We start from the raw sequence: 52,972 nt of genomic DNA on the forward strand, positions 1-52,972 counted from the left end.
GCTGAAGCCTACATCCTGACGAAGGAAGAAGGCGGCCGTCATACTCCGTTCTTCACCAACTACCGTCCGCAGTTCTACTTCCGCACGACGGACGTTACCGGTATCGTTTCTCTGCCGGAAGGCACGGAAATGGTTATGCCTGGCGACAACGTCACGGTTGCTGTTGAACTGATCGTTCCGATCGCGATGGAAGAAAAGCTGCGCTTCGCTATCCGCGAAGGCGGCCGTACCGTCGGCGCCGGCATCGTCGCTTCGATCATCGAGTAATCGATTAGGGCAGGGCGGTATCCTCTGATACCGCCCGCTTCAATTTTTTTTAAGCAAGTGGCGGTTTGCGACTTGCTTATGACACAAAAACATAGCAAATGGCGCGCAAGCGTAATTTGCGCCTGCTTCGCTATGGCGGATGCAGGGAATTGCCCAGAATTTAAGGTGGGCCTTCGGGCCTGAAGACTGGAATGGGATGCCTGCTGGAAGCGGTGTCCTCTTCGATCTTTGAAACCGGTGATCCGCCTTAGGTAAACGAACAACCCGTGCCATCACGTTTGGTATCGGGAGAACAGAAAACAAGGATAACGTCGAATGAACGGCCAAAATATCCGCATTCGCCTTAAGGCATTCGATCACCGTATTCTCGACGCTTCTACGCGCGAGATCGTGTCGACGGCGAAGCGCACCGGAGCAAGTGTCCGGGGCCCCGTTCCGCTTCCGACCCGCATCGAGAAGTTTACGGTTAACCGGTCCCCCCACGTCGACAAAAAGAGCCGCGAGCAGTTCGAGATGCGCACGCATAAGCGCCTTCTCGATATCGTTGACCCGACACCGCAGACGGTGGACGCGCTGATGAAGCTCGACCTCGCCGCCGGCGTCGATGTTGAGATCAAGCTCTGAGAAATCAGAGCTGAGTTGGAAGGATTGAACCGATGCGTTCAGGTGTAATTGCACAGAAGATTGGGATGACCCGCGTCTATAACGACGCTGGTGAGCATATCCCGGTAACCGTATTGCGTCTCGACAGCTGCCAGGTCGTTGCACACCGCACCGTAGAGAAGAATGGCTATGTTGCTGTTCAGCTCGGTGCAGGCGTTGCCAAGGTGAAGAACACCTCCAAGGCGATGCGTGGCAACTTTGCTGCTGCAAACGTCGAGCCGAAGTCGAAGCTCGTAGAGTTTCGCGTTTCTGAAGACAACATGATCGAAGTCGGCACTGAGCTGAAGGCTGATCACTTCTCGGCCGGTCAGCTGGTCGACGTGACGGGTACTTCGATCGGTAAGGGCTTCGCCGGCGCCATGAAGCGCCACAACTTCGGCGGTCTGCGTGCGACCCACGGTGTATCCGTATCGCACCGTTCGCACGGTTCGACTGGTAACAACCAGGATCCGGGCAAGGTCTGGAAGGGCAAGCGCATGGCTGGTCACATGGGCCAGACGCGCGTCACCACCCAGAACCTCGAAGTCGTGTCCACCGATGAAGGCCGCGGCCTGATCCTCGTCAAGGGTGCCGTCCCCGGCTCCAAGGGCGCCTGGATCGAAGTTCGCGACGCCGTCAAGTCGGTTGCGAAGTAAGGGAGCCAGTATCATGGAATTCAACGTCAAGACCCTCGAAGGCAAAGACGCTGGCAAGGTTTCCCTGTCGGATGCGATCTTCGGCCTCGATCCCCGCGAGGACATCCTCGCTCGTATGGTCCGTTACCAGCTTGCAAAGAAGCAGCAGGGCACGCATCAGACACTGACCCGTGGCGAAGTTTCTCGCACCGGTTCGAAGATGTACAAGCAGAAGGGTACGGGCCGCGCTCGTCACCATTCGGCTCGCGCTCCGCAGTTCCGCGGTGGTGGTAAGGCTCATGGCCCGGTTTCCCGTAGCCACGCCTTCGATCTGCCGAAGAAGGTTCGCGCTCTGGCCCTGCGTCATGCTCTTTCCGCCAAGCTGAAGTCTGAAGATCTGATCGTTATCGACGATCTGGTTGCGACCGAAGCAAAGACCAAGGCTCTCGTCGGCACGTTCGCGTCGCTCGGCCTGACCAATGCTCTGGTTATCGGTGGCGCCGAGCTGGACAGCAACTTTAAGCTCGCAGCCCAGAACATCCCGAACATCGATGTTCTGCCGGTTCAGGGCATCAATGTTTACGACATCCTGCGTCGCGGCAAGCTCGTGCTTTCCAAGGCTGCGGTTGAAGCCCTCGAGGAGCGTTTCAAGTGACCGACATTCGCCACTATGATGTGATCGTATCTCCCTCGATCACCGAAAAGTCGACCCTTCTGTCTGAACAGAACCAGGTTGTCTTCAACGTTGCCAAGACTGCTTCGAAGCCTGAAATCAAGGCTGCCGTAGAAGCTCTCTTCGGTGTGAAGGTCACTGCCGTCAATACGCTGGTCCGTTTGGGCAAGACGAAGCGCTTCCGCGGCTTCATCGGTAAGCAGAAGGACGTCAAGAAGGCTATCGTCACCCTGGCCGAAGGTCAGACGATCGACGTCTCCACCGGTCTTTGAGGTAAGAAACAATGGCATTGAAAAGCTACAATCCGACGACCCCGAGCCAGCGTCAGCTGGTCATCGTCGACCGTTCGGGCCTGTGGAAGGGCAAGCCGGTCAAGGCGCTCACCGAGGGTCTCTCCAAGAGCGGCGGCCGTAACAACAACGGCCGTATCACCGCCCGCTTCATCGGCGGCGGTCACAAGCGTACCTACCGCCTGGTCGACTTCAAGCGTCGCAAGTTCGACGTTGAAGGCACGGTTGAGCGTCTGGAATACGACCCGAACCGCTCTGCATTCATCGCGCTCGTAACCTATACGGACGGCGAACAGGCCTACATCATCGCTCCGCAGCGCCTTGCTGCCGGCGACAAGGTCATCGCTTCCGACAAGGCTGTCGACGTCAAGCCCGGCAACACCATGCCGCTGCAGTACATTCCGGTTGGCTCGATCGTTCATAACGTCGAGATGAAGCCGGGCAAGGGTGGCCAGATCGCTCGTTCGGCTGGCACCTACGTACAGCTCGTCGGTCGTGATAGCGGCATGGCGATCCTTCGTCTGAACTCTGGCGAGCAGCGTCTCGTCCCGGGTTCCTGCCTCGCCTCGATTGGCGCTGTATCCAACCCGGATCACGGCAACATCAATGATGGCAAGGCCGGTCGCACCGTATGGCGTGGCAAGCGTCCGCATAACCGCGGCGTTGTCATGAACCCGGTCGACCACCCGCACGGCGGTGGTGAAGGTCGTACCTCGGGCGGCCGTCATCCGGTCTCGCCTTGGGGCAAGCCCACCAAGGGCAAGCGCACACGTTCGAACAAGTCCACGGACAAGTTCATCATGCGCTCGCGCCACGTGAAGAAGTAAGAGAGGAAGTCGTTCAATGGCTCGTTCAGTATGGAAAGGTCCGTTTGTTGACGGCTATCTTCTCGCCAAGGCTGAGAAGGTACGTGAAGGCGGCCGCAACGAAGTGATCAAGATGTGGAGCCGTCGCTCCACTATCCTGCCGCAGTTCGTCGGTCTCACCTTCGGCGTCTACAATGGCTCGAAGCACATCCCGGTTAATGTCAACGAAGACATGGTCGGTCACAAGTTCGGTGAATTCGCTCCCACCCGGACCTATTACGGTCACGGCGCGGACAAGAAAGCGAAGAGGAAGTAATCATGGCCAAGGCAAAGACCGAACGCCGGCTGAAGGAAAATGAAGCACAGGCAGTTGCCCGTACGCTTCGCGTCAGCCCGCAGAAGCTGAACCTGGTTGCCGCCATGATCCGCGGCAAGAAGGTAGAGCGCGCTCTCGCAGAACTCGAGTTCTCGCGCAAGCGCATCTCCGGCACGGTGAAGAAGACCCTCGAGTCTGCTATCGCCAACGCTGAAAACAACCATGACCTCGACGTCGACAGCCTGATCGTAGCGGAAGCTTACGTCGGCAAGTCGATCACCATGAAGCGTTTCCACGCTCGTGGTCGCGGCCGCGCATCGCGCATTGAAAAGCCGTTCGCGCATCTGACGATCGTCGTTCGCGAAGTCGAGGAAAAAGGGGAGGCCGCATAATGGGCCAGAAAATTAATCCGATCGGTTTCCGCCTCGGCATTAACCGCACCTGGGACAGCCGTTGGTTCGCCGATAACTCGGAATACGGCCAGCTGCTCCACGAAGACCTGAAGATCCGTGCATACCTCATGCAGGAACTGAAGCAGGCCGGTATCGCCAAGGTCGTCATCGAACGTCCGCACAAGAAGTGCCGCGTCACGATCCACTCGGCTCGCCCGGGTCTGATCATCGGCAAGAAGGGTGCAGACATCGAAAAGCTCCGCAAGAAGCTTTCCGAAATGACTTCCTCCGAAACGCACCTCAATATCGTTGAAGTTCGTAAGCCGGAAGTTGACGCGACGCTGGTTGCACAGTCGATCGCTCAGCAGCTCGAACGCCGCGTGGCTTTCCGCCGTGCGATGAAGCGCGCTGTTCAGTCCGCAATGCGTCTTGGCGCCGAAGGCATCAAGATCACCTGCGCCGGCCGTCTGGGTGGCGCGGAAATCGCTCGTACCGAATGGTACCGCGAAGGCCGCGTTCCGCTTCACACGCTGCGTGCAGACATCGACTACGGTACGGCTGAAGCCGAAACCGCATTCGGTATTTGCGGCATCAAGGTCTGGATCTTCAAGGGCGAAATCCTTGAGCACGATCCGATGGCTTCCGAACGTCGCGCGCTGGAAGGCGATGCGCAGGGTCCGGCAAGCCGCGACCGTGATCGTGGCGATCGTCGCCGCGAACGCGAAAACGCTTGATTATCGCTGGCGAAAGATAAGCTCGGAGAAGTAATAAAATGTTGCAGCCAAAGCGTACCAAGTACCGCAAACAGTTCAAGGGTCGCATCAAGGGTGTGGCCAAGGGCGGTTTTGATCTGGCATTCGGCGAATTCGGCCTGAAGGCTCAGGAACCGAACCGCGTGAACGCCCGCGAAATCGAAGCGGCTCGCCGCGCGATTACGCGTTACATGAAGCGCGCGGGTCGAGTATGGATCCGCGTCTTCCCTGACGTCCCGGTTACTGCAAAGCCCACCGAAGTTCGTATGGGTAAGGGTAAGGGTTCGGTTGAATACTGGGCTTGCAAGGTCAAGCCTGGTCGTATCATGTTCGAGATCGACGGCGTTTCGGAAGAAATCGCGCGCGAGGCACTTCGCCTCGGTTCTGCCAAGCTCTCGGTCACGACGCGCTTCGTTCAGCGCATCGCAGAGTAAGGAGAAGGCACGATGAAAGCCGAAGACGTACGCGGCCTCAGCGCCGACCAGCTCAAGGACAAGCTCGCCGAGCTCAAGAAGGAGCAGTTCAACCTGCGCTTCCAGAAGGCCACCGGCCAGCTCGAGAAGTCCTCGCGCATCACTGAAGTTCGCAAGGACATCGCTCGCGTGAAAACCATTGCCCGCCAGAAGGCGGCAGAAGCCAAGGCCTAAGGAAGAATAATATGCCAAAACGCATTCTGCAGGGCGTTGTCGTTTCCGACAAGAACGAAAAGACCGTTGTTGTCCGCGTCGAGCGCCGCTTCGCTCACCCTCTGCTTCAGAAGACCGTTCGCCGGTCCAAGAAGTACAAGGCCCATGACGAAAACAACCAGTACAAGGTTGGTGATGTCGTTTCCATCGAGGAATGCGCACCGATCTCCAAGGACAAGCGCTGGACGGTAATTGCCGCCCAGGCTTAAGAAGACCAGGAATTTCCGTCAGGCTATTGCGTCTGGCGGAGAATCCTGTATGAAGCACGCCACTGGCGTAGAACGCTCGGAAACGGGCGTTCTTTTGCTTTGAGCGCACGGAAGGTCCCTTTCAGGGAAACCACCTTGGCAAGACCCATCCCGCGCACACTGAAAATCTGTTCATAGCCGGCATCACGCGCTTCGGTGTGTGGTGTTCCGGTCATTAGAAAAAGGCGACCTGACATGATTCAGATGCAAACAAACCTCGACGTGGCGGATAATTCCGGCGCACGTCGTGTCATGTGCATCAAGGTGCTGGGCGGCTCCAAGCGCAAGTACGCTTCGGTCGGCGACATTATCGTCGTTTCGATCAAGGAAGCTATTCCGCGCGGCCGCGTGAAGAAGGGCGACGTGATGAAGGCGGTTGTTGTGCGTACCGCTAAAGACATCCGTCGCGCCGACGGCAGCGTCATCCGCTTCGATAACAACGCAGCGGTTCTCATCGACAACAAGAAAGAGCCGATCGGCACCCGTATCTTCGGACCGGTTCCGCGCGAACTTCGCGCCAAGAACCACATGAAGATCATCTCGCTGGCTCCAGAAGTACTGTAAGGAGCGGGACCCATGCAGAAGATCAAGAAGGGCGACAACGTCGTCATCCTCGCCGGCAAGGACAAGGGCCGTACCGGTGAAGTTCTCCAGGTTCTGCCGAAGGAAGACCGTGCGGTCGTCCGCGGTATCAACATGGTGAAGCGCCACCAGCGTCAGACCCAGACGCAGGAAGCTGGCATCATCAACAAGGAAGCATCCATCCATCTGTCGAACGTCGCGATCGTGGCGAAAGACGGCAAGCCGACCCGCGTTGGCTTCTCTGTCGTCGACGGTAAGAAGGTGCGTGTAGCCAAGCGTACGGGAGATGTCATCGATGGCTGAGGCAAATTACGAGCCGCGGCTCAAGGTCGAATACACCACCCGCATCCGCGCAGCACTTCAGGAACAGTTCTCGTTCGCTAACGAGATGATGATCCCGAAGATGGACAAGATTGTCATCAACATGGGCGTGGGCGAGGCAACTGCCGACTCCAAGAAGCCTACTGTTGCTGCAGCCGACCTTGCTGCGATCGCTGGCCAGAAGCCGGTTATCACGCGCGCCCGCAACTCGATTGCAGGCTTCAAGGTTCGCGAACAGATGCCGATCGGCGCGAAGGTTACCCTCCGCGGCGCCCGCATGTATGAATTCATGGATCGCCTGGTCAACATCGCGCTTCCGCGCGTTCGCGACTTCCGCGGCCTGAACCCGAAGTCCTTTGATGGTCGTGGCAACTTCGCCATGGGCCTCAAGGAGCACATTGTGTTCCCGGAAATCAACTACGACAAGGTTGATCAGATGTGGGGCATGGACATCATCGTTTGCACGACGGCTACGAACGACGACGAAGCACGGGCTCTTCTGAAAGAGTTCAACTTCCCGTTCCGTGCGTAACCGTAACGACGAGCGTTAAAAAGGAACTACGATATGGCGAAGACCAGCGCAGTTGAAAAGAACAAGCGCCGCCGCAAGACGGTCGCCGACCATGCTGCCAAGCGCGCAGCATTGAAGGCAACCATCATGAACCAGGAGCTTCCGATCGAAGAACGGTTCAAGGCAACTATCAAGCTCGCTTCCCTGCCGCGCGATGGCTCGAAGACGCGTATCCGCAACCGTTGCGAAGTCACCGGTCGCCCGCGCGCTTTCTATCGCAAGCTCAAGATGTCGCGTATCGCGCTTCGTGAGCTCGGCAACCTCGGCAAGGTGCCGGGTATTGTTAAGTCGAGCTGGTAAGGAGATCGTTCGATGACCATGACTGATCCCTTGGGCGATATGCTCACCCGTATCCGCAACGGCGCTTCCCGCCGCAAGAACTCCGTCACGACGCCGGCTTCGCGCCTGCGCGCTCGTGTTCTGGATGTTCTGCAGGCTGAAGGCTACATCCGCGGCTACACCCAGACCGATTTCGGCAACGGCAAGTCCGAGATTGAAATCGAACTGAAGTACTACGAAGGTGCGTCCGTGATCCGTGAGATCGGCCGCGTCTCCAAGCCGGGCCGCCGAGTTTATGTCTCGGTTAAGTCCATTCCGCAGGTCGCGAACGGCCTCGGCATCACCATCCTTTCGACCCCGAAGGGCGTGATGGCCGATCACCAGGCTCGCGAACAGAACGTAGGCGGCGAGGTTCTTTGCTCGGTCTTCTAAGACTGGGCAAGGATCTCCATAACGGACAGACAGGATAACAAAATGTCTCGTATCGGTAAAAAGCCCGTTCCGGTTCCTGCAGGCGTTACGGCTTCGGTCGAAGGCCAGAAGATCACCGCGAAGGGCCCGAAGGGCGAACTTCACTTCGTTGCTAATGACGAAGTCAAGGTTGAGCTGAATGACAACGCCGTTTCGGTGACCCCGGTCAACGATTCCAAGGATGCTCGTTCCAAGTGGGGCATGTCCCGCACGATGGTCGAGAACATCTTCAAGGGCGTTAAGGACGGTTACGAGCGCAAGCTCGAAATCAACGGCGTTGGTTACCGCGCAGCCATGCAGGGCAAGAACCTGCAGCTGGCTCTCGGTTTCTCCCACGACGTAGTCTACGAAGCCCCTGAGGGCATCACCATTGCCGTGCCGAAGCCGACGGAAATCATCGTCTCCGGCATCAACAAGCAGCAGGTCGGTCAGGTTGCCGCGGAAATCCGCGAATACCGTGGTCCCGAGCCCTACAAGGGCAAAGGCGTCAAGTACGCCGAGGAACGGATCGTCCGCAAGGAAGGCAAGAAGAAGTAAGGACGCGGAACAATGGCTACTCGTAAAGAAGCACTCACCAAGCGTGCGAGCCGTGTTCGCCGCCAGATCAAGAAGGTCGCTAACGGCCGTCCGCGTCTGTCGGTTCACCGCTCGTCCAAGAACATCTACGTACAGGTCATCGACGATGTGGCCGGCCGCACGCTTGCAGCCGCTTCCACGCTCGACGCCGACCTGCGCAAGTCGCTGAAGACCGGCGCGGACGTTGCAGCAGCTGCTGCCGTCGGCAAGCTGGTTGCAGAGCGCGCCTCCAAGGCTGGCGTGAAGGAAGTCGTGTTCGATCGCGGCGCCTTCATCTACCACGGCCGCATCAAGGCACTTGCTGAAGCTGCCCGCGAAGGCGGTCTGAGCTTCTAATAAATTTTCGCCCGGTCTTCCCTTGATAGGGGGAGGCCGGGCGAAATGCGGTTTCTCCGCACCATCCGGCCATTCTCGAAAGATAGGGGCCGGATTATCTGCAACCTGCCGTTCTACCCGCAAAAGAAAAAGGACAAGGACAATGGCACAGGAAAGAAAGGGCCAGCGCGAAGATCGCCAGGCCCGTGAAGAGCGCGATAGCGAATTCGTCGACAAGCTGGTCGCGATCAACCGCGTCGCCAAGGTCGTTAAGGGCGGCCGTCGTTTCGGTTTTGCTGCTCTCGTCGTCGTCGGCGACCAGAAGGGCCGCGTTGGCTTCGGTCATGGCAAGGCACGCGAAGTGCCGGAAGCAATCCGCAAGGCAACCGAGTCCGCCAAGCGCGACCTGATCTTCGTACCGCTACGCGACGGCCGTACGCTGCATCATGACGTTCATGGCCGTCACGGCGCCGGCAAGGTTCTGCTGCGCTCCGCCAAGGCTGGTACCGGTATCATCGCCGGTGGCCCGATGCGTGCAGTTTTCGAAACCCTCGGCATGCACGACGTTGTTGCAAAGTCGACCGGTTCGTCGAACCCGTACAACATGATCCGTGCGACGTTTGACGCTCTCAAGCACCAGGTGCATCCGAAGGACATCGCAGCTCAGCGCGGCTTGAAATACGCCACGCTTCAGGCTCGCCGTGCCGCTTCCGGCAATGCATCGGAAGAATAAGAGGAGTCTGACCCATGGCTAAGGCTACGAAGAAGACTGAAGCAAAGACGGTTACGGTCGAACAGATCGGATCGCCTATTCGCCGTCCGGCTATCCAGCGCGCAACGCTGGTTGGTCTGGGCCTCAACAAGATGCACCGGGTAAGCACGCTGGAAGATACGCCTTCCGTTCGTGGCATGATCCGGGCCGTCCAGCATCTCGTCCGCGTCGTCGACGAGAAGTGAGGGTTTGATCATGAAACTGAATGAGATCAAGGACAACGAAGGTTCGTCCAAGGACCGTATCCGCGTAGGTCGCGGTATCGGTTCCGGCAAGGGCAAGACCGGTGGTCGCGGCGTCAAGGGGCAGAAGGCTCGTTCTGGCGTTGCCATCAACGGCTTCGAAGGCGGTCAGATGCCAATCTACCGTCGCCTGCCGAAGCGCGGCTTCAACAACATCTTCGCTTCTGAATACGTCACCGTTTCGGTTGGCCGTATCCAGACCGCGATCGATGCTGGCAAGCTCGACGCCAAGGCAACGGTTGATGCAGCAGCTCTCAAGGCTGCCGGCGTTATTCGTCGCGAAAAGGACGGCGTTCGCGTTCTGTCCGATGGCGAACTGAAGGCAAAGCTGACGATCGAAGTTGCCGGTGCCTCCAAGGCTGCCGTCGAAAAGATCGAAAAGGCTGGTGGCTCTATCAAGCTGCTCGTCGTTGCGGAAACTGCCGCAGAGTAAAACGTTTAAAATCGCCCAGTGTGAGCTTCACACCGGGCGATTTTATGTCCATATGTGAGCCTCACGATTTGGCGGCCCCGATGGGCGCCGATCACATGAAAACAGGGTGAGGCACCCGATTGCTCCCGCAATCTCCGCGCCCGGTTTTTTGAACCAGAATTTGCGACTGCTTTCCTGACCAGGCATTTTGCGCCCGGGGAAAGTGATCGGGCGGAGAAACGCATGGCGTCTGCAGCGGAACAACTTGCCTCTAATCTCAATTTTTCAACCTTCGCCAAGGCAGAGGATCTCAAGAAGCGGCTGTGGTTTACCCTTGCTGCTCTCCTCGTTTACCGCCTCGGCACGCATATTCCGCTTCCGGGCCTCAACCCAGAAGCCTATGCGCAGGCCTTCCGCGGCCAGGCCGGCGGTATCCTTGGCCTCTTCAACATGTTTGCCGGTGGCGCTGTCGAGCGCATGGCGATCTTCGCACTCGGCATCATGCCGTATATCTCCGCGTCGATCATCGTGCAGCTGATGACCTCGGTTGTTCCTTCGCTTGAGAATCTCAAGAAGGAAGGCGAGGCCGGCCGCAAGATCATCAACCAGTACACCCGCTACGGCACGGTGATTCTCGGCACGCTCCAGGCCTACGGCATTGCTGCCGGCCTCGAGAGCGGGCAGGGCATCGTCAACGATCCCGGCATGTTCTTCCGCCTGTCGACCGTGGTCACGCTTCTTGGCGGTACCATGTTCCTGATGTGGCTGGGTGAACAGATCACCTCGCGCGGTATCGGTAACGGCATTTCGCTGATCATCTTCGCAGGTATCGCCGCTGGCCTCCCGACGGCTCTCGCCGGCACGCTGGAACTCGGTCGTACCGGCGCTCTGTCGACCGGCCTCATCCTCGCCGTCATCCTCGTCGCGATCTTCGTTATTGCCTTGATCGTCTTCGTCGAGCGTGCCCAGCGTCGCCTTCTGATCCAGTATCCGAAGCGCCAAGTCGGCAACCGCATGTTCCAGGGCGATACCTCGCACCTGCCGCTCAAGCTCAACACGTCCGGTGTTATTCCGGCGATCTTTGCCTCGTCGCTGCTGCTTCTCCCCGCAACGGCTGCCGGCTTCGCGGGCAATTCCGACCTGCCTGCATGGGCAACCGCTGCTATTGCTGCCCTCGGCCATGGCCAGCCGCTGTTCATGCTGCTGTATGGACTGCTGATCGCCTTCTTTGCCTTCTTCTACACGGCCATCGTCTTCAATCCGAAGGATACGGCCGACAACCTGAAGAAACACGGTGGTTTCATTCCGGGCATCCGTCCGGGCGAACGGACCGCCGAATATATTGACTATGTACTGACCCGCATCACAGTTATCGGTGCGATCTACCTCGTGTTCGTCTGCATTCTGCCAGAGTTTCTGATCGCCCGTACGGGCGTGCCATTAGCCCTTGGTGGTACTTCGCTTTTGATTGTTGTCAGTGTAACCCTCGATACGGTCGCACAGATTCAAGGACATCTCATTGCGCAGCAGTATGAGGGTCTGATCAAGAAGTCGAAGCTGCGCGGAGGAAAGAGGGGACGATGAGACTTATATTCTTGGGGCCACCCGGCGCCGGTAAGGGTACGCAGGCAAAGCTGCTGACTGAGAAATATGGTATTCCGCAGCTTTCCACGGGTGACATGCTTCGTGCCGCCAAGGAAGCAGGAACCGAGATCGGTCTGAAGGCGAAGGCGGTCATGGATGCCGGCCAGCTGGTGTCCGATGATATCGTCAATGCCATCGTCGCCGAGCGTATCGATCTGGACGACTGTTCGAATGGCTTCATCCTGGATGGCTATCCGCGCACCGTGCCCCAGGCCATCGCGCTGGAAAAGATGCTTCAGGACAAGGGCTGCCCTCTGGATGCAGTCATTGAACTGAAGGTGGACGAGGGGGCCTTGATGGGCCGAATCGAAAACCGTGTGGCCGAAACCATTGCCGCTGGCGGCAAGGTTCGCGCTGACGATATGCCGGAGGCTTTCAAGAAGCGTCTGGTCGAATATCGTGAAAAGACTGCTCCGCTCTCGGCTCATTACGAATCGACCGGTCAGTTGAAGACGATCGACGGCATGGCTGACGTGAAGGCCGTGACCGCCGAAATCGAAAAGACACTGTCGGCTCTTTGAGCTGTCATAGGTCTGTTAAAGAATCTCGGGCTCGGCGGTTGCAATCCAACGCTGATTCCGTTAAACACCGCGCCAACTCGCGACAGATTTGAGCGATTGGCGCGGATTTCCGCAAGGATATCCGGGGCTGGTCGTTTTGACCTGTCTCGTTTGGTGTTGTTGAACTGGTGGCCTTGATCAGGCTGCTATCATGGAAGAAGTACCGCTTGCCGGACGGCAACCGGAACGAAGGAGAATAGACGTGGCACGTATCGCTGGCGTCAACATCCCGACTGCGAAGCGCGTTGTTATCGCGCTGACCTACATTCACGGGATCGGCCCGAAATTTGCGCAGGAAATCATGGACAAGGTCGGTCTTCCGGCTGAAAAGCGCGTCCATCAGCTGACGGACTCTGAAATCCTTCAGATCCGCGAAACCATCGACCGCGACTACGCTGTCGAAGGTGACCTTCGTCGCGAAACCGCGATGAACATCAAGCGTCTTATGGACCTCGGTTGCTACCGTGGCCTGCGTCACCGTCGTGGCCTTCCGGTCCGCGGTCAGCGCACCCACACCAACGCTCGTACCCGCAAGGGTCCGGCTAAGGCAATCGCCGGTAAGAAGAAGTAATCTAGAGGCGTTAGCCAATAGGCAGTGGAGATCAGCTCTGTTGCCTGCTGCCTAAGTCTTACTGCCTCTCAAGGTGGAGCCGCTGGAACTACGGCGGTGCAGAGATCAACGAAAGGGATAAAATGGCCAAGGAAGCCACCCGCGTTCGTCGTCGCGAACGCAAGAATATCACGTCGGGCGTTGCCCACGTCAATTCTACCTTCAACAACACCATGATCACCATCACCGACGCGCAGGGCAATGCTATTGCCTGGTCGTCTGCCGGTGCAAAGGGCTTCAAGGGTTCGCGTAAGTCGACCCCGTTTGCTGCTCAGATCGCCGCTGAAGACTGCGCCAAGAAGGCTCAGGAACACGGCATGAAGTCGCTCGAAGTCGAAGTTTGCGGTCCGGGTTCCGGCCGTGAATCGGCTCTGCGCGCTCTCCAGGCTGCCGGTTTCATGATCACTTCCATCCGCGACGTCACGCCGATCCCGCACAACGGCTGCCGCCCGCGCAAGAAGCGCCGCGTCTAATGGACGTATTGGGGCTCGCTTTTCAAGCGAGTGCCATCTGAACTCGGGGTTAGCCGCTTTGTCTCCTGCAGGAGCCGAGGCGGCTTTCACCGTATCGCCGGAGGGTTACTTTCGGTGTTCCTCGTGCTCGGTTGCCACGATTGGATGGTGGCAACGAACGGAAGGTATAGGTCATGATCCAGAAGAACTGGCAGGAACTGATTAAGCCGAACAAGGTGGAGTTCACCTCGTCCGGTCGTACCAAGGCAACGCTTGTTGCTGAACCTCTTGAGCGCGGCTTCGGCCTGACGCTCGGCAACGCGCTTCGCCGCGTGCTTTTGTCGTCGCTTCGCGGTGCAGCCGTTACGGCTGTCCAGATCGACGGCGTCCTGCATGAGTTCTCCTCTATCCCGGGCGTTCGGGAAGATGTGACGGACATCGTGCTCAACATCAAGGAAATCGCCATCAAGATGGACGGCGATGACCCGAAGCGCATGGTCGTGCGCAAGCAGGGCCCTGGTGCCGTTACCGCTGGTGATATCCAGACGGTTGGCGACATCGAGATCCTGAACCCCGACCACGTGATCTGCACGCTGGATGACGGCGCTGAGATCCGCATGGAATTCACGGTCAACAACGGCAAGGGTTATGTCCCGGCCGAGCGTAACCGTGCAGAGGATGCCCCGATCGGCCTTATCCCGGTCGACAGCCTCTACTCGCCGGTCAAGAAAGTGTCCTACAAGGTGGAAAACACCCGCGAAGGCCAGGTTCTCGACTACGACAAGCTGACCATGACTATCGAAACCGATGGTTCGGTCACGGGTGAAGACGCCGTAGCCTTCGCCGCACGCATTCTTCAGGACCAGCTGTCGGTCTTCGTCAACTTCGACGAGCCGCAGAAGGAACAGGAAGAGGAATCCGTCACTGAACTCGCGTTCAACCCGGCGCTCCTCAAGAAGGTCGACGAACTGGAACTTTCCGTCCGTTCGGCCAACTGCCTGAAGAACGACAACATCGTTTATATCGGCGACCTCATCCAGAAGACCGAGGCGGAAATGCTCCGCACTCCTAACTTTGGTCGCAAGTCGCTGAACGAGATCAAGGAAGTTCTGGCATCCATGGGCCTCCATCTTGGTATGGAAGTTCCTGCATGGCCGCCGGAAAACATCGAAGATCTCGCTAAGCGTTACGAAGACCAATACTAACTAATCATACTGCAGGCGAATGCCTGCAAGTGAAGGAGACCAGATATGCGCCACGCAAAAGCCGGCCGTAAGCTTAACCGCACCGCAAGCCACCGCAAGGCTATGTTCACCAACATGGCTGCATCGCTCATCACCCATGAGCAGATCGTAACCACCCTGCCGAAGGCGAAGGAAATTCGCCCGATCGTCGAGAAGCTCGTAACTCTCGGCAAGCGCGGCGATCTGCACGCTCGTCGTCAGGCGATCTCGCAGGTTCAGGACCAGGACGCTGTCAAGAAGCTGTTCGACGTCATCGCTTCCCGTTACGCAACCCGCAACGGCGGCTACCTGCGTATCATGAAGGCTGGCTACCGTCAGGGCGACAACGCTCCGCTCGCAGTCATCGAGTTCGTTGAACGCGACGTCACTGCCAAGGGCGCTGCCGACAAGGCTCGCGCTGCTGCTGAAGCAGACGCTGCAGAAGCTGCATAATTTTCGATCTTCGATCGCAAATTTGAAAAGCCGGGTGGAAACGCCCGGCTTTTTCATTTCTGGAGATGGCATGACAGGTGGAAGGTGGATGCTGAGGGCTCGGTTGCAAAGACTGCTGTGTGTCGGCGCGGTTATTGTCGCCGGACTTGCACTTCGCGGTTTTGGTTATGACTTGGGCCTGCCTTTCAGCGTCGTGAAATATGGCGGTTCTCTTCTTTGGGGCTGCATGGTTTTTCTGCTGGTGGCAGCTGCCATCGTGTCCCGCCGCGTGGCCATCATGGCCGCAATTGCACTGGCGATAGCCGTTTCTGTCGAGTTCTCCCGACTTTACCAGACCCCGGCTCTCGACGAATTTCGCCTGACTCTGGCAGGAAAGCTTCTGCTCGGCCGGGTATTCTCGCTCTGGAATATTGTCGCCTATGCCGCGGGCATCGGATTGGGCATGGCAATCGAGATGCGGCTGCATTTTCTTGACCGGAATCAATGATGAAGCGCAAGGAAGGCGTAGCGTCGGAACATATCAACCAGTGGGGTTGTGAGGGACGACAATGGCATACACACCCGTATTTGAGAACGAACGTAAAGATTTGATAATTCCCGCCCTTGGCGGCTTTTACGAGAAGATTGCCCAGCCTATGGCCTGGAGCATCTTTCGCCTGGCCGTCGGCGGCATGCTGGTTCTGGAAGGCTGGCCGAAGCTGATGGCTCCCCTCGCGCAAGTCGGTTTCGTCGAGAATCTCGGCTTTTATCCCGGCTGGCTCTGGTCGCCGGTGCTTGCACTGATCCAGGTCGTCGGCGGTATTCTGATCGCAGTCGGACTTTTCACGCGGCCAGCCGCGCTGGCAAGCGGCGTGATGCTGGCAATCACCCTCTGGTTCCACTTCGCCCATCCCTATGGCGACGCGCTTCTGACGCAGGCAGGCATTGATGCGGTGAAGGCTGGTGGCGATCTGTTCACGCCGAACGGCGTGGCGCGTCTTACCGATGGAGGCGCAAAGTTCCTGCATCAGGTTCAGGAAAAGGCCGAGCAGGATTCGCTCTTCTGGACCGGAGGCGCCTTCCTCTTCGCAGCCTTTGGCGGCGGTTACCTGTCGCTGGACAGGCTTCTGTTCAAGAAGCAGTTCTGAACACCCATCGAATTCGATTATTTAGGAAAGGCCGGAGCCATTGGCACCGGCCTTTCCGCATGTCTGCCATCGGCTTCATTCCGGAACGTGGATGCGCCGCTTTATATGTTTCAGATGAGCGACAATGGTGAAGGTCATGATCACCAGCAGCGACCAGGAACTCCATTTGCCGATATGCACGGCGGACCAGGCTCCGATCTGGTTGGGATAGCTCCAGATGCCGAAGAAGGTCGAGATGTTTTCCGCCAGCCAGATGAAGAAGCCGATCAGCACAAAGGCGAGGAGGAGCGGCATTTTCCGAACGCGATCATAGGGTTTGAAGGTGACGGTAGTGCGGGCGTAAAGTCCGAGTGCGCATGCCGCGATATACCAGCGATAATCCCCGATGAAATGATGAGTGAAGAAATTGGCATATATGGCAAGAGCGACAAGGGTCGCCATCCAGTAGCTCGGATGATGGGTGATGCGCAGGTCGAACAGGCGCCATGCCTGGATGATATAGCTGCCGACGGCTGCATACATGAAGCCGGAAAATAGCGGTACGCCGAGAACTTTGGTATAGGCGAAATCCGGATAGGACCAGGACTGGATGCTGCCGGAGGTCTTAAACACTTCCAGTGCAAAACCGACGACATGAAACAGGCCGATGGCCTTCGCCTCATCCCAGGTCTCCAGTCTGCTCCAGATCATGAAGAACTGGATCGCAAGCGCGATGACGAGCAGCACATCGTAGCGCGGCAATCCCAGAAACCCTGCTTTGGGCACCAGAAAGATCGAGACGAAGAAAAGCCCGGCAAACAGGCAGGCCCGTGCTTCCTTGATGCCGAAATAGAGGAATTCGACCACGAATCGGGTCAGCCCGCGTAATTCGCCCCATGGGCGCAGATCGCAGAGATAGACATCCAGAACCGAAAGTCGCCCCCCAGTCGCTACCGCATCTGTCGTCGTCATTGATGTGTTCCCCGTCTCGCGCCGGGAATGGAACTTGTGAATGGGGCGCTGTCAAGACGAGCGGCCCGGGAGCGCAAGGGGATAATGGTGGACCACACGCGCTCGGGCCCTATTATGGTAAAAGCTGATGGGTATGGAGGAGTTCGATATCATGACCGGCAAAGCCATGCCCAAACCCACGGAGCCGAAACTCCTGTCCGGCGGCAATCCCCAGATCGCCAAGGGCTATGGGAACGAACCGGTTCGGGCCTATATTGCCGCGATGCCTGGCTGGAAAAGCGAGGTTGGGCGAAAACTCGACGCGCTTGTCGAGCATTGCGTTCCCAATGTCGCCAAGGCGGTGAAATGGAACACACCCTTGTACGGGATAGAAGGGCAGGGCTGGTTTCTCGGTCTTCACTGCTTCAAAAGATACGTAAAACTGACTTTCTTTCGCGGCTCATCGCTGGATCCTGTTCCACCGGAAAATTCTAAAACACCCGAGACGCGTTATTTCCATATTCACGAGACTGACGAGTGGACCGAGGCGCAGCTCGAAACGTGGATCAGGCAGGCAAGCGCGCTGCCCGGCGAAAAACTTTAGGATGATGCCATGGACGAAGATGCCGAAGGCGGGACGCAGGATGCCTCCCTTTTGATCGATCAACGCATAGCGGAGCTCGACGACTGGCGCGGAGAGATGCTCGCTCATGTCCGGGCCCTCATCCACAAGGCTGTTCCCGATATCGCAGAGACATGGAAATGGCGTGGGGTACCCGTCTGGGAAAAGGACGGCATCATCTGCACCGGCGAAACCTATAAGGCGGTCGTCAAGCTGACCTTCGCCAAGGGTGCTTCTGTCGAGGATCCGTCCGGGCTTTTCAACGCCAGCCTCGAAGGCAATGCCCGCCGGGCAATCGACCTGCGCGAAGGGGAGACGATTGATGAGCAAGCCTTCATGGTGCTGATCCGCACTGCGGCGGTGCTGAATACCACAAGGATGAAGGCGAAAAGCCGCTCCTGATAAGCAAGAAACCGCGCTGGCGTTCTGCGCGTAGCAGCGTTACCCATTGTCATCCAATAGTATCGAAAGGCTTGAAGAGATGTCGGAAGCAAAGGTAGCGATCGTAACGGCGGGCGGCAGCGGCATGGGCGCGGCCTCGGCAAGAAAACTTGCGGCAGACGGTTTCAAGGTAGCGATCCTGTCGTCTTCCGGCAAGGGCGAGGCGCTGGCGCAGGAACTCGGCGGCATCGGCATCACCGGCTCCAATCAGTCTAATGACGACCTCAAGCGGCTTATCGATACGGTCATGGATAGCTGGGGCCGCATCGATGTCCTGGTCAATAGCGCCGGCCATGGACCGCGTGCGCAAATCATCGAGATCACCGATGAGCAGTGGCATACGGGCCTCGACGTCTATCTGATGAACGTCATCCGACCGGTGCGCCTGGTGGCACCCATCATGCAGGCACAAAAATCCGGCAGCATCGTCAATATCTCCACCGCTTGGGCCTTCGAGCCGTCGTCCATGTTCCCGACCTCGGCCGTCTTCCGTGCCGGACTTGCCTCCTACACCAAGATCTTCGCCGATACCTATGCCGCCGATAACGTGCGGATGAACAACGTCCTGCCGGGATGGATCGACAGTCTGCCGGCCACCGAGGAACGGCGCGAAGGGGTGCCAATGAAACGCTACGGCACGAGCGAGGAAATTGCCGCGACCGTCGCTTTCCTGGCCTCCGAAGGCGCGGGCTACATTACCGGCCAGAACCTCAAGGTTGACGGTGGTTTGACCCGCTCCGTGTGAGTTTGTAACCTTTCGGTGATGTCAGCGGGCAAGCTGTGCCGGCTGGCGTCGCCCACGCTTCCAGTTGAGGAGCGGCCGCCGGATGAGGCGGTAGGCGACCAGAATGCCTATCAGCGCGATATGGGCGAATGGTCCGGACGTCACCGATTTGACCGCGAGCACATAATGGATCGCCCCGCCGATCGCGATCAGGTAGATCAGCTTGTGCAGCCGTATCCAGCCTTGTCCCATCTTCCTGATCGACCAGTTGTTGGATGTCACCGCAAGGGGAATAAGGCAAAGCAGTGCTGCAAACCCGATGGTGATATAGGGCCGCCTTGCTATATCGCCGCCGACCGCCGCAAAATTGAGCTGGAGATCGAGCAGTAGATAGACGGAAAAATGCATCAGTACGTAATAGAAGGCGAGCAGCCCGAGCGCCCGTCTATAACGCACCCAATTGATGCCGAAGAGGTCGCGCAATGGCGTGATCGCAAGCGTCGCGATGATCAGGCGCAAGGCCCATATGCCAATAAGGTGTTCGAATTCCTTGACCGGATTAAAGCCAAGCCCGCCCGTCGCCGCCTGATAGAAATACCAAGCGGCCGGACAGAGGCCGATCACGTAAAGCGCCCAGATGCTGGCCGCATGATATTTACGGGGCAGGGCAGGGATGGCGGCGGAAATCGAGGCCATTTTCAGTAATTCGCCTTGAGGTCCATGCCGGAGTAAAGGCTCGCCACTTCGTTCGCGTAGCCGTTGAACGGCAGCGTATCGACACGTTTCGTTCCGAAAAATCCGCCTTCACCGATCCGCTGTTCTGTCGCCTGGCTCCAGCGCGGATGGTCCACCGCCGGGTTGACGTTGGAGTAGAAGCCGTATTCCCGCGCGTTGGAATTCTTCCATGTGGTCTGCGGCTGTTCTTCCACGAGCTTGATCTTGACGATCGACTTGATGCTTTTGAAACCGTATTTCCACGGCACGACAAGCCGGATCGGCGCGCCGTTCTGGTTCGGCAGCGTTTCGCCATAGAGGCCGACTGCAAGAATGGTCAGCGGATGACGCGCCTCGTCCATCCGCAAGCCCTCGATATAGGGCCAGGGCAGGGGCTGGAAGAGGCCGCCCTGACCCGGCATTTCTTCCGGCCGCACCACCGTTTCGAAAGCCACATATTTTGCGCTGCCGAGCGGCTCGACCTGATCGAGAATGGCCGAAAGGGGGAAACCGATCCAAGGGATCACCATCGACCACCCCTCGACGCAGCGCATCCGGTAGGTCCTGTCCTCAAGCTTCATCTTCAGGATTTCATCAAGCCCGAATTCCTTCGGCTTGCCGACCATGCCCTCGACTTTCACCGACCATGGGGTCGGCTTGAAAGCACCCGAATTCTGTGAGGGATCTTCCTTGTTGACCCCGAATTCGTAGAAATTGTTATAGGTCGTCACCGCTTCCTTGGGCGTCAGCTTTTCATTGAGCTTGTAGGGGCCGGGTGCGGCGCTCAATGGCGCAGCCCACGCTTCGCCACCCGCTGCCAGACCGAACCCGGCGGCTGCTGCGGCGCCGATGAAGCTGCGGCGGGAGAGATAGATATCTTTCGGCGTGATCTCCGATGGCGAGATATGCGGCGGACGATAGGCGGGCATGGGATGTCTCCTCGGGCGCGATGCCGTTCCTTTGAACTATACGTAATCCCAAACCACTCGGTTTCACAGATGCCGGGTTTTTCGCCGGAACCACGTTTGCGTGAGAAAAACCACATATTCTCCGCCAGGCCATCTTGGAACCGACACCCGCGATTCTCATTTGTAGCTGTGAATGAAGACGGAGAATTGCCGGATGGCGACGAAGACCTGGGATACCGTCAGCGAGCGGTTCGTCAAGGACGATCTGGATCACGTCGAAAAACTGCGGCGCCTAAGGCGGCTGCACGGTATTGCGCGGCTGATGGACACGGCGATCCGTATTCCCGGTACCGGAATCCGTTTCGGCGCCGATTCCGTCTTCGGCCTCATTCCCGTCATCGGTGATGCGGGTGGTGCGTTGGTCGGTCTCTATCTCATCAACGAGGCGCGCCGCATGGGCGTGCCGTCGGCAAAACTCGTCCAGATGCTCGGCAATCTCGGTGTGGATGCCTTCGTCGGCAGCGTGCCGGTTGCGGGTGACTTGTTCGACCTTTTCTTCAAGTCGCATCGCCGAAATCTCGATATCATTCTCGATCATTTCGACTTGCGCCGCGAGGATCTTCGATAGGGCGGGGATTGGTATGGATGAGAACCGTACCGTACCGTACTGATTTGCCGATAACCGGCAGTGACAGTGATCAGCAGTTGGTTTAGGACATTTTTCAAAAATACGGCCTTTTGTGTCTCTGCCGAGGAGCGGGTAGACTATTGGCCTGATCGAGCGAGGAAAGACCTATGCCTGTTTATCGTTCCAGAACCACCACTCACGGCCGCAATATGGCCGGCGCACGCGGCCTTTGGCGCGCCACCGGCATGAAGGACGGCGATTTCGGCAAGCCGATCATTGCAGTGGTCAACTCTTTCACCCAGTTCGTGCCGGGCCACGTGCATCTGAAGGATCTTGGCCAGCTGGTTGCCCGCGAAATCGAGGCTGCCGGCGGCGTCGCCAAGGAATTCAACACGATCGCCGTGGATGACGGTATCGCCATGGGCCATGACGGCATGCTTTATTCGCTGCCGTCGCGCGAGATCATCGCCGACTCGGTTGAATACATGGTCAACGCCCACTGCGCCGATGCCATGGTCTGCATCTCCAATTGCGACAAGATCACACCCGGCATGCTCAATGCCGCGATGCGCCTCAATATCCCGGCTGTCTTCGTTTCCGGTGGCCCGATGGAAGCCGGCAAGGCGACCCTGCATGGCAAGAAGGTCGCGCTGGATCTCGTCGATGCCATGGTTGCCGCAGCCGATGAGAGCTATACGGACGAGGAAGTCGAGACCATCGAACGCTCCGCCTGTCCCACCTGTGGCTCCTGCTCCGGCATGTTCACCGCCAATTCGATGAACTGCCTGACCGAGGCTTTGGGCCTGTCTCTGCCCGGCAACGGCTCGACGCTCGCCACGCATTCGGATCGCAAGCGCCTCTTCGTCGAGGCCGGCCACCTGATCGTCGATCTTGCCCGTCGTTATTATGAGCAGGACGATACGAGTGTCCTGCCACGCAATATCGCCACCAAGCAGGCTTTTGAAAACGCCATGTCGCTCGACATCGCCATGGGCGGATCGACCAATACCGTGCTGCATATCCTGGCCGCAGCCTATGAAGGCGGCGTCGAATTCGGCATGGAGGATATCGATGCACTGTCGCGCAAAGTTCCGTGCCTGTCCAAGGTCGCGCCTGCCAAGCAGGATGTTCACATGGAAGATGTCCACCGCGCCGGCGGTATCATGCGCATCCTCGGTGAACTCGATCGTGGCGGTCTGATCAACCGTGATTGCTTCACGGTGCATGAGGCGACGCTCGGTGACGCCATCGATCGCTGGGATATCACCCGCACCAATTCCGAGACCGTCCGCGAGTTCTTCAAGGCGGCACCCGGCGGCGTTCCGACCCAGGTTGCCTTCTCGCAGTCTTCGCGTTGGGACGAACTCGACACGGATTCCGAGAAGGGTGTTATCCGCTCGGTCGAAAAGCCGTTCTCCAAAGATGGCGGTTTGGCCGTGCTCTACGGCAATATTGCTCTCGATGGCTGCATCGTGAAGACCGCCGGCGTCGATGAGTCGATCCTGAAGTTCTCCGGCCCGGCCCGCGTGTTCGAAAGCCAGGACGCCTCCGTCAAGGCTATCCTCTCCAACGAGGTCAAGGCAGGCGATGTCGTCGTCATTCGCTACGAAGGCCCCAAGGGCGGTCCGGGCATGCAGGAAATGCTCTACCCAACTAGTTATCTGAAGTCGAAGGGCCTCGGTAAGGCCTGCGCGCTGATCACCGACGGCCGCTTCTCCGGCGGCACCTCAGGTCTCTCCATCGGCCACGCCTCGCCGGAAGCAGCACAGGGCGGCGCCATCGGCCTCGTGCAGGAAGGTGACCTGATCGAGATCGATATCCCCAACCGGACGATCAACCTCAAGGTCACCGACGCCGAACTTTCCGCTCGCCGTCACGAGCAGGACGCACTCGGCTGGAAGCCGGCCGCTCCCCGCAAGCGCAATGTCACGACGGCGCTGAAGGCCTACGCCGCCTTCGCAGCCTCCGCCGATAAGGGCGCGGTACGAATCCTGCCTGAGTGAGTGCTGCAAGTTCTTGATGCCAACGAAAAAGGCCGGCGCATGCGCCGGCCTTTTTCGTTTTGTCTGAGATAGAGATCACAGCAGAATGTGATCCACCGGCTTGGGCATCGGAGGCAGGTCTGTATCTCCCAGCATGCTGCGCAGGTCGATTTCGATCACGGTTGAGATGGCGGCAATCGGCAGGTCGTTTGGCAATGTCCCGAACGGCTCTTCCAGCTCATCGCCAAGCGCATCGAGCCCGAAGAACGTATAGGCGACGAGACCGGCGGCAAGCGGTGTTGCAGGCCCGAGCACATCGGCGAAACCGAACGGCACCATGAAGCAGAACATATGCGCCGTGCGATGGATGAGCAGGGTGTATCCGAACGGAACCGGCGTCGTCCTCAGCCTTTCGCAGGCGGCCAATGAGCCGCTGAGACGCGTCAGTGTCCGGTCGAAGAGCGAGAATTCGACGTCGCTCAGCATGCCGTTTCGCTGCAGCTCGATCAGCTGGCGGCCGATAAGGTCGACGATATGGACGGGCGGATGCCTGGAGGCCTTGATGGCGTCGGACATCCCCTTCGGCAAGAGGCGTACCGCACTGTTGTTCGGACAGTCGCCACCGCGCAGGAATTTTACCAGTTCGTCGGCAAGTACGACAGTCAGAAGCAGGATAAGTCGCCGTGCCTGACCTGCCTCTGCGCTGCGGGCCTCGAAAAGCTCCGTCTGCCGCGCAAGGTCGCGGCTCGCCGCCAGCAGTTCTCCCCAGTTCTTGCGCGCTTCCCACCAGCGCTCATAGCAGGCGCTGTTACGGAACGAGAGGAAGATCGATAGCGCGATGCCGATCAGCGTGAACGGCGCGCCGGCAACCGACGGGACGAATTGCGGTGCTAGGCGATGCGCGATGACGATGATCGCCGACATGGCGACGACGACGAGCATCTGGGGAAAAATCCGCTGGATGACAGAGCCGCGGTAGATGAAGAAGAGCTGCCCGAGCGTGGGGCGTTCACGAATGATCATGCTGAAATGCCGAATTGGCCGACGCTAATTGTCGACGACGGGAGGGGTGTTTCCGGACGCGGCCGGACCCGGTCATCCGCCGCCTTGAGACACCCGCGCTCCCGTCCGCTCCTTGGGAATCTCGTCCGCGACCAGACGACGCAGCAAGATTAGTCGATTGTCGGTTGCACCGCACCGGTCAAGCTTGGACATGCGGCGGAAAGCCGCACGGCTTAACTTGATCGGATTGCGACAGATCATTGCATGCCGAATTAAAGCGGTCGGCTGAGGCCTTCAAAGGCTTGCGTGAGCTGCTTCATGCGCTCGTCATAGGCGGTCGTCAGGCAGGCAACGTCCCCGCCGCAGGCCTGACGCTTCTTCAGCCAGGCGCTTTGTTCGTCGCGAAGCGCATCGCGTGTTCCCATGGCAAGCAGGCTGGTCAGGATATCGAAAGTCGTGACCATCCTCACGTCGGCGTCGTTGAGCGTGCGGGTATCGCAGATCGCCTTTTCATCGGCAGCAAGATCGGTCCGTTCGCAGTCGAAACTCGCAGCAGCTGCGGGAATGGGAAAAGTGGGGGCGATGAGGAAGCTCATTACGCCCAAAACAGCCAGTCTCGATTTCATCGTCCATGCTCCTGATCTTGCACTGGAGACCGGTCAGAAGAACTCCGTCAGGCTCCAGACCATGAAGATGATGCAGGCAAGCCATATGGCAAGGATGAAGGCGAGACCCGACCGACTGACGGGACGGCCCGATCGTTGTTCGGCCACCAGACGGAACTCGGACATCAGCTCCTGCGGCACAAGCCGGATGGCGATCAGGATGCCGACCGGCACCAGGATGAGATCGTCGAGATAACCGAGAACGGGAATGAAATCGGGGATGAGATCGACGGGAGACAGCGCATAGGCTGCCACCGCTCCGGCCACCAGCTTGGCGCTCAGCGGTACGCGCGGGTCACGGGCGGCAAGCCACAGGGCGACGATATCGCGCTTGATGGTCTTTGCCCATGCTTTTGCCTTTTTCAGCATCTTCTTATCCCGTTTAAGGCCGCTGCTCCATAGACGAACGAATGTCCGTTTTGTCTGGCACGGTCACCTTTATTTTCCAGCCTCCGGCGCTAAAACTCGATCCGGAAATTCGCAAAGAGGAATCATATGCCCAACCTGCTCAAGCGTCTCTCGGTCGGTCTTCTCGTCCTGGCCGTGGTTTGTCCCGTAACCGCCTATGCGCAGGAAAGCAAAGCGGTTCCCCAGAGCCGTCAGGAGATGCAGCTCTCCTTCGCGCCGCTCGTCAAGCAGACGGCCGGTGCCGTGGTCAATGTCTATGCGGAACGTCTCGTTCAGCGCCCGAACATGATGACCGGCGACCCCTTTTTCGATCAGTTCTTCGGCCAGCGCATGCCGAACAGATCGGAAAAGCAATCCTCCCTCGGCTCCGGCGTGATCCTCTCGCACAACGGCCTCGTGGTGACCAACAATCATGTTATTCAGGGGGCCGACGACATCAAGATCGCGCTCGCCGACGGCCGCGAGTTCCCTTGCGAGCTGGTGCTCAAGGATGAGAGCGTCGATCTCGCGGTTCTTCGTATCAAGAGCAAGGAAAATTTCCCTGTGCTCGCGCTCGCCGATTCGGATCGTACCGAGGTCGGCGATCTGGTTCTGGCGATCGGCAACCCGTTCGGTGTCGGCCAGACCGTCACCAGCGGCATCGTTTCGGCGCTCGCCCGCAATCAGGTTTCGAGCGGTGATTTCGGCTTCTTCATCCAAACGGACGCATCCATCAATCCGGGCAATTCCGGCGGTGCGCTGATGAACATGAATGGCGAACTGATCGGCATCAATACGGCGATCTTCTCTCGTGGCGGCGGCTCCAACGGCGTCGGCTTCGCAATCCCCGCCAATCTCGTGAAAGCCTTTCTGGTTGCTGCCGAAGAGGGCAAGACAACGTTCGAGCGGCCCTATGTCGGTGCGACCTTCGATGCCGTCACGTCCGATGTCGCCGAAGCACTTGGCCTGAAAGCCGCTCGCGGCGCACTGGTGGTTCGCACCGCCGAAGGTGGCCCGGCGGATAAGGCTGGCCTCAAGCCGGGCGAAGTGATCACTGCCGTCAATGGTATTGCGGTCGAGCATCCCGATGCCCTCGGTTACCGTCTGACCACCGCCGGTCTCGGCAAGCAGGCAGATCTGACGGTACAGACGAGCGACGGTCAGCGGCAGATGACGCTGGTGCTGAACACCGCCCCGGAAACCACACCGCGTGATGAGCGCCTGATGGAGGGCCGCAACCCGTTCTCCGGCCTGCATGTCGCGAACCTGTCGCCCAAGCTTGCAACCGAACTGCACCTGTCGACCGAAAAGACCGGCGTCGTCGTGACCGATGTCACCCGCGGATCGCCCTCTGCGCGTCTCGGTTTCCAGCCGAACGACATCATCGTTTCGATCAACGGCAGCACGGTCAATACCACCAAGACGCTCGAAGACATGCTGGATGCAGACCCGAGCTTCTGGCGCGTCGAAATCGAACGTGGCGGCCAGCGCATCCGGCAATTCTTCCGATGAGCAACGACCTGTTCTCTCCCCGTATTCCAGATGATGTCGCCGGCCGGAGACCGATGGCCGACAGGTTGCGCCCGACCTCGCTCAGCGAGGTCACCGGCCAGTCACATCTGACGGGAGAGGATGGTGCGCTGCGCCGCATGATCGAATCCGGCACACTCGGCTCGATGATCTTCTGGGGGCCGCCAGGAACGGGAAAAACGACAGTTGCCCGGCTCCTGTCCGGCGAAACGGGCCTTGCCTTTGAACAAATCTCGGCGATCTTCTCGGGCGTCGCCGACTTGAAGAAGGTCTTCGAGACGGCCCGCTTGCGCCGGATGGATGGGCGGCAGACGCTACTCTTCGTCGACGAGATCCATCGTTTCAACCGTGCCCAGCAGGATAGTTTCCTGCCGGTCATGGAGGATGGCACCGTGATCCTCGTCGGCGCGACGACCGAAAATCCAAGTTTCGAACTGAATGCCGCTCTTCTTTCACGCGCCCGCGTCCTGACATTCAAGGCGCATGACGAGGAGAGCCTAGCGGAACTTCTCAAGCGTGCCGAAGACGTGGAGAAAAAACCGCTGCCGCTCGATGACGAGGCGCGGGCAACACTCATCCGTATGGCGGATGGCGACGGCCGTGCAGTTTTGACGCTGGCAGAAGAAGTCTGGCGCGCCGCAAGGGCAGGGGAAGTATTCGATGCAGCCGGTCTGACCGAGATCGTCCAGCGCCGCGCTCCGGTCTATGACAAGGGGCAGGATGGTCATTACAACCTGATCTCGGCCCTCCACAAAGCCGTCCGCGGGTCCGATCCGGACGCAGCACTTTATTATCTCGCCCGCATGTTCGATGCCGGTGAGGATCCGCTCTATCTCGGTCGACGCCTTGTCCGGATGGCGATCGAGGATATCGGCCTTGCAGATCCGCAGGCATTGGTGATCTGCAACGCTGCCAAGGATGCCTACGACTATCTCGGTTCGCCGGAGGGCGAACTGGCGCTTGCGAATGCCTGCGTCTATCTCGCAACCGCTCCGAAATCCAATGCCGTCTATACCGCCTTCAGCTCGGCAATGCGGGCTGCCAAGGAAAACGGCTCTCTCCTGCCGCCGAAACACATTCTCAACGCACCGACCAAGCTGATGAAGCAGGAAGGCTACAGTCAGGGATATCGCTACGACCACGATGAACCAGACGCCTTTTCCGGCCAGAACTATTTTCCCGAAAAGATGGGACGCCAGACCTTTTACGATCCGGTGGAGCGTGGTTTCGAGCGTGAGATCCGGAAACGGCTGGAGTGGTGGTCGAAACTGCGCAAGGAGCGCGGCGAGCCCTGATGTCTTGGCCTAGAGATGCCGTTCTATCCATTGCTCCGCGAGGCTCGCCCAGGACGCATGCGTGCCGGACTTGTCTCTGAGCGCGAAACCGTGAGGAGCCGTCCCGAAGATATGGGCATCCACCTCACGCTTGGCCTGTCGGGCCGATCGGATCAGGTTGAGCACGTGATCCACCGGCACCGATTGATCATGCAACGCATAGGCAAGAAATAGCGGTATATTTGGCATTCCGTGCGGTATCGCCGCTATACCGATCGGCCAGTCATCGTAAAAGGCCTGTTTTTCGGCCGGAGGATAGTCCGGTTTTCCCGCAGGCGATTTGTAATCCCGGTGATTGGCGTTCACCGGTGCATAGGCGATGATCGCACCTTTTGCTGCAAGCGGATGATTTTGGCAGGCCATCACGCCAGCAAGGTGCCCTCCTGACGAAAGGCCGACATGGAAAAGCGGCAGATGCGGGCTGTTGTTATGCAGATAATCGAGGCAGGAAAGCGAGTCGGTTAGTGCGATATCCTTGGGATGCAGACCTTCCTCGGCTTGGGAGCCAGGCAGGCGATGCGTCACGACGTAGGCGTCGATAGAAAGCGAATTCAGCCAGAGCGCGACCTCGACGCCTTCCTTGTCATGCATCAGCTTCAGATATCCGCCGCCGGGATAGATCAGTGCCTGTGCTTTTGGCTTCGTAACTTTAAAGACATGTAGTTCCAGCCGCCGGACAATCTCATAACTCCGGTCAGGCCACGAGCCGCTCAGCTGGTTAGCCGCCTCGTTTGAGAGGGGAATAACGGTTCCATCCATGCTGGTCTCGATATGTTGCAATTCCGCCAAAGCTGTATCCTCCCATGCAGCATGCTCATCACGACCTGGTGAAGAGCAGGCCGCATGGTGTTCACAGAACGCATGACGATCAAGATGATGAGATTACGCATCTTGACGCATCATGCGCCCAAGCGTCCGTATGATTTGATCACGAAACCTACTATTGTGGGCTTTGCATCGCTGGAGCGGGGATAAGTTTGACAGAAGATTCCGCCAATCCATGGTGGCCTTCAGTATCGACGATCAAGTGCCAGTGCCCATTTTCTGGAATGACCAGTCGAACCGGCGACTTGCGCGCTACGCCGCCGGCATATTTGAAATCGAGTCGTTCTGTAAATCGCTGATAGTTCGCCGCATTCATGAGGCGAATATTGTTTACCGCGCTCAATGTCACCTCGATCGCGGTGCCCGCGCGCTGTGATTTGAGATCGTAATGGGTGAAACGGAAATTTGGCCCCGTCATGTAAGTCTCTTTGCTACCCCGTCCAGGTTTGCGCAATTTTAGCGGCTGTCGGGTTAAGGATTGGTGGAACCTAACCCTTGCTGATGGGTTATATTGGTGAATGGCGAAGCTGAGAGTGAGCGATGCAGTTGCCAGAGGAATAAAGCCGGTGGTGCCCGTCCCCTGTGCCGCCCGACAACAATAAAAATGAGACATATAATTAGAGCCTCGCCGCGTCCCCTCGGCGAGGTTTTCTTTTGCGCTGAGTTATCTCCGGTTTTCGACATCGAGCTGTTGAGCGAGTGTCAATATTGTGTCGCAGATTGGTGTGGGGACATTCGTGAGCTTTCCAAGTTCGACCACCATCCCGTTGAGCGGAATGATTTCCAGCGCCTTGCCGGCAATCAGATCCTGAAGCATGGACGTCTTGACTGGGCCAAACCCGTTGGCGCTGGCAAACTGTTCGTCTGCGGATCGTTGGAACCGGCAGCCGAGCGCGATACCGACCGCCTGCACCTCGTTCATGATCTTGCGAACCATCTGCGCCAATTCTGGATTGGCCATCAGGTCGACCATAAGTGCCCGCGTCAACGCGCTGATCGGATTGAACGCGGCATTGCCCCGAAGCTTGGCCCAGATCTCGTCGCGGATGCGAGCAGTCGGTCGGATGTCGAGACCCGCCTGGCCGAGCAAGTCAGCAACTGCCTGCAGGTCAGCGGAGAGCTTGCCGTTTGGTTCTCCGAGGAAGAAATGGCCCTTGCCGTTGAGCTTCGTACGGCCGGGCTGGATCACTTCGGCGCCTTGGTAGGCCACGCAACCAATGACGCGCTTGGGATCGATCAGCGTCCACAATTTGCCGTCCGGATCAAGTTGCGGCAATTGTCGTTCTGCGAATCCGCTTGTCTCATCCTGATGGAAGTACCACCACGGTATACCGTTGAGGATCATCATCACCCGCGTTTGGGGGTGAAGCAGAGATGCGATGCCGTCGGCTGCTGCTGAAAGCTGATGCCCCTTCAGGCCGGTGATCACGAGATCCTGCGGTGGAAGGCTCGAAGGATCGTCAGTTGCTGTAACTCGTGCTGAAATCGCAGGAAAAGCCTCGTTGTCATATATGACACTCAAGCCCTGCTCTCGAATTGCGGCGAGTTGTGCCCCTCGGGCAATGACGGAAACTTCCACCTTCCCTTGAAGGGCATGCGCGATATTTGCCGCAAACGCTCCTCCAAGTGCTCCTGCGCCATAAATGCAAATTGTCTTTATGCTCATCGTCCCTCGCTGCATTCCAATTGTCTGAGGCAGCGTAGAGCAGCGAGGGCCGCAAGGCGAAGGAGTTTTTGTAATAATTCAATTTCTGCGTAGCGCCGCAGGTCAGTGAGGTCGAAGTATTGGCAGGAGCTCGTTTCGCCTCAACTCGTCTATCGCGACCACAGCTTCGTCGAGAGGCCATCCCGCGTTGAGTGCAGCGGAAAGCATCTTGAGCTCCGCCTCCTGCTCAAGGGCCAGAAACAGCGGCTCAAGAGCCTCCTGGACCGTGAGAACATGGTCTTTCGGCGAGGCGACGGATTGGCGTGCGTCGTTCGGCATGGATGCAGTTCTCCTCTCTTTTTTGCGCGAATCCCTGTCAATTTCCCGGGAACGGAAAAAGTTCCCGCTGAAACATCTTTTATTTTTGAGCTAGCGCTGGCCGTTGGAGGATTCGCCTCTTGAAGCGTTTCTGTATTGGCTGGTCGAGCCAAATCGTCACACACCATGAAATGACGACGATCAAGGTGACGAGAGCAATGCCGGAAAATGGCATCATTCCCGGGTTGGTGATACCGGGAGCGATCACATGCGCCCAGTCAAGCAATGGAGTATGCAGCACATAGACGGCATAGGAGGCGACCCCGAGAAAATTCGCGACGGATGAGGTTTTAGGGCCGGGCACGATCGCACTTGCCCAGTAAAGTAGTATTGGCCAGACGAAGAAGACGACAAGAAGATCGAAGATCCAGCGCCAGTCCCGTGGTGTCGGGAACGCGAGTACGAGCATCAGTATCCCAAGGCAAAAGAGTGCCTGTACTGGTCGCATCACTGGCATCTTGCGACGGTAGCGATAGATCAGCATCCCCACGGAGAATGAAAAGAAGACGCGAGCCATACCGGCATACATTTCATGCCAGCGGAAACCGGCATGCAGGCGCTCGAATTGCAGCGCGGCGATCACGAGAAGTACGGCGCTTATGGCAACCACTATGCCGACCTGCAAAAGCGTAGCGCGCTCTCCGCGCATGGCATAGACGAAGTTTGCAACAAGTTCGTTGAACAGCGACCATGCCGGGTGGACCAGAAAAAGCGCCGCGTTGAACGAGATGGTGACAGGCGAGGGAAGAAAGAAAAGCCCGGTTGCGAAAGCAAGCAGAAGTTCGCTCGGGATGACATGTTCGTCTGCCATGACCGGAAGGCCTGCGTGATACATATGAATGTAGTAAGCCGTAACCAGCGCCAGGGCGATCGCATAGAGGGGATAAAGTCTCAGGAGCCGCGCCTTCATGAATTGTAGCGGCGAGATGCGAGATTCAGCAAGTGATGCGCCGTAGGCATGGGCAAGCACAAACCCACTCAAAGCGAAGAACAGATCGACCCCCAGATAGCTGGAGGGCAGGGCGTTTCCCAGCAGATCCTCGGCATGACGCTGGATGATGAATATTGCAGCAATGCCCCTCAATCCGTCGAGGAGAATAAAACGGTCTCTGGCTGGTCGTTTCCCTGTTTCCATAATACCCCGGGGTGCCGAATGGCGGACTCGATAGGTTTCCGCACAAGATAGTATCCAACGTTGCGCCGGCCAGATCTTTCGCTGATTTGGCTTTTGAAATTTGTCTGAGCGGACGGTGAATTGCCAGACGAAATGCGGCCCTCAATCCCGCTCGCGATGTCGTGAATGTCCGGAGAAAGCCTTTCTGCTGTGATGCCGGTCGCAGTTAATGGAGTGTTTATAAATTCATGAAATTAGAAGCCAATCGGTGCGGGATCGCACATGCGGCCGGGGGTAGGGCAAATCCGCATGAGTGACCCGAGGCTTAATAGCTGGATGTATCGCCTGCCCATCCACCAGACGCAGGCTGTGTATGGAGTAAATCTATTATGAACAACAAGCCCTTCGCGCTGGCTCTCGCCGCCGTTTTCGTTTCCGGCTCTGTAATGTCGGTATCCGCAGCTGACCTGACCAACTCCTATGAGCCGCCGGCTTACAACGAGCCTTCTGGTCCGTCCTCCGATTGGAGTGGCGCTTACGTTGGTCTGAATGCCGGTACCGCTTCCGACAAGCTGAACCCGTTCTCGAGTTCCTCTGAATTCACGGGCGGCATTCATGGCGGTTACAACACCGAAATCAATGGTGTCGTGGTTGGTGGTGAAGCCGAGCTTTCCCATCTCGGTGATGCGGAAGTTGGTGTGCGCGGCGGTACGCTGAAGGAACGTTACCGCGTTGCAGCCAAGGGTAAGGTCGGTGCGCCGCTCGGCAATACGCTGGTTTACGGTACTGCCGGTGTGGCAATGACCAGCCTGCGTGACAACGGTGCGACCGAAGGCCCGGATGGCTGGAAGCCTGGTTGGCTGGTCGGCGCAGGTGTCGAGCAGAAGATCACCGGCAATCTTTCGGGTCGGGTCGAGTACAACTATACCCAGACCAATGATGTTCGCAGCTTCCGTGCTGGCACGACTTCCGAGAAGGATATCGGCGACCACACGATCAAGGCCGGCGTAAACTACCGGTTCTAAAAATATCGAGCTTCAAGGCTCGTCAATGAAATGACGATGGCGTCGCATACCTTCGGGTCTGCGGCGCCATTTTCGTTTGTCTCGAACGAAGTGTGGTGGGCTACGGATGTCTGCTGCATGAATAGGCGGTGGGCGGCGGCTGAAGCCGATAATCAGGCGATCCGCAGTAATTAGATTTTCTGATTACAGAAATTATACTTGAGTATAGATTCATAAAATTATGTTTTTTCTATTCTAATTATGAAATAACCTCAATAAATCGAACTGTTTTTTGATGTTTATCAATATTTTTCAAGTATTTTCGCCTAGTTATTTTCGATGCATTAATTGATCTGGGTTCTTCTGTCGGCACTGCAGGTGAGCCTGCTTGAGCCGTCGCATGATGCGCGCACCCAATCCTCAGTCATTTCTGTGAAGCTGCTGCACATTCAGTTGCGGTTATGGCGCATTTCCGACCCTGTCGATTTCATAGGTACTATTACGATGTTGAAGCATATACGCATCAGAACCAAGATCCTTCTGTCCATCGGTGTATTGGCGCTTATCTCTCTCTGCGGAGTGTCCTATCTCACTTACAAGTTCGATGAAGCCAGTCTCGCCTATAACGACTTTCTAAACACCGAAGCGAAGGCTGCCCTGTTGTCGGCAAGAGCAAGCTCCGGCGTCAACGGCGCCGCCGTTCGCCTGGGCCGCCTTTTGCTGTTTTCGCCCGATGCGCCGCAATTCGAAACGGCACAGAAGGAATTCAATTCCCTTCTTGATATCGCCGTCGGCCGCATGCAGGAGCTTTCGGTACTTGTTCCGAGCACCAAACAGGCGATGGACAACCTTATGGTCGACATCAGCGGCGTTCGGGAGCTTCTTGCTGATATCGTGAAGCTGCGCAATGACGGGCAGTATCCGGCTGCGGTGGCGCGGATGGGGGCGCTTGAAGGTTTGACCACGCGGATCTCCAAGCAGTTCAACGACAGCAATAGCGCCTTGCAGGCGGTGCAGACCGCCGGCACGGATCGCCTGGCGGCACTCGTGCACAAAACAATCGTTACCAACATGGCCGCTATGGTCATCAGCATCGTTCTCGTTCTTGTGCTTGCTGCATATTTTGTCCAACAAGGAATAACCAAGCCGATGAATGGCCTGCGCGCGCAGATGCAGCAATTGGCGCGCGGAGAGACATCCGGCGAGATTGTCGGTCGCGATCGACGTGACGAGATTGGGGAAATGGCGGCTACAGTCGCGATCTTCCGAGAAAATGCGATTGAGCGTGCTCGTCTGGAAGAACAGACGGAAGCCACCAGGAGCAACGCCGAAAGCGAGAGAGCGCGTCAGGAAATCGAGAAAGCCTCGGAGGCCCGCAACGTCCAGTTCGCGCTTCAGTCGCTGGGCAATGGGTTGAAGCGGCTGGCCGCTGGTGATCTGGTGACAAGTATCGATACGCCGTTTGTGGCTGATCTCGATGTTGTTCGCGAGGATTTCAACGACTCGCTGAGCAAGGTTCGCGAGGCGATGCAATCCGTTGGTTTCAATGCGAAGGCAATTACCGCCAGTGCCAACGAGCTCCTTGCTTCGGCCGACGATATGTCCAGTCGCACGGAGCAGCAGGCTGCTTCTGTCGAAGAGACGGCCGCAGCGCTCGAGGAGATCACCACCACCGTCAAGGACGCGGCAAGCCGTGCCGAAGAAGCCAGCCAGCTTGTTGCCCGTACACGTGCAGGGGCGGAGAAATCCGGCGAGATCGTTCGGGACACAGTGAATGCGATGCATCAGATCGAGCGTTCCTCGTCTGAAATCAGCAACATCATAGGTGTCATAGACGATATCGCCTTCCAGACGAACCTTCTGGCTTTGAATGCCGGGGTCGAGGCCGCACGCGCCGGTGATGCTGGCAAGGGCTTTGCCGTAGTGGCTCAGGAAGTCCGCGAATTGGCCCAGCGTTCAGCCGCCGCAGCCAAGGAAATAAAGACGCTCATCAATACCTCCGGCAGCCATGTCGAACAGGGCGTCAATCTGGTCGGCGAGACAGGCAAGGCACTTGATGCAATCGTGGCCGAAGTCCATGAGATAAATCGGCATGTTCAAGCGATCGCAGAAGCGTCACGCGAACAGTCGCTTGGACTTCAGGAAATCAGTACTGCCGTCAATACGATCGATCAGGGAACACAGCAGAACGCGGCAATGGTTGAACAGTCGACCGCTGCCAGCCATAGTCTTGCGAAGGATGCCGAGGCCTTGATGACGTTGCTTGGCCAGTTCCAGGTCGGTAGCGAAAGTACGCAATCTTTCCGCTCCGCCGAGCGATCTGGTTTCGATCGGCAGGCCGCGCGTGTATCCGCACCGGTGCGCGTCGCCGAGCAGGATGAGCGGCCTCGCTTGTCTCCGGCTCGTTCGCTTGGACGAAAACTCGCTTCCGCATTCGGTGGCGGTTCGGCATCAGCCGCTGCGGTAAAAGAGTCGGAATGGACTGAGTTCTGAGGCTTCTCTAACTAGCCAAATCTGAACGGGCCTTCGAACCTTTGTGGCGAAGGCCCGTAATCATTTTACGGATTGATCACGTCAGGTGGGATTGCACTTCATTCCATTGCGTCGGGCATTGTCGACACAGTCACTCCTGTTGACGTAGCTCTCTGCCGAAGCGCCTACGATGCGGCCATTTGATGCCGTGCGGCGCCAGCGCCACTGGCTGCCACTCTGATAGATTTCCCAAGTATCCCCATTGCTGTCCTTGCAATTCGGCATGTCGTCCTCCCGAGTGTTACAGCGAGAACGCTAGGCGATTCGGCAGGACCGCTCCACGAAGCGGATGCAGCTATTAGGTGTATCTATGTGCGGATCCGGTTGTGCTTGTGGCTGACTTCCGCTGGTTCCGTTAGCCACCGGACCAGAATCGGTCGTGATCGAATTCTTCTGCGATCGAAAGGGGCAACGGTGTTGTGTTCTCCGGTTCTGCCGTCAGGTCCGTCAATGTTCTGCCGATGACGACCGGCGCGGCCATGCCGACATTCTCGGCAGGGGCAGCGAGCGCCCATGACAGAAGCGTGTCTTCGCCATCGAATTCGTCCTCGACATCGAGATCTGGTCCCGAGATCGGCAGCAATGCGATCGAGCCTTCCGGTGCTCGCAGCAATTTCATCCCGTCTGGTGCAGCAAGTGCCGCAAGGGCGCTGAAGGCCGGCGTGCTTCCAGGCGCCGAAGCCGCTACCGGTCTTGCCGCAATGACGGGCGCGAGGCTCGGTGTCGGCGCAAGCGATGCGGTCTGTACGGGATCGATATCGACAGCCTTCGAAGGCCGCAGAATTGGCAATGGTGCGGAGAGAGCTGCAAGATCGGCAAATTCGGGATCGCTCTTGCGGTTCGCTGCCTTGGCGATAGCCGTTGGGCTAGTCTGTTCCGCAAGTGCTTCCGCCGCACGGCTCTTCGGTGTCGGCAGCATCGCGGTCAATAAGCCGCTGCCGCTTCGTTTCGCGCTGCCGGTATCCTCGTCATCATCCGGTGCCGTGCTGGCGATCTGGATCGATTGCGATCCGATGCGACGCTTGTAGTCGGCCACCGCCTGATCATAACCGGGAAGTGGTCGTCCATCTGCCGGCACATGCATCGTCCTGCCGTTTGGAAAAACACCCACCAGTTCCTTGCGCGACATGCGCGGCCAGGCGCGCACACTGCCGACATCGAGATGCACGAAGGGTGAACCGGAGGTCGGGTAAAAGCCGACGCCGCCGACCTGAGCTTGCATGGCAAGCCTGCGCAGCGTCGAGATTTTCACGCCCGGAATGTAGAAATCCATTGCCTTGCCCAGCATGTGCTGGCTTTTCTTGGCAACGCCGGTACTGCGCGAGCGACCGCGCAGCATGTTGTTGGTGGCCGGCGAACGATAGGCTGAAACGACGCGGATGTACTCCGTCGCGCCGCTGCGCTGGTAGACCTCCCAGACGAGATCGAGCAGGCGCGGGTCCATGCGCGTCGATTGGTTGCGACGCCAGTCGCGCAGCAGCCGGTTGGCCTGAGCGAGCCCCTTCTGGTCGAACCGGCCATTGCGTTTGTAGGTAATCTCCGCCCGTTCGCCGGTATGGGTGAAATGAAGTTTCAGCGTCCGGTCTTCGGCAAATGCCATTGCGGCAGTCCCGGCGCATGCCGAGAAGGCGAGAAAGACGGCGCAGGAGGCCTTGGCGATGGTAAGTGCCGTATCTGCGGCGTGGCCCAGAAGCGTGCGGATCGCACTCTTGAAGGGAGCATTCGACAGGGGCTGGAACACGATACAACTCGCTTTACGCCAAGATCACTACGCCGGGACGAACAACGAAAACCCGGCAACGAAGCCGTGATTATGGTCAATGAAATGCTAATAGGAGGTTGACGAAATATTAGCCGTGCCGATCCGACACGCATTCGTGAAGCCACAGGCAGCTTTTGCGCCAATTTTTGGCCGGGCCGGCCTCTCTCTGAGCCTCCGACAAGATGCCGGCAGAGGCTTGTGGATTTTCCAGCTGAAGTCGTGCAGGTTGCACAGATGAGTGGCCGTGGCTCGCTGGATCATGACCTCGAGCGCTATTTGCCTTGATGGGCGACATATGGGGTTTTCGAGCGTTGGGCGGGCGAATATTGCGATTTGTTTTGCGGTTTATGGGATCCCTGAGCGCAACGGGCGTGCTGCTCGCACTTCTCTTTTTTGCGGCCTCCCTCACGCCAAGCCTCATGCCACGGTCGTGGCTCATCCAAGGCGTATTGTCCGGTGCCTGCGCTGCGACCGGTTATGCGTTCGGCGTCTTCATCGGCTGGCTCTGGCGTTATCTGGAACTTCCGTGGTTTTCGAAACAAGCGGCCCCCTTGCGGGCGACCACGCTTCTCTTCGCTATCATCGTATCGGTCGTGTTCCTCTGGCACGCAGTCGAATGGCAGAATTCGATCCGCACGCTCTGGCAGATGCAGCCGCAGCAAAGCGCCGATCCGTTTCGTCTGGCAGGGGTAGCCGTAATCACTTTCGCGGTTCTTTTGGCGCTCGGCTGGCTTTTCCAGCTGGCTGCAAGCCGGTTCTCCCATTGGCTCGACGCGATCATGCCGCGAAAGGTTTCCAACGTTCTCGGCCTGACGCTGGCAATCGCGGTGTTCTGGCTGGTCGGTCAGGGCCTGCTTGTCCGATGGGCGCTCGATGCGACTGACGCCTCGTTCCAGAAGGCCGACGCACTGATCGAACCGGACGAGACGCCGCCGACAAGCCCCGCCATCACCGGTGGGCCGGGATCGCTGGTCGGTTGGGATACGCTCGGCCGGCAGGGCAGGGCATTCGTTTCGACCGGCCCGAAAGCGGAAGCCATCGGTGAATTCTGGCAAAAGCCGGCGCTCGCCCCGATACGCGTCTATGCCGGCTTGAACAGCGCCGAAACGGTCGAGGAACGTGCGTCCCTCGCCTTGCAGGAACTCGAGCGGCAGGGCGGGTTCAAGCGCTCGCTGCTGGTCGTTGTCGTGCCCACCGGTACCGGTTGGGTCGATCCGGCGGCGATGGATACGCTCGAATATCTGCATGATGGCGATGTCGCGAGCGTCGCCCTGCAATATTCCTATCTGTCGAGTTGGCTATCGTTGCTGGTCGAGCCGGAAAACGGGCAGGATGCGGCGCGGGCGCTGTTCCAGGCCGTCTACGACCATTGGAAAACACTGCCGAAGGATCGGCGGCCACGCCTCTATTTGCATGGCCTTAGCCTTGGCGCGCTGAATTCGCAGCTCTCCACTGACATCTATGATGTCGTGGCCGATCCGTTCCAGGGCGCTTTATGGAGCGGCCCGCCATTCCGCAGCGCCAGATGGAATGCGATCACCGCAATGCGCCAGAAGGGCTCTCCCGCCTGGCTGCCGAAATTTCGCGACGGATCGGTCGTGCGTTTCGCAAACCAGCTCGAAACCGCGTCCAACGGCTTTGCGCCCTGGGGGCCGATCCGCATGATCTATCTGCAATATGCGAGTGACCCCGTTACCTTCTTCGATCCGTCCTCATTCTTCCGTGAGCCAGCCTGGCTGAGAGGTGAGCGCGGGCCGGATGTATCGCAAAGTTTCACCTGGATCCCGGTCGTGACCGGCCTGCAGCTGGCGGTCGACATGGCGATCGCCACCAGTTCACCGATGGGCCATGGCCACGTTTATGCGCCGGAACACTATATCGATGCCTGGATTCCGCTGACGGATCCGGCCGTGTCGCCCGATGACGTCGCCCGCCTCAAACAGCATTTCCAGTCGGCCGCCGATTGAGCCACCCTGCCTTTAAGAGGCAGATGTTCCAGATTGGAAACACAGCGTCCATCATATGATGGTCGTTCGGTTGTCCGTGCTCGTCCGCAAACGAGGCGAAACCCCATTTCGTTGTTTTTGCTCGCTTTAATTCCCTTGCCTGCAATGATCTGGCTCAAGGAACTCTTTGTCTGTCGCTGCATGCTGGTCGGTAACGGTTTCGTTGGTTGTGCCCAAAAGCCTTGCCTTGGATGGCCAGCCGGTCGATATCCGCGTGGTAGTTTTTCCATTGATGAACTGGAAGTGACAGACATGACCAAGCGAATTTTTGCCTCCCCCGGCCGTTATATTCAAGGAAGCGGCGTCATTGCCGAACTGGGTGATTATCTTTCCGAAATGGGCACTAAGGCCCTGCTGGTTTCCGACGATATCGTCTGGGGCCTGATCGGCACGAAGGTCGAATCCGCCATCTCCGGCAAGATCGAATTCGCCCGCGAAAAATTCAGCGGTGAAGCCTCCACCAACGAGATCAACCGTCTCGTCGAAGTGGCAAAAAAGAACGGTTCCAACCTCGTCGTCGGCATCGGCGGCGGCAAGACGCTCGATACGGTCAAGGCCGTGGCCGACGAGCTGAAGACCCCCGTCATTATCGTGCCGACAATTGCCTCGACAGATGCGCCCTGCAGCGCGCTCTCGGTCATCTATTCCGATGACGGCGTCTTCGAGAAATACCGCTTCTATGCCAAGAACCCGGATCTGGTTCTCGTCGACACCTGGATCTGCGCCCAGGCGCCTGTCCGCCTCTTCGCGTCGGGCATTGCCGATGGTCTCGCCACTTACGTCGAGGCACTCGCCGTCCAGCGCTCCAATTCGAAAACCATGGTCGGCGGCTCCGCCACCATCGCCGGCATGGCGATTGCCGAAGCCTGCGAAAAGACGCTGCTCACCTACGGCATCAGCGCCTATCAAGCCGTTGAAAAGAAGCTGGTAACGCCGGCCGTCGAAGCGGTCGTCGAAGCGGCTACGCTTCTCTCCGGCCTCGGTTTCGAAAACGGCGGTCTCGCAGCCGCCCACGCCATCCATAACGGTTTCACCGCACTGCATGGCGATATCCACCACCTGACCCACGGCGAAAAGGTCGCTTACGGCACGCTCGCCCACATGATCCTCGAACAGCGCGAAGACGACGAGATCGCCGGTTACATCGACTTCTACCGCTCGATCAAAATGCCGGTAACGCTGGCCGAACTGCATCTGGAAGGCGTTTCCCGCGAAGACCTGATCAAGGTAGGCCAGCTCGCCAACAGCAAGGATGACACGTTGCAGAACCTGCGCAGCGATTTCACGGCCGAAGAAGTGGCTGACGCGATCTTCGCGGTGGATGCGCTGGCGAAGGTTGTTTGATTGGCTTTTTCTCTCCCCTTGCGGGAGAGAACGGAATTTCAGCGTCTTAGCTTCAGCTAAGTGCTAGAAATTCCAAGAGAGGGGTGGCGGTTCGGGCTCAGGCCCCTCTCCTGAAAAATCTGGCACTTAGCCCATAGGGCTAAGTGCCAGATTTTTCTTCCTCCCCCGCATGGGGGGAGGATGGTGCTTTCCGCAGCGTTGTGCCTAAATCGCCCTCAACGGAGGGTTTCCATGCATCGCAACGTTCCCGATCAACATCGGCAATATGCAAAGGCGATGCGGGCGGATTCGACCCGCGCCGAAAACCTGCTCTGGCAACAACTACGCCGCAGCCAGATCGAAGGCTTCAAGTTCAAGCGCCAGGTGCCGCTCGACGGCTACATCCTCGATTTCATCTGTTTCGAAGCGCGAATGATCATCGAGGTCGATGGCAGCCAGCATGCCGAGAGCGCATCCGACAAAATCCGAGACGCGCATTTTAGCACCCACGGTTTCCGTATCCTGCGCTTCTGGAATGCCGAGGTGGAAGACAGTCTCGACAGCGTGGTTCTCGCGATCCGTGCAGAGTTGCTGAACCGGGGAGAGTGAGGCGCATTCTTCCTTTCCCCTTGCGGGAGAGGATACGAAATCATGATCTTAGGAAAGATAAATCACAGATTTTGTTGGAGAGGGGCTGACCGTCTTTCGCCCACCCCACGAAAAAAAAGGCCCCACTGTTTCCAGCGGAGCCCTTCATCATTCAAAGCGTGTCAACTCAAGAGCAACCGCTCGTCGCACCGCACGTGTCGCACTTCTCGCAAGTGCCGTTGCGCACCATCGTGAAGTTCTGGCACTCGGAGCACATGTTGCCCGTATAGCCCTGCATGATCGACTTCATGCGGCGGTCGGCTTCGACCTTTTTGGCTTCCGACTTGGCGGCGGCGGCGTCGGCTTCGGCCTTGTCGGAGAAGAGCGCGGTCGCGACCTGCTTTTCTTCCGATGCGACGTCGTCGAGTACCTCTTCGGCAATCTCTTCGGCCAGTTCCTTGGCGCGCTCCTCGTAATCGCGCTTGAAGGCGACGATTTCCGAGGTCGAGATGGCAACAGCCGGTTCAAGCTTGCGGGCCGTGTTGCCGGCAATCGACGTGACGCTTGCCGAAGCGCGGGCAGGGGCGGCGGTGGCCGAACCCTTGGCTTCAGACGCGCCCATCGCGCCGCCCTGGATCAGGGTCGGCTTGTAGCCGCGGGTCCAGCCGGTCGAAACGAGCTGCGTCTTGCCTTCCTTGATGCCCTTACCGAGCGCCGTGTTGGAGAAGTCAGACGTGTCGACATGAGCAAGGTCATGACGGCCGAGATAGGAAACGGCGAGTTCACGGAACACGTAGTCGAGGATCGACGTGGCGTTCTTGATCGCGTCATTGCCCGTCACGATGCCGGCCGGCTCGAACTTGGTGAATGTGAAGGCCTCCACATATTCTTCGAGCGGCACGCCGTACTGGAGACCCAGCGAGATGGCGATGGCAAAGTTGTTCATCATTGCGCGGAAGGCGGCGCCTTCCTTGTGCATGTCGATGAAGATCTCGCCGATGCGGCCGTCGCCGAATTCGCCGGTGCGCAGATAGACCTTGTGTCCGCCGACATTGGCCTTCTGGGTGTAACCCTGACGGCGGTTCGGCAGCTTTTCGCGCTCGCGGGTGACGCGCTCGATGACGCGTTCCACGATCTTTTCGGTGATCTGCACGGCCTGGGCGGAGGTCGGAGCCTGTACCAGTTCCTCGATCGCGTCTTCCGCATCGTCCTCGTCGATAAGCGAGGCATTGAGCGGCTGCGACAGCTTGGAGCCGTCACGATAGAGAGCGTTGGCCTTCAGAGCCAGCTTCCAGGACAGCATGTAGGCTGCGCCGCAATCCTCAACGGTTGCCTCGTTCGGCATGTTGATCGTCTTGGAGATCGCACCCGAGATGAACGGCTGGGCAGCAGCCATCATGCGGATGTGGGATTCCACCGAGAGATAACGCTTGCCGATCTTGCCGCAGGGGTTGGCGCAATCGAAGACGGCGAGATGCTCTTCCTTGAGGAAAGGCGCACCTTCGAGCGTCATCGCACCGCAGACGTGAACGTTGGCAGCCTCGATGTCCTTCTTCGAAAAGCCGACATGCTCAAGCAGGTTGAAGCTCATGTCCGACAGCTGCTCGTCGGTGACCTTGAGGGTTTCCTTCAGGAAGTCCGCACCGAGCGTCCACTGGTTGAAGACGAACTTGATGTCGAACGCGGCCTTGGTCGCGTCGTTGATCGCGGCAATCTTCTCGTCCGAAAAACCCTTGGCCTTCAGCGTGCCGGGGTTGATGTCCGGAGCCTGGTTCAGGTTGCCGTGGCCGACTGCGTAAGCTTCGATCTCGGCGATCTGGCTTTCCGAGTAACCGAGCGAACGCAGCGCATCCGGAACGGCGCGGTTGATGATCTTGAAGTAACCGCCACCGGCGAGCTTCTTGAACTTGACCAGTGCAAAGTCGGGCTCGATGCCGGTCGTGTCGCAGTCCATCACGAGGCCGATCGTGCCGGTCGGCGCGATAACGGTCGTCTGGGCGTTGCGGTAACCGTGCTTTTCACCGAGTTCCAGCGCCTTGTCCCATGCAGCCTTGGCGTGGGTGACGAGCGTCTGGTCAGGGTTTTCCGAATGGTAGAGCGGAACCGGGTCGACCGAGAGCTGCTCGTAACCGGTTGCCTCACCATAGGCCGCGCGGCGATGGTTACGCATGACGCGTAGCATGCTTTCGCGGTTCGGGGCAAAGTTCGGGAAGGGCCCGAGCTCGCCTGCCATTTCGGCAGAGGTCGCATAGCAGATACCGGTCATGATCGCGGTCAGCGAACCTGCAATCGCACGGCCTTCCTTCGAGTCGTAGGGGATACCCGACGACATCAGGAAACCGCCGATGTTTGCATAGCCGAGGCCGAGCGTGCGGTATTGGTAGGAGAGTTCGGCGATTTCCTTCGACGGGAACTGCGCCATCATCACCGAGATTTCGAGCACCATGGTCCACAGGCGCACGGCATGTTCGTAATCTGCGATTGCGATGTTCTTCGTTGCCTTGTCCTTGAACTGGAGAAGGTTGAGCGAAGCAAGGTTGCAGGCCGTGTCGTCGAGGAACATGTATTCCGAGCACGGGTTGGAGCCGCGGATCGGGCCACCGGCCGGCGAGGTGTGCCAGTCGTTCATCGTCGTGTTGAAGTGGATGCCCGGATCGGCAGACGCCCATGCGGCATAGGAAATCTGTTCCCACAGATCCTTAGCCTTCAGGGTCTTCATGACCTTGCCGTCCTTACGGGCGGTCAGGTTCCACTCGCCGTCGTTCTCGACAGCGCGAAGGAAGTCGTCCTTCAGCGAGACTGAGTTGTTGGAGTTCTGGCCGGAAACCGTGAGGTAGGCTTCCGAATCCCAGTCGGTGTCATAGGTCTTGAATTCAAGATCCTTGTAACCCTGCTGGGCGAACTGGATGACGCGCTTGACGTAGTTTTCCGGAACCAGGTCCTTCTTGGCAGCGCGGATTTCGCGCTTCAGGGCCGGGTTCTTCAACGGGTCGTAGCAATCGTCGTCACTGCCTTCGCAGTTAACGCAGGCCTTCATGATCGCCTTCAGGTGCTTGGCGACGATCTTCGAACCGGTGACGAGGGCAGCAACCTTCTGCTCTTCCTTGACCTTCCAGTTGATGTATTCCTCGATATCCGGATGGTCGATATCGACAACGACCATCTTGGCCGCGCGGCGGGTCGTGCCGCCGGACTTGATCGCGCCCGCTGCACGGTCACCGATCTTGAGGAAGCTCATCAGGCCCGAAGAACGGCCGCCGCCGGAAAGCTTTTCGCCTTCGCCGCGCAGATGGGAGAAGTTGGAGCCGGTGCCGGAACCATACTTGAACAGACGCGCTTCGCGAACCCACAGGTCCATGATGCCGCCTTCGTTGACCAGGTCGTCACCAACGGACTGGATGAAGCAGGCATGCGGCTGCGGATGTTCGTAGGACGACTTCGACTTGGTCAGCTTGCCGGTGAAGGGGTCGACATAGAAATGGCCCTGGCCGGGACCATCGATGCCATAGGCCCAATGAAGACCGGTGTTGAACCACTGAGGGGAGTTCGGGGCAACGCGCTGGGTGGCGAGCATGTAGGCAAGCTCGTCCATGAAGGCGGCCGCATCGTCTTCGGAGGTGAAATAGCCACCCTTCCAGCCCCAGTAGGTCCAGGTGCCGGCAAGACGCGAAAAGACCTGGCGGGCATCGGTTTCAGAACCGTAGCGCTCGCCTTCCGGAATGTCCTTCATCGCCTTCTCGTCGGCGACCGAGCGCCACAGGAAGGAAGGAACGTCGTTTTCTTCAACGCGCTTCAGGATCTTCGGAACGCCGGCCTTGCGGAAATACTTCTGCGCCAGAACGTCGGTTGCAACCTGGGAAAACTGCGACGGCACGTCGATATCCGCCAACCGGAAGACGATGGAACCGTCCGGATTACGGATCTCGCTGGTCGCCTTACGGAACTCGATGGTTCCGTAGGCGCCTGTCTCAGGCTTCGTGAAACGACGTTCGATGCGCATTGCCTCTAGTCCCTCATCCTTTGGCGCCGATAAGGCGCACGTGTTCGATGCGGCTGCTCTCCATCATGGGCAGCCGGCTGAAATTTCATCCAGACTCATTGGATGTCTATCTGTATATTGTGCTGGATAATGGCTGCCAACACTAAATATAGTATTAACAACATGTTTATGCCAGCCTAATCGCGGTCTTGGCGGTGATTTTCAGAGGACACGAAAACCCGTCGCCCGGCTGTCTGTCAGAACAAGCCCTGCGCTCGATTGTTTCCATCAAACTCGAAAAAGAACCGGCCTCGTTACTCCCGGTCCAGTCGCCGCCGCAACATAGGTTTATTCATGGCCGCGCATCCTGATTCGGTCAAGCCGTAGCCGGTAGGAGTTTCTAAACCACAAGATATTGTGGCTGATGCCTGTGGATAACGGGGAATAAAAAACAGCTAGGATTCTCAAGTGCTTGGCGACCGGAGCTGAAGCTTGCGCGAGGCTTGCGAAATTCGATTGTGGCACGATCGGGGCAGATCGGCGGCTCTGGAAGCCCTTTCTGAACGGGCATTTTAGCACTTGGCCATACCATATTGAGACATATGGGTAACACAGCCCTCTAAATGTAGAAAAGTCCGCCATCCTGTGGATGACGGACTAGCTATTGACACCAAAACGACAGGGCAGGGCATGCGTCAGCGCATATCATGCGGCTCGTGGTTGAAATGACTTCAGGCCACTATCTCTTGCGGTCCTGTAGCCTTTGGGATCTCAGCCCCGGTGTCCCTTGGCGATCGGCTCCTGATAGGTGAAGCCCATGTCCCAGGGAAAATAGATCCAAGTATCTTGGGAAACCTCGGTGACGAAGGTGTCGATCGTCGGTACGCCGGTCGGCTTTGCGTAGACACAGGCGAAATGCGCCTTGGGCAGCATCTCGCGCACTTCTTTCGCCGTCTTGCCGGTATCTGTCAGGTCGTCGACAACGAGAATGCCTTCGCCGCCGTTCTCCAGCAGTTCGGGCGAAATACCCTTGAGCAGGACGGTGTCGCCCTGGTCGACATAATCATGGCGCGTGGCGATGCACACCGTATCGATCAGGCGAATATTGAGTTCGCGCGAAATGATCGCCGCCGGCACAAGCCCGCCGCGTGTGATACAGACGATTGCCTTGAACTCCTGGCCAAGGCCGGAGAGGCGCCAGGAAAGCGCGCGGGTATCACGGTGGAATTGGTCCCAGGAAACGGGAAATGCTTTTTCAGGAAGAGACATGAATTTGCCGCCAGAACGAGAGTTTCTTTGGCTCTCGCTAATAGCGGCAAGCAGGGGGAAAAGGCAAGCGGTCGGACTTTATGTCGGTTGCGCTACCGTTCCCCTTACCCGCTTTAGGCTTGTTTGTGCGGGTGAAGGTGAGGGCGACAAGCAGGCCGATCGTAGCGCAGGCCGAAGTCAGCCCGGCAACCGCAACCCATCCGCCGTGAATCCAAAACCATCCGCCGGCCCAGCCGGTAAAGCTCGCGCCGATGTAATAGAAGAGCAGATAGAGCGCTGAGGCATGGCTCTTGGCGGAGCCGGAACTTGCGCCGACACCGCTGCTCGCTGCCGAATGACCAATGAAAAAGCCTATGGTGATCAGCGAGATGCCGAGGATGGTGAGGATTAGGCTGGAGGTCAGCGTCACCAGCACGCCGGCGAGAATGGTCGTGAAGGTAACGATCAGCGTTGCCCGCCGCCCGAACCGGTCCACCATCTTCCCGCCTGATGAGGACGAGACGATACCGAGCGCATAGGTCAGGAAAATCATGCTGATCGCCGTTGGCCCGAGGTGATAGGGTGCGCCGGCCAGCCGAAAGGTGGAATAATTGAACACGGTGGTGAACACGCTCGTCAGCATCGTGCCGATCAGGTAGAGGCGCAGCAGAACGGGGTTGGAAAGATGCTGTCGCCAGAGATGAAGATGCCGCCCCAAGGGCATGGATTGCGGCCGGAAATTGCGTGACGGCGGCAGAAGCAGCAAGAAGCCGATTGCCGCTGCGACGCAGGCGGCTCCCAGCGCATACATCGCCATCTGCCACGAGGTGAAGGCCGACATCAGGCCCATCCCCACTCGTCCCACCATCGCGCCGAAGGCCGTGCCGCCCACATAAAGACCCATCGCCCGGCCAAGGCTCGAAGGTTCGATCTCCTCGGCGAGATAGGCCATTGCCACCGCGGGTACGCCGCCAAGCGCGAGACCTTCGACCGCCCGAGCCGCCAGAAGCCAGCCCCAGCCGCCGGCGCTTGCAGCGACAAGATTGCATACGGCGGCTAGCATCATCGAGGTGAACATCAGCGTCTTGCGGCCGACGACCTGTGCAAATGCACCGGATAGAAGGATCGCAAAGGCGAGAGCACCGGTCGTCAGCGACAACGCAAGCGAGGCCGTCGCGGCATTGACGCCAAAGTCCTCAGGAAATTCCGGCAGAAGCGGCTGGACGCAATAAATCAGCGAGAAGCTGGCAAAACCGGCAAGGAAAAGCGCTCGGCTCGCTCGGCGAAAGCTGGCGCTGTCGCCCCTTATCCAGGTTGGCTCGGATTCGGAGGGAGCCGCCTGAATGGCTGCTTCAAGTTTGGCTGGTTTGGGCATGGGGGCATCCTTTACAATCGGATATAGCGCCATGCCGACATTGTCGCTAATATATGGATAAGGCATTCTCCATATCTGGAATTAATATCATGGAGCTCAGACACGTCCGTTATTTCTTGGCGATTGCCGAGGAGGGGAGTTTCACCCGCGCGGCAGAGCGGCTGGGCATTGCGCAGCCGCCACTCAGCCAGCAGATCAAGCTATTGGAACAGGAGATTGGTGTCCGGCTTTTCCGTCGCCTGTCACATGGGGTCGAACTCACGCCCGCCGGCAACGCTTTCCGGGCTGCGGTCGGTAACGTGCCGCATGAAATCGCCGAAGGTATGCGGCTTGCGCGCAAGGCAGCCGCGGGTGAAAGCGGCGAAATCCGCATCGGCTTCACCGGGACTGCAGCCTTGAGCCCGGCCGTGCCGGTCTGCATCGCCCAGTTTCGCGACGCCTATCCGGATGTCGAGATCAATGTCACCGAGGCCAACTCCGTGGCGCTTGCCACCGCGCTGCTTGATGACAGGTTGGATGTCGCCATTCTGCGTCCCTCGAATTCCGACCCCGATCTTCTGGTGGAGGAGGTTCTGACCGACGAGCCGCTTCTCGCTGCGCTGCCGGCGAACCATCCCCTGGCGGCCTCTGGGGAGATTATCGATCTTGCCAAATTGTGCGACGATTCCTTCATCCTGACGCCCCGCAGCGTTGGCGTCAGTCTTCATGATGCGATCCTGCGTTCCTGTGCGAAAGCCGGTTTCACGCCCAAGTCGGGACCGGCAGCGCCCCATATCGCCTCGATACTCTCTCTGGTCGCGGCAGGCCTTGGCGTGTCGCTCGTTCCGGCATCCATCGCTCGCGTGGATTTGCACGGCACGGTGTTTCGGCATCTGGGTGACACCGCCGAACGTGTTGCGATCGCACTCGCCTATCGCAGGGCAACGACATCGCCTGTTGTCAGAAACTTCTGCTCTGTCGCACGAAAGGCGCGCATGGATAGGCACTTTGAGCTACAGGCGCAAAACGAATGAGGTCCTCGCGTTCGTTTTCTTCATCTGATTTTCATCCTGCAAACACCCTGTCGCCGCATTCGGTTGCAATGCCAACCGGGCAGATATGAACGAGGAAAACATGGACGAACTGGAAAAAGCGGCTCGCGGATTGCTCTATGATGCAAATTACGATCCGGCCGTTCTGGAAAAGCGCAAGGCGGCCAAGCGTATCCTGCATCGGCTGAATGCACTCTCGCCGGATGAGAGGCAGGAACATGCCGAACTGATCTGCGGGTTATTGGGACGTATTGGCAGGAATTTCGTGTTCGACGGCGCATTTCACTGCGATTATGGCTTTAACATCGAGATAGGTGACGATTTCTATGCCAACGTCAACCTTGTCATTCTGGACGGCGCGAAGGTCACTATCGGTAACAACGTCTTCATCGCTCCCAACGTCGGCATCTACACCGCGGGCCATCCGCTAGACCCCGAGCGTCGCAATGTCGGCCTCGAATATGCTCTTCCGGTCACAATCGGGAACAACGTCTGGATCGGCGGTGGAGTTTCGATCATGCCGGGTGTGACCATCGGCGAAGGTGCAGTGATCGGTGGCGGTGCGGTTGTCACGCGCGATATTCCGGCGAATGTCGTTGCCGCAGGAAACCCGGCACGCGTCATCCGGGAGATTACGGCGGAAGACGCAAAGCGTGAGAGTTTCGGTCGCAAGTAGCCGTTCCGCGAATTGGGCCGGCGGCGGCGCCTTTTGGCTGCCGCCGCTCGACCTTTATCGTGAAAGCAATGTCAGCGCCGTCATCGAATCGAGCAGGCTGCGGGTCACCCCGCCGAAGAACATTTCCCACCAGCGCGAATGCCCGTATCCGCCCATCACAAGCAGATCGATGCTTTCGTCTGCGAGGCGGTTTTCGATTGCGGCGGCCGGCGAATTGCCGCCGCTGTCTCGCGTCGTCAATGTTACGTTTATGCCGTGGCGGGCAAGTGTTGCGGCAAGCTCGGAACCTGCAAATTCCTTTTCCCTGTCGCCGCGCTCAGGAGGATCGATGACCAGAACCTCGACCGAAGAGGCCTGCTTGAGGATCGGTAGCGAATCGAAGGTGGCACGGGCAGCCTCCCGTGAACCGTTCCAGGCGATCAGCACACGTTCGATCGGTTTTGGTTGCTTCAGCGTATAGGGCACGAGCAACATCGGCCGGCCGCTTTCGAACAGGAATGTCTCCAGGTCTGCACGATGATCGGCCTGGGACGGGCTGCTCTGGTTGGCAACGATCAGGTCCGCAGTCCGTGCGACCTCCTGCACGGAGCTTGATGCATAACCGGCCGCCAGCATGTAGCTGCGCCATTCGGCCGAAAGTCCCTCACGCGTGGTCTTCTGGCGGAAGATCTGCTCGATTGCCTGAGTTTCCTTCTGGGCGCTTTCCTGCAGGATCTCGATTGCGGTCGGATCGGGGATTTCCATCGGCGCGATCAGCGGAACCGCGGTTAGCGTCTCGGCGTGAACCCCCACCAGATGCGCGGAAAACTGCTCGGCGATCGCAACCGCAAAATCGGTGATCTGTGGCGCGTTTCGCTGCGTGTCGAGAACCGCAAGAACAGTCTTGTAGGACATGGACATCTCCTCATTACTGGCTTCGTTTCGAGCCTTGTTCCAATAAGGTGGTGCTGCCGCGGCACGGGTCAACGGGCGTCGCCCTCTGGTTAAGCGTCTGCAGTAGGATTGGCCGAAATCCCCTTTCGATCGAGGTCGGCAATCATCTCCGAGACCGCTTCTGCGGCCGCATCCATAGCCTCGGCATCACGGCCGCGCACGACGATCTCGGTCGAGAATTTCTTTCCGTCGAAACGCGGGTAGGAGCCGATGCTGGTTTCCGGATGCGCCTTCTGGATATCGGCAAGCAACGTGCCGATATCGCCCTCGCCATAGGGGCAGGAGACGGCACGTGACAGCATTTTTGCGCCGCTGCGCAAGGTCGGCAGAACGTTGTCTACCATCGCCTGGAAAACCTGCGGCACGCCTGCCATCACATAGACATTACCGATGATGAAGCCGGGGGCAGTGGAAACGGGGTTGGCGATATGTTTCGCACCTTCCGGCATCCGCGCCATGCGCTGGCGGGCAGGGGTGAATTCCATCTCGCGCCTTTTGTACATATCGCCGAGTAGGGTCATGGCTTCGGCATCATAAATGCACTCGACATCGAAAGCCTTCGAGACGGCATCGGCGGTAATGTCGTCATGCGTCGGGCCAATCCCGCCCGAGGTGAAGACGTAATCATAGCGTGCTCTCAGGGCGTTGAGCGCTTCGACGATCGCGTCTTCCTCGTCCGCGACAATGCGAACTTCCTTGAGATCGATTGCCGATAAGGTCAGCATGTCGGCCAGATGTCCGATATTCTTGTCCTTGGTTCTCCCCGAAAGCAGTTCGTCGCCGATCGCGAGCATGGCTGCGGTAACGATGGCGGGGGAGGCGGAGTGATCGGACATGGAGGAACTCGCTTTCTGTGATGGCTGGACGTTAATCCGCCTGCGGGGGAATGCAATCCCATCCACCGAGACTTGATAGAGTGCAAATGGAAGAAGATGTATTTCCGTCGTTCGTAAATAGTGGACAGTGCGTCGTGATCCCACCGTCTGGCGGGGTGTGCCGGCCTCCGCTAGCTTCCAGCCACACGCTTGTAACAGGGCAGATCAATGATCATTGAGTTCTTGAAAAAGCTGTTGAGTGGCGCACCTTCTGTAAGCTCCGCAACAGCCTCCACATCTGCAGAGGAAACGAAAAAAATGACGAAAGTTCTTGTTCTCTATTATTCTTCTTACGGCCACATCGAAAAGATGGCCTATGCGGTCGCCGAGGGAGCAAAGTCCGCTGGCGCCGAAGTCACCGTGAAGCGCGTTCCGGAACTGGTTCCGGAAGAGGTTGCAAAGTCCTCGCATTTCAAACTCGACCAGCCTGCACCGATCGCCACCGTTGCCGAACTCGAAGAATATGATGCCATCATCGTTGGCGCCGGCACACGCTTCGGCACTGTCGCCTCGCAGATGCGCAATTTCTGGGACCAGACGGGTGGCCTCTGGTTCACCGGCAAGCTCGTCGGCAAGGTCGGTTCGGTCTTCACCTCGTCGGCCACCCAGCACGGCGGCCAGGAGTCCACCATCCTCGGCTTCATTCCGACCCTGCTTCACCACGGCATGGCCGTTGTTGGCCTTCCATACGCGTTCCAGGGGCAGATGGGTGTGGAAGCAGTCAAGGGCGGCTCGCCCTACGGCGCCTCCACAATCACCGACGGCGACGGCTCCCGCCAGCCTTCGGATGTCGAACTGGAAGCCGCAAAGTACCAAGGCGCCCATGTCGCGAAGATTGCAGCCAAGCTTTCGGCCTGATCGCGATTGACCGATAAACTGGTTTGAAGGGGGAGCGGCGTTTGCTGCTCCCTTTTTGCGGTTTTGGGCACAGTTCTGGTCACAAATCGCCGACCCGTGCCCATTCGCACCGCTTCTTCATTGTCGTGGATGGATGTGGGGAAGGTGGTCTTGATATTTTTTATCAATAACTTGTTCTGGTGCGGACGGCGGGGATCGAACCCGCATGACCGAGGCCGAGAGATTTTAAGTCTCTTGCGTCTACCAGTTTCGCCACGTCCGCTTGGATCTTGCTTTTCAGGTAGATAGACGATTCCGTCAAGCTCACCTTTGCAAAACAAGTTCTGGAGTTTTGCAATGCCTGTGCTTTTGCAACGGATCGTTGGCGGCCGTGCAAAAGCAGGGCCTATTCATAGGTGAAGAAAAAGGCTGGTACCGCGGGGCGCCAGCCTCATCAAGATCACATCTCCGCAGCCTTTGTCAGTCGAGAAGATCTGCTGGCACCTTGCCGCCGTTTTCCGACAGCTTTTTCATCAATGCCTTGTGAAGCCACATGTTCATCTTTGCCGAATCCCCTGTGTCGCCGGTGTAGCCCAGTTCGGCTGCAAGTTCTTTGCGCTCGCTGAGCGTCGCATCCATGCCAAGAGCCTTCATAAG

General features: G+C 58.3%; 64 protein-coding genes and 1 tRNA gene (1 of these 65 cut by a window edge). 45 read left to right on the forward strand and 20 right to left on the reverse strand.

Features of this window, described 5'->3' with window-relative positions:
• The 30 genes from HNQ72_RS00005 to HNQ72_RS00150 all read left to right on the forward strand — a co-directional run.
• A partial coding sequence (locus tag HNQ72_RS00005) for an EF-Tu C-terminal domain-related protein (RefSeq protein ID WP_455423531.1) occupies positions 1-267 on the forward strand: 267 nt, incomplete at its 5' end.
• Positions 268-582: 315 nt separating this feature from the next.
• Complete coding sequence (gene rpsJ / locus HNQ72_RS00010) at positions 583-891, forward strand: 30S ribosomal protein S10 (RefSeq protein ID WP_003507767.1); 309 nt, start codon at positions 583-585, stop codon at positions 889-891.
• A gap of 32 nt (positions 892-923) precedes the next feature.
• A complete protein-coding gene (gene rplC / locus HNQ72_RS00015) occupies positions 924-1,565 on the forward strand; it encodes a 50S ribosomal protein L3 (protein ID WP_183989034.1) in 642 nt (213 codons plus the stop codon).
• Positions 1,566-1,578: 13 nt separating this feature from the next.
• Complete coding sequence (rplD, locus tag HNQ72_RS00020) at positions 1,579-2,199, forward strand: 50S ribosomal protein L4 (RefSeq protein ID WP_148145294.1); 621 nt, start codon at positions 1,579-1,581, stop codon at positions 2,197-2,199.
• Positions 2,196-2,489, forward strand: coding sequence for a 50S ribosomal protein L23 (locus tag HNQ72_RS00025; protein WP_148145293.1), 294 nt, complete (start codon positions 2,196-2,198; stop codon positions 2,487-2,489). The genes rplD and HNQ72_RS00025 overlap by 4 nt, the downstream gene beginning before the upstream one ends.
• Positions 2,490-2,500: 11 nt before the next feature.
• Positions 2,501-3,334 (forward strand): 50S ribosomal protein L2, encoded by an 834-nt coding sequence (rplB, locus tag HNQ72_RS00030; RefSeq protein ID WP_148145292.1) that lies wholly within the window; start codon positions 2,501-2,503, stop codon positions 3,332-3,334.
• 16 nt (positions 3,335-3,350) lie between these two features.
• Positions 3,351-3,629 (forward strand): 30S ribosomal protein S19, encoded by a 279-nt coding sequence (gene rpsS / locus HNQ72_RS00035; protein WP_112454903.1) that lies wholly within the window; start codon positions 3,351-3,353, stop codon positions 3,627-3,629.
• Positions 3,630-3,631: 2 nt separating this feature from the next.
• Complete coding sequence (gene rplV, locus HNQ72_RS00040) at positions 3,632-4,021, forward strand: 50S ribosomal protein L22 (RefSeq protein ID WP_183989035.1); 390 nt, start codon at positions 3,632-3,634, stop codon at positions 4,019-4,021.
• Positions 4,021-4,755 carry a 30S ribosomal protein S3 gene (gene rpsC / locus HNQ72_RS00045; RefSeq protein WP_148145291.1) on the forward strand — a complete coding sequence of 245 codons (735 nt, stop codon included), beginning with the start codon at positions 4,021-4,023 and terminating at the stop codon, positions 4,753-4,755. The genes rplV and rpsC overlap by 1 nt, the downstream gene beginning before the upstream one ends.
• 38 nt (positions 4,756-4,793) lie before the next feature.
• A complete protein-coding gene (gene rplP, locus HNQ72_RS00050; protein WP_093000489.1) occupies positions 4,794-5,207 on the forward strand; it encodes a 50S ribosomal protein L16 in 414 nt (137 codons plus the stop codon).
• A 12-nt stretch (positions 5,208-5,219) separates the two neighbouring features.
• Positions 5,220-5,420 (forward strand): 50S ribosomal protein L29, encoded by a 201-nt coding sequence (gene rpmC, locus HNQ72_RS00055; RefSeq protein ID WP_148145290.1) that lies wholly within the window; start codon positions 5,220-5,222, stop codon positions 5,418-5,420.
• Between the two features lie 11 nt (positions 5,421-5,431).
• Positions 5,432-5,668 carry a 30S ribosomal protein S17 gene (gene rpsQ, locus HNQ72_RS00060; protein ID WP_046792687.1) on the forward strand — a complete coding sequence of 79 codons (237 nt, stop codon included), beginning with the start codon at positions 5,432-5,434 and terminating at the stop codon, positions 5,666-5,668.
• A 234-nt stretch (positions 5,669-5,902) separates the two neighbouring features.
• Positions 5,903-6,271: a 50S ribosomal protein L14 gene (gene rplN, locus HNQ72_RS00065; protein WP_003495199.1), complete on the forward strand. Its 369-nt coding sequence runs from the start codon at positions 5,903-5,905 to the stop codon at positions 6,269-6,271.
• 12 nt (positions 6,272-6,283) lie between these two features.
• Positions 6,284-6,592, forward strand: coding sequence for a 50S ribosomal protein L24 (gene rplX, locus HNQ72_RS00070; RefSeq protein WP_112510995.1), 309 nt, complete (start codon positions 6,284-6,286; stop codon positions 6,590-6,592).
• A complete protein-coding gene (gene rplE / locus HNQ72_RS00075) occupies positions 6,585-7,142 on the forward strand; it encodes a 50S ribosomal protein L5 (RefSeq protein WP_112510993.1) in 558 nt (185 codons plus the stop codon). Before rplX ends, rplE begins: the two co-directional genes overlap by 8 nt.
• A 33-nt stretch (positions 7,143-7,175) precedes the next feature.
• On the forward strand, positions 7,176-7,481 hold the full coding sequence (rpsN, locus tag HNQ72_RS00080) for a 30S ribosomal protein S14 (protein WP_112454897.1): 306 nt from the start codon (positions 7,176-7,178) through the stop codon (positions 7,479-7,481).
• A 12-nt stretch (positions 7,482-7,493) separates the two neighbouring features.
• Complete coding sequence (rpsH, locus tag HNQ72_RS00085; RefSeq protein WP_112510991.1) at positions 7,494-7,892, forward strand: 30S ribosomal protein S8; 399 nt, start codon at positions 7,494-7,496, stop codon at positions 7,890-7,892.
• 42 nt (positions 7,893-7,934) lie between these two features.
• The gene (gene rplF / locus HNQ72_RS00090) at positions 7,935-8,468 is read left to right on the forward strand and encodes a 50S ribosomal protein L6 (RefSeq protein WP_148145288.1); all 534 of its coding nucleotides are present in this window, start codon (positions 7,935-7,937) and stop codon (positions 8,466-8,468) included.
• 12 nt (positions 8,469-8,480) lie between these two features.
• On the forward strand, positions 8,481-8,843 hold the full coding sequence (rplR, locus tag HNQ72_RS00095; RefSeq protein ID WP_112510987.1) for a 50S ribosomal protein L18: 363 nt from the start codon (positions 8,481-8,483) through the stop codon (positions 8,841-8,843).
• Between the two features lie 142 nt (positions 8,844-8,985).
• Positions 8,986-9,555 (forward strand): 30S ribosomal protein S5, encoded by a 570-nt coding sequence (gene rpsE, locus HNQ72_RS00100; protein ID WP_183989036.1) that lies wholly within the window; start codon positions 8,986-8,988, stop codon positions 9,553-9,555.
• Positions 9,556-9,569: 14 nt separating this feature from the next.
• A complete protein-coding gene (gene rpmD, locus HNQ72_RS00105; RefSeq protein ID WP_112510983.1) occupies positions 9,570-9,779 on the forward strand; it encodes a 50S ribosomal protein L30 in 210 nt (69 codons plus the stop codon).
• 10 nt (positions 9,780-9,789) lie between these two features.
• The gene (gene rplO / locus HNQ72_RS00110; RefSeq protein WP_148145286.1) at positions 9,790-10,269 is read left to right on the forward strand and encodes a 50S ribosomal protein L15; all 480 of its coding nucleotides are present in this window, start codon (positions 9,790-9,792) and stop codon (positions 10,267-10,269) included.
• A gap of 222 nt (positions 10,270-10,491) precedes the next feature.
• Positions 10,492-11,832 carry a preprotein translocase subunit SecY gene (gene secY, locus HNQ72_RS00115; RefSeq protein WP_183989037.1) on the forward strand — a complete coding sequence of 447 codons (1,341 nt, stop codon included), beginning with the start codon at positions 10,492-10,494 and terminating at the stop codon, positions 11,830-11,832.
• Entirely contained in the window at positions 11,829-12,413 is a 585-nt protein-coding gene (locus HNQ72_RS00120) for an adenylate kinase (protein ID WP_139672176.1), read from the forward strand. Before secY ends, HNQ72_RS00120 begins: the two co-directional genes overlap by 4 nt.
• A 241-nt stretch (positions 12,414-12,654) precedes the next feature.
• On the forward strand, positions 12,655-13,023 hold the full coding sequence (rpsM, locus tag HNQ72_RS00125; RefSeq protein ID WP_093000503.1) for a 30S ribosomal protein S13: 369 nt from the start codon (positions 12,655-12,657) through the stop codon (positions 13,021-13,023).
• Between the two features lie 122 nt (positions 13,024-13,145).
• Complete coding sequence (rpsK, locus tag HNQ72_RS00130) at positions 13,146-13,535, forward strand: 30S ribosomal protein S11 (RefSeq protein WP_007766864.1); 390 nt, start codon at positions 13,146-13,148, stop codon at positions 13,533-13,535.
• Between the two features lie 173 nt (positions 13,536-13,708).
• Positions 13,709-14,719: a DNA-directed RNA polymerase subunit alpha gene (locus HNQ72_RS00135; protein WP_112510977.1), complete on the forward strand. Its 1,011-nt coding sequence runs from the start codon at positions 13,709-13,711 to the stop codon at positions 14,717-14,719.
• Positions 14,720-14,764: 45 nt separating this feature from the next.
• Positions 14,765-15,190 carry a 50S ribosomal protein L17 gene (rplQ, locus tag HNQ72_RS00140; protein ID WP_183989038.1) on the forward strand — a complete coding sequence of 142 codons (426 nt, stop codon included), beginning with the start codon at positions 14,765-14,767 and terminating at the stop codon, positions 15,188-15,190.
• 70 nt (positions 15,191-15,260) lie between these two features.
• Positions 15,261-15,677, forward strand: coding sequence for a ribosomal maturation YjgA family protein (locus tag HNQ72_RS00145; protein WP_183991169.1), 417 nt, complete (start codon positions 15,261-15,263; stop codon positions 15,675-15,677).
• Positions 15,678-15,738: 61 nt separating this feature from the next.
• On the forward strand, positions 15,739-16,317 hold the full coding sequence (locus HNQ72_RS00150) for a DoxX family protein (protein ID WP_183989039.1): 579 nt from the start codon (positions 15,739-15,741) through the stop codon (positions 16,315-16,317).
• A gap of 75 nt (positions 16,318-16,392) precedes the next feature.
• On the opposite strand, the gene HNQ72_RS00155 is transcribed toward HNQ72_RS00150, so the two are convergent.
• Entirely contained in the window at positions 16,393-17,268 is an 876-nt protein-coding gene (locus HNQ72_RS00155; RefSeq protein ID WP_183989040.1) for a DUF817 domain-containing protein, read from the reverse strand.
• Positions 17,269-17,395: 127 nt separating this feature from the next.
• On the opposite strand from HNQ72_RS00155, the gene HNQ72_RS00160 reads away from it, so the two are divergent.
• The 3 genes from HNQ72_RS00160 to HNQ72_RS00170 all read left to right on the forward strand — a co-directional run bounded on the left by HNQ72_RS00160 (position 17,396) and on the right by HNQ72_RS00170 (position 19,055).
• The gene (locus tag HNQ72_RS00160; RefSeq protein WP_183989041.1) at positions 17,396-17,851 is read left to right on the forward strand and encodes a DUF1801 domain-containing protein; all 456 of its coding nucleotides are present in this window, start codon (positions 17,396-17,398) and stop codon (positions 17,849-17,851) included.
• Between the two features lie 9 nt (positions 17,852-17,860).
• Positions 17,861-18,271 (forward strand): DUF1801 domain-containing protein, encoded by a 411-nt coding sequence (locus tag HNQ72_RS00165; RefSeq protein WP_183989042.1) that lies wholly within the window; start codon positions 17,861-17,863, stop codon positions 18,269-18,271.
• A gap of 79 nt (positions 18,272-18,350) precedes the next feature.
• On the forward strand, positions 18,351-19,055 hold the full coding sequence (locus HNQ72_RS00170) for an SDR family oxidoreductase (RefSeq protein WP_183989043.1): 705 nt from the start codon (positions 18,351-18,353) through the stop codon (positions 19,053-19,055).
• A 21-nt stretch (positions 19,056-19,076) separates the two neighbouring features.
• Here HNQ72_RS00170 and msrQ read toward each other — a convergent pair whose 3' ends face one another.
• Both msrQ and msrP read right to left on the reverse strand, forming a co-directional pair.
• Positions 19,077-19,730, reverse strand: coding sequence for a protein-methionine-sulfoxide reductase heme-binding subunit MsrQ (gene msrQ, locus HNQ72_RS00175; protein ID WP_183989044.1), 654 nt, complete (start codon positions 19,728-19,730; stop codon positions 19,077-19,079).
• A 2-nt stretch (positions 19,731-19,732) separates the two neighbouring features.
• Positions 19,733-20,677 carry a protein-methionine-sulfoxide reductase catalytic subunit MsrP gene (gene msrP / locus HNQ72_RS00180; RefSeq protein ID WP_183989045.1) on the reverse strand — a complete coding sequence of 315 codons (945 nt, stop codon included), beginning with the start codon at positions 20,675-20,677 and terminating at the stop codon, positions 19,733-19,735.
• A 193-nt stretch (positions 20,678-20,870) separates the two neighbouring features.
• Here msrP and HNQ72_RS00185 point away from each other — a divergent pair, with 193 nt between their 5' ends.
• Together HNQ72_RS00185 and ilvD are read left to right on the forward strand one after the other, a co-directional pair.
• Positions 20,871-21,284: a DUF4112 domain-containing protein gene (locus tag HNQ72_RS00185; protein WP_183989046.1), complete on the forward strand. Its 414-nt coding sequence runs from the start codon at positions 20,871-20,873 to the stop codon at positions 21,282-21,284.
• 167 nt (positions 21,285-21,451) lie between these two features.
• Positions 21,452-23,287, forward strand: coding sequence for a dihydroxy-acid dehydratase (gene ilvD, locus HNQ72_RS00190; protein ID WP_183989047.1), 1,836 nt, complete (start codon positions 21,452-21,454; stop codon positions 23,285-23,287).
• A gap of 75 nt (positions 23,288-23,362) precedes the next feature.
• Here ilvD and HNQ72_RS00195 read toward each other — a convergent pair whose 3' ends face one another.
• The 3 genes from HNQ72_RS00195 to HNQ72_RS00205 all read right to left on the reverse strand — a co-directional run bounded on the left by HNQ72_RS00195 (position 23,363) and on the right by HNQ72_RS00205 (position 25,302).
• Complete coding sequence (locus tag HNQ72_RS00195; protein WP_183989048.1) at positions 23,363-24,289, reverse strand: bestrophin family protein; 927 nt, start codon at positions 24,287-24,289, stop codon at positions 23,363-23,365.
• Between the two features lie 251 nt (positions 24,290-24,540).
• A complete protein-coding gene (locus HNQ72_RS00200; RefSeq protein ID WP_373289336.1) occupies positions 24,541-24,894 on the reverse strand; it encodes a lysozyme inhibitor LprI family protein in 354 nt (117 codons plus the stop codon).
• Positions 24,895-24,927: 33 nt separating this feature from the next.
• On the reverse strand, positions 24,928-25,302 hold the full coding sequence (locus HNQ72_RS00205; protein WP_183989049.1) for a YkvA family protein: 375 nt from the start codon (positions 25,300-25,302) through the stop codon (positions 24,928-24,930).
• A 126-nt stretch (positions 25,303-25,428) separates the two neighbouring features.
• Here HNQ72_RS00205 and HNQ72_RS00210 point away from each other — a divergent pair, with 126 nt between their 5' ends.
• Both HNQ72_RS00210 and HNQ72_RS00215 read left to right on the forward strand, forming a co-directional pair.
• On the forward strand, positions 25,429-26,832 hold the full coding sequence (locus HNQ72_RS00210) for a DegQ family serine endoprotease (RefSeq protein ID WP_183989050.1): 1,404 nt from the start codon (positions 25,429-25,431) through the stop codon (positions 26,830-26,832).
• Entirely contained in the window at positions 26,829-28,145 is a 1,317-nt protein-coding gene (locus HNQ72_RS00215) for a replication-associated recombination protein A (protein WP_183989051.1), read from the forward strand. The genes HNQ72_RS00210 and HNQ72_RS00215 overlap by 4 nt, the downstream gene beginning before the upstream one ends.
• 9 nt (positions 28,146-28,154) lie before the next feature.
• Here HNQ72_RS00215 and HNQ72_RS00220 read toward each other — a convergent pair whose 3' ends face one another.
• The 5 genes from HNQ72_RS00220 to HNQ72_RS00240 all read right to left on the reverse strand — a co-directional run bounded on the left by HNQ72_RS00220 (position 28,155) and on the right by HNQ72_RS00240 (position 32,167).
• Complete coding sequence (locus HNQ72_RS00220) at positions 28,155-28,973, reverse strand: alpha/beta hydrolase (RefSeq protein WP_210319476.1); 819 nt, start codon at positions 28,971-28,973, stop codon at positions 28,155-28,157.
• Between the two features lie 151 nt (positions 28,974-29,124).
• On the reverse strand, positions 29,125-29,427 hold the full coding sequence (locus tag HNQ72_RS00225; RefSeq protein WP_183989052.1) for a DUF1883 domain-containing protein: 303 nt from the start codon (positions 29,425-29,427) through the stop codon (positions 29,125-29,127).
• Between the two features lie 246 nt (positions 29,428-29,673).
• Positions 29,674-30,675: a ketopantoate reductase family protein gene (locus tag HNQ72_RS00230; RefSeq protein ID WP_183989053.1), complete on the reverse strand. Its 1,002-nt coding sequence runs from the start codon at positions 30,673-30,675 to the stop codon at positions 29,674-29,676.
• Positions 30,676-30,777: 102 nt separating this feature from the next.
• Complete coding sequence (locus HNQ72_RS00235; RefSeq protein WP_183989054.1) at positions 30,778-30,993, reverse strand: hypothetical protein; 216 nt, start codon at positions 30,991-30,993, stop codon at positions 30,778-30,780.
• A gap of 79 nt (positions 30,994-31,072) precedes the next feature.
• The gene (locus tag HNQ72_RS00240) at positions 31,073-32,167 is read right to left on the reverse strand and encodes an acyltransferase family protein (RefSeq protein ID WP_183989055.1); all 1,095 of its coding nucleotides are present in this window, start codon (positions 32,165-32,167) and stop codon (positions 31,073-31,075) included.
• Positions 32,168-32,535: 368 nt separating this feature from the next.
• Here HNQ72_RS00240 and HNQ72_RS00245 point away from each other — a divergent pair, with 368 nt between their 5' ends.
• Both HNQ72_RS00245 and HNQ72_RS00250 read left to right on the forward strand, forming a co-directional pair.
• Positions 32,536-33,171 (forward strand): outer membrane protein, encoded by a 636-nt coding sequence (locus HNQ72_RS00245; RefSeq protein ID WP_183989056.1) that lies wholly within the window; start codon positions 32,536-32,538, stop codon positions 33,169-33,171.
• Positions 33,172-33,654: 483 nt separating this feature from the next.
• Positions 33,655-35,643 (forward strand): methyl-accepting chemotaxis protein, encoded by a 1,989-nt coding sequence (locus HNQ72_RS00250; RefSeq protein WP_183991175.1) that lies wholly within the window; start codon positions 33,655-33,657, stop codon positions 35,641-35,643.
• Between the two features lie 81 nt (positions 35,644-35,724).
• Here HNQ72_RS00250 and HNQ72_RS00255 read toward each other — a convergent pair whose 3' ends face one another.
• Entirely contained in the window at positions 35,725-35,907 is a 183-nt protein-coding gene (locus HNQ72_RS00255; protein WP_148145266.1) for a DUF1508 domain-containing protein, read from the reverse strand.
• A gap of 130 nt (positions 35,908-36,037) precedes the next feature.
• The gene (locus HNQ72_RS00260) at positions 36,038-37,423 is read right to left on the reverse strand and encodes a peptidoglycan L,D-endopeptidase MepK (RefSeq protein ID WP_244654252.1); all 1,386 of its coding nucleotides are present in this window, start codon (positions 37,421-37,423) and stop codon (positions 36,038-36,040) included.
• Between the two features lie 368 nt (positions 37,424-37,791).
• Between HNQ72_RS00260 and HNQ72_RS00265 the strand changes: the two genes are divergently transcribed.
• The 3 genes from HNQ72_RS00265 (at position 37,792) to HNQ72_RS00275 (ending at position 41,382) form a co-directional block, all read left to right on the forward strand.
• Positions 37,792-39,411, forward strand: coding sequence for an alpha/beta hydrolase (locus tag HNQ72_RS00265; RefSeq protein ID WP_244654253.1), 1,620 nt, complete (start codon positions 37,792-37,794; stop codon positions 39,409-39,411).
• 291 nt (positions 39,412-39,702) lie between these two features.
• Positions 39,703-40,794, forward strand: a complete 1,092-nt coding sequence (locus HNQ72_RS00270) for a glycerol dehydrogenase (RefSeq protein ID WP_183989058.1) — start codon at positions 39,703-39,705, stop codon at positions 40,792-40,794.
• Positions 40,795-41,025: 231 nt separating this feature from the next.
• Positions 41,026-41,382, forward strand: a complete 357-nt coding sequence (locus HNQ72_RS00275) for an endonuclease domain-containing protein (protein WP_183989059.1) — start codon at positions 41,026-41,028, stop codon at positions 41,380-41,382.
• Positions 41,383-41,548: 166 nt separating this feature from the next.
• On the opposite strand, the gene HNQ72_RS00280 is transcribed toward HNQ72_RS00275, so the two are convergent.
• The 3 genes from HNQ72_RS00280 to HNQ72_RS00290 all read right to left on the reverse strand — a co-directional run bounded on the left by HNQ72_RS00280 (position 41,549) and on the right by HNQ72_RS00290 (position 47,963).
• A complete protein-coding gene (locus tag HNQ72_RS00280) occupies positions 41,549-45,361 on the reverse strand; it encodes a vitamin B12-dependent ribonucleotide reductase (RefSeq protein ID WP_183989060.1) in 3,813 nt (1,270 codons plus the stop codon).
• A gap of 750 nt (positions 45,362-46,111) precedes the next feature.
• Positions 46,112-46,609, reverse strand: a complete 498-nt coding sequence (gpt, locus tag HNQ72_RS00285) for a xanthine phosphoribosyltransferase (RefSeq protein ID WP_183989061.1) — start codon at positions 46,607-46,609, stop codon at positions 46,112-46,114.
• Positions 46,610-46,646: 37 nt separating this feature from the next.
• A complete protein-coding gene (locus tag HNQ72_RS00290) occupies positions 46,647-47,963 on the reverse strand; it encodes an MFS transporter (protein WP_183989062.1) in 1,317 nt (438 codons plus the stop codon).
• Between the two features lie 89 nt (positions 47,964-48,052).
• Here HNQ72_RS00290 and HNQ72_RS00295 point away from each other — a divergent pair, with 89 nt between their 5' ends.
• Positions 48,053-48,976, forward strand: coding sequence for a LysR family transcriptional regulator (locus HNQ72_RS00295; protein ID WP_183989063.1), 924 nt, complete (start codon positions 48,053-48,055; stop codon positions 48,974-48,976).
• A gap of 100 nt (positions 48,977-49,076) precedes the next feature.
• Positions 49,077-49,670, forward strand: a complete 594-nt coding sequence (locus HNQ72_RS00300) for a sugar O-acetyltransferase (RefSeq protein ID WP_183989064.1) — start codon at positions 49,077-49,079, stop codon at positions 49,668-49,670.
• Between the two features lie 54 nt (positions 49,671-49,724).
• Here HNQ72_RS00300 and HNQ72_RS00305 read toward each other — a convergent pair whose 3' ends face one another.
• Together HNQ72_RS00305 and HNQ72_RS00310 are read right to left on the reverse strand one after the other, a co-directional pair.
• Positions 49,725-50,564 carry a universal stress protein gene (locus HNQ72_RS00305; RefSeq protein WP_183989065.1) on the reverse strand — a complete coding sequence of 280 codons (840 nt, stop codon included), beginning with the start codon at positions 50,562-50,564 and terminating at the stop codon, positions 49,725-49,727.
• An 89-nt stretch (positions 50,565-50,653) separates the two neighbouring features.
• Complete coding sequence (locus tag HNQ72_RS00310; RefSeq protein ID WP_183989066.1) at positions 50,654-51,439, reverse strand: competence/damage-inducible protein A; 786 nt, start codon at positions 51,437-51,439, stop codon at positions 50,654-50,656.
• Between the two features lie 297 nt (positions 51,440-51,736).
• On the opposite strand from HNQ72_RS00310, the gene wrbA reads away from it, so the two are divergent.
• Complete coding sequence (gene wrbA / locus HNQ72_RS00315) at positions 51,737-52,336, forward strand: NAD(P)H:quinone oxidoreductase type IV (protein ID WP_183989067.1); 600 nt, start codon at positions 51,737-51,739, stop codon at positions 52,334-52,336.
• Between the two features lie 177 nt (positions 52,337-52,513).
• Here the strand turns inward: wrbA and HNQ72_RS00320 are convergent.
• Positions 52,514-52,598, reverse strand: a tRNA-Leu gene (locus tag HNQ72_RS00320).
• Positions 52,599-52,795: 197 nt separating this feature from the next.
• Positions 52,796-52,972: the 3' portion of a DUF3597 domain-containing protein gene (locus tag HNQ72_RS00325; protein ID WP_183989068.1), read on the reverse strand. 252 nt of this gene lie beyond the right edge of the window; 177 of the gene's 429 nt are visible here — the last part of the coding sequence; its start codon lies off the right edge, out of view; the stop codon is at positions 52,796-52,798.

Source organism: Aliirhizobium wenxiniae (genome assembly GCF_014201355.1).
Classification (GTDB): domain Bacteria; phylum Pseudomonadota; class Alphaproteobacteria; order Rhizobiales; family Rhizobiaceae; genus Neorhizobium; species Neorhizobium wenxiniae.

What these genes read in the sequence shown, in the direction of transcription:
- rplN (WP_003495199.1), top strand. Translation starts at nt 5,903, where the DNA reads ATGATTCAGATGCAAACAAACCTCGACGTGGCGGATAATTCCGGCGCA.
- HNQ72_RS00160 (WP_183989041.1), top strand. Translation starts at nt 17,396, where the DNA reads ATGGGTATGGAGGAGTTCGATATCATGACCGGCAAAGCCATGCCCAAA.
- HNQ72_RS00205 (WP_183989049.1), bottom strand. Translation starts at nt 25,302, where the DNA reads ATGCTGAAAAAGGCAAAAGCATGGGCAAAGACCATCAAGCGCGATATC.
- HNQ72_RS00305 (WP_183989065.1), bottom strand. Translation starts at nt 50,564, where the DNA reads ATGTCCTACAAGACTGTTCTTGCGGTTCTCGACACGCAGCGAAACGCG.
- wrbA (WP_183989067.1), top strand. Translation starts at nt 51,737, where the DNA reads ATGACGAAAGTTCTTGTTCTCTATTATTCTTCTTACGGCCACATCGAA.
- rpsJ (WP_003507767.1), top strand. Translation starts at nt 583, where the DNA reads ATGAACGGCCAAAATATCCGCATTCGCCTTAAGGCATTCGATCACCGT.
- HNQ72_RS00210 (WP_183989050.1), top strand. Translation starts at nt 25,429, where the DNA reads ATGCCCAACCTGCTCAAGCGTCTCTCGGTCGGTCTTCTCGTCCTGGCC.
- HNQ72_RS00195 (WP_183989048.1), bottom strand. Translation starts at nt 24,289, where the DNA reads ATGATCATTCGTGAACGCCCCACGCTCGGGCAGCTCTTCTTCATCTAC.
- msrP (WP_183989045.1), bottom strand. Translation starts at nt 20,677, where the DNA reads ATGCCCGCCTATCGTCCGCCGCATATCTCGCCATCGGAGATCACGCCG.
- HNQ72_RS00230 (WP_183989053.1), bottom strand. Translation starts at nt 30,675, where the DNA reads ATGAGCATAAAGACAATTTGCATTTATGGCGCAGGAGCACTTGGAGGA.
- HNQ72_RS00145 (WP_183991169.1), top strand. Translation starts at nt 15,261, where the DNA reads ATGACAGGTGGAAGGTGGATGCTGAGGGCTCGGTTGCAAAGACTGCTG.
- HNQ72_RS00235 (WP_183989054.1), bottom strand. Translation starts at nt 30,993, where the DNA reads ATGCCGAACGACGCACGCCAATCCGTCGCCTCGCCGAAAGACCATGTT.
- HNQ72_RS00300 (WP_183989064.1), top strand. Translation starts at nt 49,077, where the DNA reads ATGGACGAACTGGAAAAAGCGGCTCGCGGATTGCTCTATGATGCAAAT.
- ilvD (WP_183989047.1), top strand. Translation starts at nt 21,452, where the DNA reads ATGCCTGTTTATCGTTCCAGAACCACCACTCACGGCCGCAATATGGCC.
- rpsC (WP_148145291.1), top strand. Translation starts at nt 4,021, where the DNA reads ATGGGCCAGAAAATTAATCCGATCGGTTTCCGCCTCGGCATTAACCGC.
- rpsN (WP_112454897.1), top strand. Translation starts at nt 7,176, where the DNA reads ATGGCGAAGACCAGCGCAGTTGAAAAGAACAAGCGCCGCCGCAAGACG.
- HNQ72_RS00280 (WP_183989060.1), bottom strand. Translation starts at nt 45,361, where the DNA reads ATGCGCATCGAACGTCGTTTCACGAAGCCTGAGACAGGCGCCTACGGA.
- HNQ72_RS00255 (WP_148145266.1), bottom strand. Translation starts at nt 35,907, where the DNA reads ATGCCGAATTGCAAGGACAGCAATGGGGATACTTGGGAAATCTATCAG.
- gpt (WP_183989061.1), bottom strand. Translation starts at nt 46,609, where the DNA reads ATGTCTCTTCCTGAAAAAGCATTTCCCGTTTCCTGGGACCAATTCCAC.
- HNQ72_RS00170 (WP_183989043.1), top strand. Translation starts at nt 18,351, where the DNA reads ATGTCGGAAGCAAAGGTAGCGATCGTAACGGCGGGCGGCAGCGGCATG.
- rpsS (WP_112454903.1), top strand. Translation starts at nt 3,351, where the DNA reads ATGGCTCGTTCAGTATGGAAAGGTCCGTTTGTTGACGGCTATCTTCTC.
- HNQ72_RS00165 (WP_183989042.1), top strand. Translation starts at nt 17,861, where the DNA reads ATGGACGAAGATGCCGAAGGCGGGACGCAGGATGCCTCCCTTTTGATC.
- rpmC (WP_148145290.1), top strand. Translation starts at nt 5,220, where the DNA reads ATGAAAGCCGAAGACGTACGCGGCCTCAGCGCCGACCAGCTCAAGGAC.
- rpsK (WP_007766864.1), top strand. Translation starts at nt 13,146, where the DNA reads ATGGCCAAGGAAGCCACCCGCGTTCGTCGTCGCGAACGCAAGAATATC.
- rpsQ (WP_046792687.1), top strand. Translation starts at nt 5,432, where the DNA reads ATGCCAAAACGCATTCTGCAGGGCGTTGTCGTTTCCGACAAGAACGAA.
- HNQ72_RS00310 (WP_183989066.1), bottom strand. Translation starts at nt 51,439, where the DNA reads ATGTCCGATCACTCCGCCTCCCCCGCCATCGTTACCGCAGCCATGCTC.
- msrQ (WP_183989044.1), bottom strand. Translation starts at nt 19,730, where the DNA reads ATGGCCTCGATTTCCGCCGCCATCCCTGCCCTGCCCCGTAAATATCAT.
- rpmD (WP_112510983.1), top strand. Translation starts at nt 9,570, where the DNA reads ATGGCTAAGGCTACGAAGAAGACTGAAGCAAAGACGGTTACGGTCGAA.
- HNQ72_RS00240 (WP_183989055.1), bottom strand. Translation starts at nt 32,167, where the DNA reads ATGGAAACAGGGAAACGACCAGCCAGAGACCGTTTTATTCTCCTCGAC.
- HNQ72_RS00120 (WP_139672176.1), top strand. Translation starts at nt 11,829, where the DNA reads ATGAGACTTATATTCTTGGGGCCACCCGGCGCCGGTAAGGGTACGCAG.
- HNQ72_RS00150 (WP_183989039.1), top strand. Translation starts at nt 15,739, where the DNA reads ATGGCATACACACCCGTATTTGAGAACGAACGTAAAGATTTGATAATT.
- secY (WP_183989037.1), top strand. Translation starts at nt 10,492, where the DNA reads ATGGCGTCTGCAGCGGAACAACTTGCCTCTAATCTCAATTTTTCAACC.
- HNQ72_RS00135 (WP_112510977.1), top strand. Translation starts at nt 13,709, where the DNA reads ATGATCCAGAAGAACTGGCAGGAACTGATTAAGCCGAACAAGGTGGAG.
- rplR (WP_112510987.1), top strand. Translation starts at nt 8,481, where the DNA reads ATGGCTACTCGTAAAGAAGCACTCACCAAGCGTGCGAGCCGTGTTCGC.
- HNQ72_RS00200 (WP_373289336.1), bottom strand. Translation starts at nt 24,894, where the DNA reads ATGAAATCGAGACTGGCTGTTTTGGGCGTAATGAGCTTCCTCATCGCC.
- rplE (WP_112510993.1), top strand. Translation starts at nt 6,585, where the DNA reads ATGGCTGAGGCAAATTACGAGCCGCGGCTCAAGGTCGAATACACCACC.
- rplD (WP_148145294.1), top strand. Translation starts at nt 1,579, where the DNA reads ATGGAATTCAACGTCAAGACCCTCGAAGGCAAAGACGCTGGCAAGGTT.
- rplF (WP_148145288.1), top strand. Translation starts at nt 7,935, where the DNA reads ATGTCTCGTATCGGTAAAAAGCCCGTTCCGGTTCCTGCAGGCGTTACG.
- HNQ72_RS00155 (WP_183989040.1), bottom strand. Translation starts at nt 17,268, where the DNA reads ATGACGACGACAGATGCGGTAGCGACTGGGGGGCGACTTTCGGTTCTG.
- rpsH (WP_112510991.1), top strand. Translation starts at nt 7,494, where the DNA reads ATGACCATGACTGATCCCTTGGGCGATATGCTCACCCGTATCCGCAAC.
- HNQ72_RS00245 (WP_183989056.1), top strand. Translation starts at nt 32,536, where the DNA reads ATGAACAACAAGCCCTTCGCGCTGGCTCTCGCCGCCGTTTTCGTTTCC.
- HNQ72_RS00295 (WP_183989063.1), top strand. Translation starts at nt 48,053, where the DNA reads ATGGAGCTCAGACACGTCCGTTATTTCTTGGCGATTGCCGAGGAGGGG.
- rplX (WP_112510995.1), top strand. Translation starts at nt 6,284, where the DNA reads ATGCAGAAGATCAAGAAGGGCGACAACGTCGTCATCCTCGCCGGCAAG.
- rplV (WP_183989035.1), top strand. Translation starts at nt 3,632, where the DNA reads ATGGCCAAGGCAAAGACCGAACGCCGGCTGAAGGAAAATGAAGCACAG.
- HNQ72_RS00270 (WP_183989058.1), top strand. Translation starts at nt 39,703, where the DNA reads ATGACCAAGCGAATTTTTGCCTCCCCCGGCCGTTATATTCAAGGAAGC.
- HNQ72_RS00250 (WP_183991175.1), top strand. Translation starts at nt 33,655, where the DNA reads ATGTTGAAGCATATACGCATCAGAACCAAGATCCTTCTGTCCATCGGT.
- rplO (WP_148145286.1), top strand. Translation starts at nt 9,790, where the DNA reads ATGAAACTGAATGAGATCAAGGACAACGAAGGTTCGTCCAAGGACCGT.
- HNQ72_RS00265 (WP_244654253.1), top strand. Translation starts at nt 37,792, where the DNA reads ATGGGATCCCTGAGCGCAACGGGCGTGCTGCTCGCACTTCTCTTTTTT.
- HNQ72_RS00290 (WP_183989062.1), bottom strand. Translation starts at nt 47,963, where the DNA reads ATGCCCAAACCAGCCAAACTTGAAGCAGCCATTCAGGCGGCTCCCTCC.
- rplB (WP_148145292.1), top strand. Translation starts at nt 2,501, where the DNA reads ATGGCATTGAAAAGCTACAATCCGACGACCCCGAGCCAGCGTCAGCTG.
- rpsE (WP_183989036.1), top strand. Translation starts at nt 8,986, where the DNA reads ATGGCACAGGAAAGAAAGGGCCAGCGCGAAGATCGCCAGGCCCGTGAA.
- HNQ72_RS00215 (WP_183989051.1), top strand. Translation starts at nt 26,829, where the DNA reads ATGAGCAACGACCTGTTCTCTCCCCGTATTCCAGATGATGTCGCCGGC.
- rplC (WP_183989034.1), top strand. Translation starts at nt 924, where the DNA reads ATGCGTTCAGGTGTAATTGCACAGAAGATTGGGATGACCCGCGTCTAT.
- HNQ72_RS00275 (WP_183989059.1), top strand. Translation starts at nt 41,026, where the DNA reads ATGCATCGCAACGTTCCCGATCAACATCGGCAATATGCAAAGGCGATG.
- rplP (WP_093000489.1), top strand. Translation starts at nt 4,794, where the DNA reads ATGTTGCAGCCAAAGCGTACCAAGTACCGCAAACAGTTCAAGGGTCGC.
- HNQ72_RS00225 (WP_183989052.1), bottom strand. Translation starts at nt 29,427, where the DNA reads ATGACGGGGCCAAATTTCCGTTTCACCCATTACGATCTCAAATCACAG.
- rplQ (WP_183989038.1), top strand. Translation starts at nt 14,765, where the DNA reads ATGCGCCACGCAAAAGCCGGCCGTAAGCTTAACCGCACCGCAAGCCAC.
- HNQ72_RS00185 (WP_183989046.1), top strand. Translation starts at nt 20,871, where the DNA reads ATGGCGACGAAGACCTGGGATACCGTCAGCGAGCGGTTCGTCAAGGAC.